Annotated in this window: 41 protein-coding genes; 20 read left to right on the top strand and 21 right to left on the bottom strand. The window is 42.3% G+C overall.

Features of this window, described 5'->3' with window-relative positions; all coding sequences use genetic code 11:
• The 4 genes from WS42_RS06370 to gcvP form a co-directional block, all read left to right on the top strand.
• The coding region (locus tag WS42_RS06370; RefSeq protein WP_046450869.1) for a porin at positions 1-446 on the top strand (446 nt) is incomplete at its 5' end.
• A 16-nt stretch (positions 447-462) separates the two neighbouring features.
• The gene (locus tag WS42_RS06365; RefSeq protein ID WP_022159836.1) at positions 463-1,200 is read left to right on the top strand and encodes a hypothetical protein; all 738 of its coding nucleotides are present in this window, start codon (positions 463-465) and stop codon (positions 1,198-1,200) included.
• 23 nt (positions 1,201-1,223) lie between these two features.
• Positions 1,224-2,357: a Rid family hydrolase gene (locus tag WS42_RS06360; RefSeq protein WP_022159835.1), complete on the top strand. Its 1,134-nt coding sequence runs from the start codon at positions 1,224-1,226 to the stop codon at positions 2,355-2,357.
• Positions 2,358-2,844: 487 nt separating this feature from the next.
• A complete protein-coding gene (gene gcvP, locus WS42_RS06350) occupies positions 2,845-5,730 on the top strand; it encodes an aminomethyl-transferring glycine dehydrogenase (protein WP_046405069.1) in 2,886 nt (961 codons plus the stop codon).
• Between the two features lie 69 nt (positions 5,731-5,799).
• On the opposite strand, the gene WS42_RS06345 is transcribed toward gcvP, so the two are convergent.
• The 3 genes from WS42_RS06345 to WS42_RS06335 are packed head-to-tail and all read right to left on the bottom strand — an operon-like array spanning position 5,800 to position 7,817.
• Positions 5,800-6,333 (bottom strand): RsmD family RNA methyltransferase, encoded by a 534-nt coding sequence (locus WS42_RS06345; protein ID WP_013612132.1) that lies wholly within the window; start codon positions 6,331-6,333, stop codon positions 5,800-5,802.
• Complete coding sequence (locus WS42_RS06340) at positions 6,324-7,163, bottom strand: DUF3822 family protein (protein ID WP_013612131.1); 840 nt, start codon at positions 7,161-7,163, stop codon at positions 6,324-6,326. The genes WS42_RS06345 and WS42_RS06340 overlap by 10 nt, the downstream gene beginning before the upstream one ends.
• Before the next feature lie 9 nt (positions 7,164-7,172).
• A complete protein-coding gene (locus tag WS42_RS06335) occupies positions 7,173-7,817 on the bottom strand; it encodes a hypothetical protein (RefSeq protein WP_022159833.1) in 645 nt (214 codons plus the stop codon).
• Positions 7,818-8,000: 183 nt separating this feature from the next.
• Here WS42_RS06335 and WS42_RS06330 point away from each other — a divergent pair, with 183 nt between their 5' ends.
• Positions 8,001-9,419 (top strand): ATP-dependent DNA helicase, encoded by a 1,419-nt coding sequence (locus WS42_RS06330; protein WP_046403930.1) that lies wholly within the window; start codon positions 8,001-8,003, stop codon positions 9,417-9,419.
• A gap of 56 nt (positions 9,420-9,475) precedes the next feature.
• On the opposite strand, the gene WS42_RS06325 is transcribed toward WS42_RS06330, so the two are convergent.
• The gene (locus WS42_RS06325; protein ID WP_022159831.1) at positions 9,476-11,218 is read right to left on the bottom strand and encodes a phospho-sugar mutase; all 1,743 of its coding nucleotides are present in this window, start codon (positions 11,216-11,218) and stop codon (positions 9,476-9,478) included.
• Between the two features lie 128 nt (positions 11,219-11,346).
• On the bottom strand, positions 11,347-11,700 hold the full coding sequence (gene rplS, locus WS42_RS06320) for a 50S ribosomal protein L19 (RefSeq protein WP_013612127.1): 354 nt from the start codon (positions 11,698-11,700) through the stop codon (positions 11,347-11,349).
• Positions 11,701-12,167: 467 nt separating this feature from the next.
• Between rplS and greA the strand changes: the two genes are divergently transcribed.
• The 8 genes from greA to WS42_RS06280 all read left to right on the top strand — a co-directional run bounded on the left by greA (position 12,168) and on the right by WS42_RS06280 (position 17,009).
• Positions 12,168-12,644 (top strand): transcription elongation factor GreA, encoded by a 477-nt coding sequence (greA, locus tag WS42_RS06315; protein WP_013612126.1) that lies wholly within the window; start codon positions 12,168-12,170, stop codon positions 12,642-12,644.
• Positions 12,645-12,657: 13 nt separating this feature from the next.
• On the top strand, positions 12,658-13,050 hold the full coding sequence (locus WS42_RS06310) for an HIT family protein (RefSeq protein ID WP_013612125.1): 393 nt from the start codon (positions 12,658-12,660) through the stop codon (positions 13,048-13,050).
• A gap of 176 nt (positions 13,051-13,226) precedes the next feature.
• Positions 13,227-14,051 carry an ABC transporter ATP-binding protein gene (locus WS42_RS06305; RefSeq protein ID WP_046450868.1) on the top strand — a complete coding sequence of 275 codons (825 nt, stop codon included), beginning with the start codon at positions 13,227-13,229 and terminating at the stop codon, positions 14,049-14,051.
• Positions 14,052-14,073: 22 nt separating this feature from the next.
• On the top strand, positions 14,074-15,012 hold the full coding sequence (locus WS42_RS06300) for a hypothetical protein (RefSeq protein ID WP_140398565.1): 939 nt from the start codon (positions 14,074-14,076) through the stop codon (positions 15,010-15,012).
• Positions 15,013-15,023: 11 nt separating this feature from the next.
• Positions 15,024-15,452, top strand: coding sequence for a hypothetical protein (locus WS42_RS06295; protein WP_013612122.1), 429 nt, complete (start codon positions 15,024-15,026; stop codon positions 15,450-15,452).
• On the top strand, positions 15,442-15,813 hold the full coding sequence (locus tag WS42_RS06290) for a GntR family transcriptional regulator (RefSeq protein WP_013612121.1): 372 nt from the start codon (positions 15,442-15,444) through the stop codon (positions 15,811-15,813). Before WS42_RS06295 ends, WS42_RS06290 begins: the two co-directional genes overlap by 11 nt.
• A gap of 41 nt (positions 15,814-15,854) precedes the next feature.
• Positions 15,855-16,352: a PaaI family thioesterase gene (locus WS42_RS06285; RefSeq protein ID WP_046450866.1), complete on the top strand. Its 498-nt coding sequence runs from the start codon at positions 15,855-15,857 to the stop codon at positions 16,350-16,352.
• Positions 16,353-16,376: 24 nt separating this feature from the next.
• Entirely contained in the window at positions 16,377-17,009 is a 633-nt protein-coding gene (locus WS42_RS06280; protein ID WP_013612119.1) for an HAD family hydrolase, read from the top strand.
• A 193-nt stretch (positions 17,010-17,202) separates the two neighbouring features.
• Here the strand turns inward: WS42_RS06280 and WS42_RS06275 are convergent, their stop codons facing one another.
• From WS42_RS06275 to rimP, 10 genes are all read right to left on the bottom strand, one after another.
• A complete protein-coding gene (locus tag WS42_RS06275) occupies positions 17,203-18,384 on the bottom strand; it encodes a TolC family protein (protein WP_013612118.1) in 1,182 nt (393 codons plus the stop codon).
• Positions 18,385-18,401: 17 nt separating this feature from the next.
• Positions 18,402-21,524 carry an efflux RND transporter permease subunit gene (locus WS42_RS06270; RefSeq protein ID WP_046450865.1) on the bottom strand — a complete coding sequence of 1,041 codons (3,123 nt, stop codon included), beginning with the start codon at positions 21,522-21,524 and terminating at the stop codon, positions 18,402-18,404.
• Positions 21,525-21,536: 12 nt separating this feature from the next.
• Positions 21,537-22,739, bottom strand: a complete 1,203-nt coding sequence (locus WS42_RS06265; protein WP_229053092.1) for an efflux RND transporter periplasmic adaptor subunit — start codon at positions 22,737-22,739, stop codon at positions 21,537-21,539.
• Positions 22,740-23,000: 261 nt separating this feature from the next.
• A complete protein-coding gene (locus tag WS42_RS06260) occupies positions 23,001-23,474 on the bottom strand; it encodes a DUF6769 family protein (protein ID WP_046402785.1) in 474 nt (157 codons plus the stop codon).
• A 74-nt stretch (positions 23,475-23,548) separates the two neighbouring features.
• A complete protein-coding gene (locus tag WS42_RS06255) occupies positions 23,549-23,929 on the bottom strand; it encodes a methylglyoxal synthase (protein ID WP_013612114.1) in 381 nt (126 codons plus the stop codon).
• Positions 23,930-24,032: 103 nt separating this feature from the next.
• Positions 24,033-25,130 (bottom strand): CapA family protein, encoded by a 1,098-nt coding sequence (locus WS42_RS06250; RefSeq protein WP_046402787.1) that lies wholly within the window; start codon positions 25,128-25,130, stop codon positions 24,033-24,035.
• Positions 25,131-25,218: 88 nt separating this feature from the next.
• Positions 25,219-25,680: a protein-disulfide reductase DsbD domain-containing protein gene (locus tag WS42_RS06245; RefSeq protein WP_022160550.1), complete on the bottom strand. Its 462-nt coding sequence runs from the start codon at positions 25,678-25,680 to the stop codon at positions 25,219-25,221.
• Between the two features lie 160 nt (positions 25,681-25,840).
• Complete coding sequence (gene infB / locus WS42_RS06240) at positions 25,841-28,681, bottom strand: translation initiation factor IF-2 (protein WP_022160551.1); 2,841 nt, start codon at positions 28,679-28,681, stop codon at positions 25,841-25,843.
• Positions 28,682-28,716: 35 nt separating this feature from the next.
• Complete coding sequence (gene nusA / locus WS42_RS06235; RefSeq protein ID WP_013612110.1) at positions 28,717-29,955, bottom strand: transcription termination factor NusA; 1,239 nt, start codon at positions 29,953-29,955, stop codon at positions 28,717-28,719.
• A 55-nt stretch (positions 29,956-30,010) separates the two neighbouring features.
• Positions 30,011-30,472 carry a ribosome assembly cofactor RimP gene (gene rimP / locus WS42_RS06230; RefSeq protein WP_022160553.1) on the bottom strand — a complete coding sequence of 154 codons (462 nt, stop codon included), beginning with the start codon at positions 30,470-30,472 and terminating at the stop codon, positions 30,011-30,013.
• 430 nt (positions 30,473-30,902) lie between these two features.
• Between rimP and lpxD the strand changes: the two genes are divergently transcribed.
• The 3 genes from lpxD to lpxA all read left to right on the top strand — a co-directional run bounded on the left by lpxD (position 30,903) and on the right by lpxA (position 34,181).
• Positions 30,903-31,937 carry a UDP-3-O-(3-hydroxymyristoyl)glucosamine N-acyltransferase gene (lpxD, locus tag WS42_RS06225; RefSeq protein ID WP_022160554.1) on the top strand — a complete coding sequence of 345 codons (1,035 nt, stop codon included), beginning with the start codon at positions 30,903-30,905 and terminating at the stop codon, positions 31,935-31,937.
• On the top strand, positions 31,937-33,340 hold the full coding sequence (locus WS42_RS06220; RefSeq protein WP_022160555.1) for a bifunctional UDP-3-O-[3-hydroxymyristoyl] N-acetylglucosamine deacetylase/3-hydroxyacyl-ACP dehydratase: 1,404 nt from the start codon (positions 31,937-31,939) through the stop codon (positions 33,338-33,340). Before lpxD ends, WS42_RS06220 begins: the two co-directional genes overlap by 1 nt.
• 61 nt (positions 33,341-33,401) lie before the next feature.
• Complete coding sequence (gene lpxA, locus WS42_RS06215) at positions 33,402-34,181, top strand: acyl-ACP--UDP-N-acetylglucosamine O-acyltransferase (RefSeq protein ID WP_013612106.1); 780 nt, start codon at positions 33,402-33,404, stop codon at positions 34,179-34,181.
• Positions 34,182-34,450: 269 nt separating this feature from the next.
• On the opposite strand, the gene pckA is transcribed toward lpxA, so the two are convergent.
• From pckA to crcB, 3 genes are all read right to left on the bottom strand, one after another.
• Entirely contained in the window at positions 34,451-36,058 is a 1,608-nt protein-coding gene (gene pckA, locus WS42_RS06210; protein WP_022160556.1) for a phosphoenolpyruvate carboxykinase (ATP), read from the bottom strand.
• 121 nt (positions 36,059-36,179) lie between these two features.
• The gene (locus WS42_RS06205) at positions 36,180-36,737 is read right to left on the bottom strand and encodes a DNA alkylation repair protein (RefSeq protein ID WP_022160557.1); all 558 of its coding nucleotides are present in this window, start codon (positions 36,735-36,737) and stop codon (positions 36,180-36,182) included.
• A gap of 16 nt (positions 36,738-36,753) precedes the next feature.
• Positions 36,754-37,122, bottom strand: a complete 369-nt coding sequence (gene crcB, locus WS42_RS06200) for a fluoride efflux transporter CrcB (RefSeq protein ID WP_013612103.1) — start codon at positions 37,120-37,122, stop codon at positions 36,754-36,756.
• A 124-nt stretch (positions 37,123-37,246) separates the two neighbouring features.
• Between crcB and WS42_RS06195 the strand changes: the two genes are divergently transcribed.
• Both WS42_RS06195 and WS42_RS06190 read left to right on the top strand, forming a co-directional pair.
• Positions 37,247-38,146: an alpha/beta hydrolase gene (locus WS42_RS06195; protein WP_046402792.1), complete on the top strand. Its 900-nt coding sequence runs from the start codon at positions 37,247-37,249 to the stop codon at positions 38,144-38,146.
• Between the two features lie 138 nt (positions 38,147-38,284).
• On the top strand, positions 38,285-38,773 hold the full coding sequence (locus tag WS42_RS06190; RefSeq protein ID WP_013612101.1) for a Dps family protein: 489 nt from the start codon (positions 38,285-38,287) through the stop codon (positions 38,771-38,773).
• Positions 38,774-39,259: 486 nt separating this feature from the next.
• Here WS42_RS06190 and rlmD read toward each other — a convergent pair whose 3' ends face one another.
• From rlmD to WS42_RS06175, 3 genes are read right to left on the bottom strand one after another with little or no spacing between them, the layout of a single operon-like run.
• Positions 39,260-40,693 carry a 23S rRNA (uracil(1939)-C(5))-methyltransferase RlmD gene (rlmD, locus tag WS42_RS06185; RefSeq protein ID WP_022160559.1) on the bottom strand — a complete coding sequence of 478 codons (1,434 nt, stop codon included), beginning with the start codon at positions 40,691-40,693 and terminating at the stop codon, positions 39,260-39,262.
• 39 nt (positions 40,694-40,732) lie between these two features.
• Positions 40,733-41,422, bottom strand: a complete 690-nt coding sequence (locus WS42_RS06180; protein WP_046402788.1) for an SIR2 family NAD-dependent protein deacylase — start codon at positions 41,420-41,422, stop codon at positions 40,733-40,735.
• 60 nt (positions 41,423-41,482) lie between these two features.
• On the bottom strand, positions 41,483-42,055 hold the full coding sequence (locus tag WS42_RS06175; protein WP_022160561.1) for an RNA polymerase sigma-70 factor: 573 nt from the start codon (positions 42,053-42,055) through the stop codon (positions 41,483-41,485).
• 319 nt (positions 42,056-42,374) lie between these two features.
• Between WS42_RS06175 and WS42_RS06170 the strand changes: the two genes are divergently transcribed.
• Positions 42,375-43,556 (top strand): FecR family protein, encoded by a 1,182-nt coding sequence (locus WS42_RS06170; protein ID WP_022160562.1) that lies wholly within the window; start codon positions 42,375-42,377, stop codon positions 43,554-43,556.
• An 83-nt stretch (positions 43,557-43,639) separates the two neighbouring features.
• On the top strand, positions 43,640-45,031 hold a 1,392-nt coding region (locus tag WS42_RS06165), incomplete at its 3' end, for a SusC/RagA family TonB-linked outer membrane protein (RefSeq protein WP_046450864.1).

The following is a 45,031-nucleotide window of genomic DNA, read 5'->3' as shown; positions in this document are numbered from 1 at the left end:
TCGGTATATCGGCTTCTATGAATGTAGAAAGTGAAAATGAAAGTACGAACGATTTCCGTGCAGGAGCAGAGTTTGCTTTGTTGAAAAACCGGCTTTACTTGGCTGGAGAGATGTATTATATGCATGTTGGGTTTACCGATCGTCAGAAAATTTCAGAAGATTTCAATTATCTCGGTGGATATGTTCAAGGGGGCTATTTTGTGATCCCGCGTTTACAGGCAGCCGTCCGCTATGATTTTTTCAACCGGAATGGGATGGATGAAGATGGTTTGTTGAATATGCCTGCTGTGGGAATGAATTATTTTTTCAAAGGATGTAATCTGAAACTGCAGGCGATGTATCAGTATATCGGCCGTACCGGGCATGCGACAGAACTAGACCGCGATAACGACGATTTGGGGCTTGCCATGCATTCCGGGACGATTTTACTCCAATATACATTTTGATTCAAAATGATAATCTATGAAGAGGTATCTTTTGTATATGTTGTTGTTTTTAACGTGGAGCCTGATCGCGTGTGATGACGGTAAGATTTATGACGAGACGGTTATCGTGACGGGAGAAGGACGTACGTTGAAACTGACCGGACAGATTACCGGAGTCGAAAGCTGGCCGGAGGAATATAGCGTTGTCGTTGCCGGATTCGGAGACGGAGAATTTGCAGTTGCTTCAAAATCGGTACCGGCATCGGCTGCCGATGGTGAAGAGCTTGAAGTAACCTTGTCGGGTATCAGTGATGAAGTGAAGCAGGTGGAACTCTGTGTCATAAATAAGCTGAGAAGGAAGATCGTCAGTTTTTATCAGTTGGATTGTAGTACTATTTCCGATACAATAAAGATGGAAGTGGGAACGATAAATGCCGGAATGTTTCATTGCATTCAACAAGAGGTTTTTAATAATTCCTGTACTACCTGTCATGGGGGAAGTACTTCGGCAGGAGCCGGACTTTATTTGACGGAAGGTAAAAGCTATACGGCCTTGGTAGGAAAAAAAGCTGTAAAAGATAAGGCTGGCAGCTTGTTGGTGAAACCCGGAGAAGCTTCAGCTAGTTTTTTGCATAAGGTGTTGAATACCGATGTCAGTAAAGGTTGGCGGATCGATCATTCCGATCTGGGCCTGATGCCGGCCTTGCTTACCATGATCGATAATTGGATTGATGCCGGAGCTGTGGAGGACGAGCCTATTCTACCTGCAGAGTAATTTAAAAATCAGAACGATAGATTATGGAAGTAAGAACGATACATTACCCTTTGTGGCATACGAGTGTACAAATCAGTGCTTTTATCCCCCGGCAAGGGGTTGCTGAATATATGGCGATGGTTATTCCTGAACCGGGAGTCGGGGATTTTGCCGTACAACTGGAGCATATCCGGTCGACGATAGAATATCTGCTGACCGAAGAATGGCAAGGTGACGTTTTACCTTTACTGAAACGTTATTTCATTAGTGATGCGGCTAATCAGGAACTTCTCCTGAAGGCTATGCGCCCGGAGAAATGTCTGGAAGCGATTTCTGTCGTGCAGCAACCTCCTTTGAATGGTGCGAAGGTCTGTTTGTGGATGTGGTTACGCAGCGGGGCCGGGTTACCCGTATGCCGGCATAATGGATACAGTCATTACTTTACAGTCGGCATGTCTGAAAATGAAGGAGATTCAGAACAACAGACACATACTCTTTTAGTTCGTTATGAAAAGATGCTGGACTCCTGGGGACTGAAATTGGCGGATCAATGTATCCGGACCTGGTTTTTTGTCCGTGATGTCGATGTGAATTATGCCGGAGTGGTAAAAGGAAGAAAAGAAGAATTTGTACGTTTGGGATTGACCGAGAAAACACACTATCTGGCTAGTACCGGTATTCAGGGACAGATTGCCGATTCCCGTAGTTTGGTGTTATTGGATGCTTATGCTGTGGATGGCTTGCAGGCAGAGCAGATTCGTTTTTTGCATGCCCCGGAGTATCTGAATCCTACTTATGAATATGGGGTGACTTTCGAACGGGGAACGGCAGTGGAATACGGTGATCGTAAGCATATCTTTATTTCTGGTACAGCGAGTATCGACAATCGGGGGGAAGTTGTTTATCCAGGGAATATTGCGGGGCAGACGCGCAGGATGTTACTTAATATCGAAGCTTTGTTGAAAGAGGCTGGAAGTAGTTTAGCCGATCTGGCCCAAATGATCGTTTATCTGCGGGATATCGCCGATTATCCGATTGTCCGGGATTTGATGGAACAACAATTTCCCGATGTTCCTAAAGTGATTGTTCTGGCTCCCGTATGTCGCCCCGGATGGTTGATCGAAACAGAATGTATTGCGATTAAAGCAGGAGGAAATCCGGAATTCAGGAATCTATAAACGAATTGTGCATTTCATGGTTGGAAAAACCGGAGCGAGAAATGAAAGGCGGCCAGAACCCAGAGTAAAGTGTTGTGTTATATGAATGTCGGAATTTCCGAAAGAATTGGTGTATTTTTTGAAAAGGGCAGCAAGTTGAAAAAGGAAAGGAACTCTGGGTTCAGCTTATGCCATTCGTTTTATGATATAACGATTAGTGTGCCATAATTGAGGTTTGTGGTTTAAGTTGTTGGTTATCAGTGGATGACCGTTTTCTTGAAAAAATAGAGATGTGTAGAATTTTTCTACAATGTAAAAGGATATTTTCTACAATTGTAGAATTTTTCCACAATTGTACTGAATTGGGAGGCCTGATTTTCAGAAAAGACAGGAGGAAGGGAATGTTTGAAAATTTTCCGGGAAATATAGATTAGATATGCCGGAATATCTTTAATTTTACACGCCTTTAATTTTGAAAACGTTTTCAATTAATTTTAATGATATAACAATGGCTAAAGAACAATTTTTAGGAAGACATGTCGGCCCACGTCCGGAAGATGTAGAGGAGATGTTGAAGGTGATCGGAGTGAAGTCTGTCGACGAATTGATAGAACAAACAGTACCGGCATCCATCCGTTTACAGGAACTGTTGGATTTGCCTGCTCCTTTGACTGAAGATGAGTTTTTAGCTCGGATACGGGCTGTCGCTGCTAAGAATAAACTATATCGTTCGTTTATAGGACAAGGATATTACGATACCATTTCTCCGGCTGTTATTATCCGGAATATATTGGAAAATCCGGCTTGGTATACTTCTTATACTCCTTATCAGGCCGAAGTATCCCAGGGACGTCTGGAAGCTTTGCTGAACTATCAGACCATGATTATCGAACTGACAGCTATGGAGATCACCAACTGTTCTCTGCTGGATGAAGCGACTGCTGCGGCAGAAGCAATGACTATGATGTATGCTCTGCGGGGAAAGGAAATGAAGAAAGCCGGAGCAAACAAGTTGTTTGTAGATAATAAAGTATTCCCTCAGATTAAAGATGTATTAGTCACACGTTCTGCTCCTCAGGGAATCGAACTGGTTTACGGAGATTACGATACTTTTGAATTTACTCCGGAAATATTCGGAGCTTTAGTACAATATCCTGCTGCTAACGGTGCGATCCGGGATTACAGAGCTTTTGCCGATCGGGTACATGCCAATGGTTCTCTTTTGACTGTTGCCGCCGATTTGATGAGTTTGGTATTATTGACTCCTCCCGGAGAGTGGGGGGCCGATGTGGTTGTCGGTACTTCGCAGCGGTTCGGTATCCCGATGGGATACGGTGGTCCTCATGCTGCCTACATGGCTACTAAGGAAGAATACAAACGGAATATTCCGGGACGTATTATCGGTGTAACGATCGATGCTCAAGGAAATAAAGCATTGCGTCTGGCTTTGCAAACCCGTGAACAACATATCAAACGTGAAAAAGCATCTTCAAATATCTGTACAGCCAAGGCATTGAATGCTACGATGGCTGGTTTCTACGGTGCATGGCACGGTCGGGAAGGTTTACAGCGGATAGCACGGCATATCCATTCGGCTGCTGTTATTCTGGCGGAAGAAATTAGTAAATACGGCTATCAGCTGAAGGAAGGAAAATTCTTCGATACGATCCGTTTCGTGCTGCCGCAGGGAGTGACTCAGGAAATGATTCGGGAAGTAGCTTTGGAACATCAGATCAATCTGTTCTATTGTGCTTGCGGAACGACTGTCGGATTATCGACCGACGAGAAGATCAGTGAAGCTGAAATCAATGAGATCATCGGTATTTTTGCCGAAGCTGCTGGGAAGAAAGCTGAGAAAGTGACTTTCCTGGACGATTGCACCGTACTCGATCCTGACATGTTGCGGGAGGATGAGTTTATGGCTCAGCCGGTATTCAATATCTATCATTCCGAGACGGCCATGATGCGTTATATGAAGAATCTGGAACGCCGGGATATCTCTTTGGCGACCTCTATGATTTCTTTGGGCTCTTGTACGATGAAATTGAATGCCGCTGTAGAGATGATGCCGATCACCTGGCCTGAATTCGGAGGTATGCATCCTTTTGTTCCGTTTGATCAGGCGGAAGGGTATCAGCAAATGATCCGTGAAACGGAACAAATGCTGGAGAAAGTGACCGGATTTGCAGGTTGCAGCCTGATGCCGAATTCCGGTGCTGCCGGTGAATATACCGCTCTGATGGTATTACGTCAATATCATATTTCCCGTGGAGAAGGTCACCGGAAGGTGATGTTGATCCCCGCCTCCGCTCATGGTACGAATCCGGCTTCCAGTGCTATGGCCGGTTTGCAGATTATCGTAACGGCTACCGATCCAGAAGGAAATATCGATGTCGAAGATTTTCGGGCTAAAGCGGAAGCGAATAAAGACAATCTGTTCGGGGCTATGATTACTTATCCTTCTACCCATGGTATTTTTGAAGAATCAATCCGGGAACTGGTGAAGATTATTCATGATAACGGTGGACAGGTCTTTATGGACGGAGCGAATATGAACGGTCAATGTGGTTTGACAAGTCCCGGATTTATCGGCGCCGACGCTTGCCATTTAAATTTGCATAAGACGTTTGCTATGCCTCACGGTGGTGGTGGCCCGGGTGTCGGTCCGATCTGTGTGGCTAAACACCTGGTAGATTTCTTACCTTCACATGCAGTGGTGAAGACTGGCGGAGAACAAGGAATACATGCTGTGTCAGCCGCTCCTTATGGCTCGGTGAGCATGCTGCCTGTGACCTATGGCTATCTGTTGATGCTCGGAGCAGAAGGTTTGAAGTACGTAACTGAAATGGCTATCCTGAATGCGAACTATCTGGCTTCTTCATTTGAAAAGCTCGGCTTTAAAATTTTGTTCAAAGGCAAACAGGGACGCGTAGGTCATGAAATGATCTGGGATTGCAGCGCTTTCAATAAAGAATATGGTATTTCCGAGCTCGATATTGCTAAACGGTTGATGGACTTCGGTTTCCATGCACCGACCCTGTCGTTCCCGGTACATGGTACTTTGATGGTGGAACCGACTGAAAGTGAACCGAAAGAAGAACTGGATCGTTTTATCGAAGCACTGAAGACAATCCGCGAGGAAATGTGTGAGGTAGCCGAAGGAAAAGCAGATAAAACCGATAATGTACTGAAGAATGCTCCGCATACGCATAAGGTTCTGACAGCTGACGAGTGGACTCACACTTATCCGCGTAGTAAAGCGGCTTATCCGCTGCCTTGGGTGGCTGAGAATAAGTTCTGGCCTCAAGTAGGACGCGTAGACGATGGGTATGGCGACCGCAACCTGATGTGTACCTGCGATCCGCTTTACGATTATGTGAACGACGAAAATTAAAGATCGGTCGATCATATTTTAATCCCGGGACGGTTGAAGCCGAATCCCGGGATTTTTTTGCGAAACAACCTATCTGAATAACGAAAAGTTCACGCTGCCGTATTGCCGGTGTTCGGAAAAACGGGGGTGACTGGAAAAGTCGGTGTTGGCCGGATGTTCTATAATAGCAATCCCATTTTCGGCTAACAATTCATTATCGAAGATTGCGGCAGGGATATCGTCGATTTTATCCAACTTATAGGGAGGGTCGGCGAAAATCAGGTCGAATTTCCGTCCTTTTAATTTTTTGCAAGCGATAAAGACATCGGTTTTATAGATTTTTATGTGCTTAAAACCCAATTCCTTTGCAGTCCGCCTGATGAACATATAATGTTTGTAATTCTGTTCGATGGAGACAATCTCCCGGGCACCACGGGAAGCAAATTCATAACTGATACTGCCGGTACCTGAGAATAGATCAAGGGCGGAAATATCTTCCAGGTCCATATAATTGGTCAGTACATTAAACAAATTTTCTTTGGCAAAATCGGTCGTCGGACGGGCACTGAAACTCTTGTCGGGAAAAATCTGCCGTCCTCGGTGAGAACCACTGATTATTCGCATTTGTGGATATTTAGCAAGTGGATAAAACTGGAATTATTCAATTCATTATTCCGTACGAGCTGGGACAATGGGGCGCAATTCAGGATAGATACATTCGGGATGTATTTATTCATGAGCGTCAGTAAATCCGGATCGTTGACCAGATTGCCCGATAAGGAGGTATGCACGTTCTCTTTATCGATATGACATTGTTGCAGACAATTCAGGGTGTAATAAATCAGGTCAGTCACCGAACCGTAATCAAAAGAATTGAACAACAGTACCTCGTTGTTCTGAGTCAATAATAAATCGAAATACCGATCGTGTATGTCGATAAATAGATGATTGGTATTGAATTGAATGCTTTCGATAGCTTGAATGATAAAAGCATAAGCATTATTGACGATACACAGCGAAGCATAACGGGAGCTCAGAAAATTGACGAAACTACGTGGGAGTACTTCGACCAGGTAACTTTCGATCGCTTTGATTTTCCGGTATAATAAGATATCGTTTTTCTGAGGTTGCAGGCAGATCCGGTACATATCTCCCAAGGTATTCTTATTGAACACATGGGCGGGCAACAGGATTTTTTCTTTTTGGCAAGGTAGAATATATACTTTTTTATATTTTAAATTCAATAGTTCATCTTCCACCATGATTTTTTTTACCTTGGCAATGACGGCATCCTGGCTATCCAACTGGTAAGGCTGGAAAAAAAACACCAAAAGCTGGTGATTATGATTGTGGACACAAAATGAAAGTCCATCCGTCGAGTAACGGATGGACAAAATATATTGTGAAGAATTTTCTTTTATGAAATTACTGTCAATATAATATACGTTCTGCATGCAACTACATTATTCCCAGTTACCTACGTTATTATTCGCTTCTTTCAGGTCACCGACTTTCAGCCCCGGATATTTCTTCAGCCTTTTTCTTTCACCGTTTTCCTGAAGGATTTCATCTTTGTATTGATCTTCGATGTCTTCAAAGATATAGGTATTGGAAATCCAAGCTTGGAAAAGAGGGACTTCTACTCCTGAATCGGTAAACATAGAAGAGGCACCCATATTGAATTGATATTTCCGTTTCGTGAAAGGCACATAACGGAGATCGTCGATCGGGTAATCTTTATTGAAAATGGTTTCTAAAGCGCCTTGTTTTACAGTGTCACGAACAATCCGCCCTTCTTTGATAGCCTGAGCTTCGGTAATTCCTTTTTCCAGGTCTTCGTCGCTCAACGAACCGATTGAACGAACAACTTTTACCGAGTCGTATTTGATGAAATTGATCAGAGTGTCAAAACTACCGGTATATTTTCCATATACTCCTTTATAAGCTTCCTGAGCTGTACGGATATCTTTCAGACGATCGGCAATTCTCGCATATCTCTGTTCTTTTATCACTTTAAATTGTTGAGGAATCTTAATACTTTCGTAGCATTTATAGCCAAGAAAAATAATAATTCCGGCAAGGATAATCTGAATAATAAGCTTTTTCATATTTAACGTTATTTTTGTATGATATTAATGCATAAATTTTCATCAGACCTGTGAGGTTGATCCTAATTTCGTATCTTTATCCCCGCAATTCAAACGTTGTCAACGCAGCACAAAATCTTAATATTGCTCGCAAATTTAGGAAAAAATTTAGATTAAAGGCATAATCTTCTATTAAATTTCATGATGATCCAAAAACATTTTGAAGATATTATCCGGAAGAAATTCGGTTATGATTTTTCTCCGACCCAACAGATCGCTGTTGAGCATTTTATCCGTTTTTTCTTTGCCCGGGAAGAAGAAGGGATTTTTCTGTTGAAAGGATATGCCGGTACGGGAAAGACTTCATTGGTCGCTGCTATTGTGAATGCTTTGGTAAGCCTTGAGTATAAAGTCGTTTTGCTGGCCCCGACCGGTCGGGCGGCGAAGGTTTTTGCCGGTTATGCCGGACAAGCGGCTTTTACGATCCACAAAAAGATTTATCGTCAAAAGTCTTCGACCGATGGAGAAGGCTTGTTTAATCTGGGATTTAATGCCGGTGCTGACACCTTGTTTTTTGTCGATGAGGCTTCGATGATTTCAAATGCCGATGGGGAAGGTAATTTCTGGAGTGGTTGTTTGTTGGACGATTTGATACAGTATATATATAATGGACGGAATAACCGTTTGATACTGATCGGGGATGTGGCTCAGTTACCCCCTGTAGGCCTGGATATTAGTCCGGCCTTGGACAGACGGGAACTGGAAGCTGCTTATAATTTCAAGGTGACCGAGGTGGCTTTGACCGATATTATGCGGCAGGCAGAACAGTCGGGTATTTTATACAATGCCACACAGGTACGGAGTCTGATCGGAATCGGATCGGAAAATCTGCGGCTCAGGATCGGAAAATTTCCCGATGTTTTTAAGATCGGTGGTGGGGAACTTCTGGAAGAAATAGATTCCTGTTACGGGCGGTTCGGGGAAGAAGAAACGATTGTCGTTTGTCGTTCGAATAAACGGGCCAATCGGTTTAATGAAGGAATACGCCGCACGATCTTATACCGGGAAGAGGATTTTTGTAGTGGAGACCGGATTATGATCGTAAAAAACAATTATTTCTGGGGAGCTGATTATGAAAAAATCGATTTTATTGCCAATGGAGATATGGCTACCGTACAACGGGCCGGCAGAAGAGTAGAGCTTTATGGGCATCATTTTGTAAATGCTACACTGAAGATAGATGGGTATGAAGAAGAGGTGACGGCTTGGGTTATGCTGGATACCCTGATGTCCGATTATCCGGCGATGACGTATGAACAAAACCGTATATTTTATCAGGCTGTAGAAGCCGATTATGCCGATATCCCTTCTAAAAAGAAACGATTTGAAAAAATCCGGGAAAATGAATATTACAATGCCTTACAACTGAAATTCGCTTATGCCGTTACCTGTCATAAAGCTCAGGGGGGACAATGGGATGCCGTGTTTATCGATCAGGGGTGGTTGCCGGAGGAGATGCTGAATGATGAGTATTGGCGTTGGTTGTATACGGCGATTACCCGGGCACAGGAAAGGGTATATTTCGTCAATTTTAAAGAAGAGTTCTTCGAAATACCGGTTTGAAAATAGGCTAATGTACCGGTCTGTATACACAGTGCGGTACATTAGCCTGCCGGGTATTAGTTTATTTTCAGATCGGCCATCATTGCATCGATTTTAGCTAAAGCTTCAGCTTGGGCTTTATGAAAATCGTTTACATTTTTCATCGTGGCACGGGCTTCGAAATAGAATTTTATTTTGGGTTCGGTACCGGAAGGACGAACGGAGATTTTGCAACCGTCGGCCAGGAAGAATTGAAGTACGTCACTGGTGGTTGGAAAATCCATGGTTTTTGTTTCTCCGGTTTTCAGATTGATTTCCTGTAATGTTGCATAATCCTTTTTGATGATGATTTCACTGTTATTGATCGTTTTCGGGGTGTTGTGCCGGAGGTTGTTCATCATGTCTTTGATTTCCTGAGCTCCGGTCAGGCCTTTGCGTACAATATAAACCATTTTTTCTTGTGAGAAACCATATTCAGCATAGATCGATTCGAGAATACCGAACAAAGTTTTCCCCTGATCTTTTGCCCAGGCAGCAATTTCTGCCATCAAAGAGGTCGAAGATACGGCATCTTTATCCCGGGTAAAAGAACCTGGCATGAAACCGAACGATTCTTCACCGGCTCCGATGTAACCTTCAGCTCCCTTTTTACGGATCATATCGGCGATCCATTTGAAACCGGTGTATACATCGTAACAGGGAATCCCGTTCTTCTCGGCGATATCTTTAATCAGCTCGGAAGTAACGATCGTTTTACCAGTATACTCGTTGCCTTTGAGTAGGCCTAATGCTTTCCTGCGCTGGATGATATACCAGGTAAAAATAATGTTGGTCTGGTTGCCGTTGAGTAGAATCCACTCGCCCCGGTCGTCTTTAACAGCGATACCGATACGGTCTCCGTCCGGATCACAAGCCATAGCCAGGTCGGCATCGATCTCCCGGGCTTTATCCAATGCCATCTTGAAGGCTGCCGGTTCTTCCGGATTTGCAGAAGCTACGGTTGGAAAATCACCGTCGGTAATCATCTGTTCCGGGATAGTGGTGATATTGGTGAACCCCCAATTACGTAAAGAAGCAGGCACTAATTTATAAGTGGTACCATGTAAGGGAGTAAAAACAATTTTCAAGTCGTGCTGATGTTGAATGGCTTCCGGAGATAAACTCAGGGTTTTTACTGTATTCAGGAATTTCTGGTCAAAGTCTTCGCCAAGAATCTTGATTTTATCCGGGACAGCCGTGAACTTAATATCGGTGACCTTCACTTTTTTTACTTCGTCGATCACATTTTTATCGTGAGGGGGAACTAACTGTGAACCATCATTCCAGTAAGCCTTATAACCGTTATATTCTTTCGGGTTGTGTGAAGCGGTAATGATGACTCCTCCTTTACATCCCAATTCACGGATAGCAAACGACATTTCCGGTGTCGGACGCAGCGATTCGAAAAGATAAGCTGTAATGCCGTTGGCTGAAAAGATCGCTGCAGTCGTTTCTGCATATTCCCGCGAATGATGGCGGCAATCGTGGCCTATACATACTGAATTATTTTCTCCCGGGAACAGCCGGTTAATATAATTGGCGAAACCTTGGGTAGCGGCACCTACCGTATAAATATTCATCCGGTTGCTCCCCACACCCATAATTCCGCGTAACCCACCGGTACCGAATTCCAGATCGTTGTAAAATGAGTCGATCAATTCGGTCGGGTCACTGGCATTCAACAGGCGTTCTACTTCTGTACGGGTAGCTTTGTCGTAGGCATCGTTCAGCCACATTTCGGCTTTGGCTCTGGCTTTTTGAATAATTTCAGTATTCTCCATAATGTATTTTTTATTGTTGTGATGATTCTGTCTTTGTTGATACGATAAAATATTCCTTAAAGATTTGACAAAGATAGGAAATAAAAAAAGCCCTGCAACGCAGAGCTTTTTTTATTTTTAACTTGATCTTAAGATCTCTTTTCTTTGATTTTGGCTTTCTTACCGGTAAGATTACGGAAATAATAAATCCGGGCACGTCTTACTTTTCCGACTTTGTTTACTTCGATTTCTTTGATAAACGGTGATTCTATCGGGAAAATTCTTTCAACACCGACATTTCCTGACATTTTACGAACAGTGAAAGTTTTAGTGCTTCCGGTTCCTTTGACTTGGATAACTACACCACGGAATACCTGGATACGCTCTTTATTTCCTTCGACAATTTTGTAGTGAACGCTTACTGTGTCACCTGTGTTGAATGAAGGATGCTCTACTGGGTTCTCAGCGGCAAATGCCTGTTCTGCAACTTTAATTAAATCCATTATTTCAAATTTTAAAAATCCATTTATCGGACACAGTATTATCACGGAGTCTTTCGTATAAGAGACTGTGTACGTTTTTATCGAGGTGCAAATGTAGGAAAAGTTATTTTTATATGCAAATGATTCCCTTTTTATTTTATAACTTCTGAAAAGTTTATGTATAAAAGAGGAACTATCTATCCGGTTATTTACAAGGCTGGTCTGAAAACAAGCCGGTATTTTGAAGGGTATTGAAAGAGAAAAATATTGATAAAGAGTGAGATTAGGGGCGAAACGAAGAAATTCTGAAGTGGAAACGTTTGTATAATTTTGCTGAAAAAATTTTTTATTCCGAAAAAAGGTCATATCTTTGTAATCGGAGGTGAGGATTCCTAGTATCAACAGGAATTCTTTTTAATAAAGGCACTTATTGGAGGATAAGTGTCATTTATTTTTTTATGTATAAAATAAATGTTAAATAAACGGTTATGAGCAACAAAGTGTCTTATGTAACAAAAGAGGGATTGAAGAAACTACAGGAGGAATTGGAAAGATTGCAGAATGTAGAACGTCCGAAAATTTCCAAGGCTATTGGAGAAGCTATCGAAAAAGGCGATATTTCAGAAAATGCAGAATATGATGCAGCCAAAGATGCCCAGGGGCTTTTGGAAGCAAAAATAGCCCAACTGAAAGATACCATCGCGACCTGTCGGGTGATCGATGAGTCACAGATCGATACATCTAAAGTACAGATGTTGAATAAGGTGACGATCAAAAATACGAAAACCGGAGCAACAATGACTTATACTCTGGTTTCTGAAACTGAAGCAAATTTCAAGGAAGGGAAGTTATCTATCCATACACCGATTGCACAGGCTTTGGTCGGAAAGAAATTAGGAGATAAAGTGATGGTGAAGGTACCTGCCGGTGAAATGGAATTCGAAATTATGGATATCAGTCTGTAAAATGCGATTTGTTATGGCTTCAATTTTTTCTAAAATCGTGAAAGGAGAAATTCCTTCTTATAAAGTAGCTGAGGATGAGTATTATTATGCTTTTCTCGATATTAATCCTTTGCAAAAGGGACATACGCTTGTGATTCCTAAAAAAGAAACCGATTACCTGTTCGATCTTTCGGATGAAGAGTTAGCCGGGCTAATGGTGTTTGCCAAGAAGGTCGCCAGGGCTATTGGTAAAACCATTCCTTGCCAACGGGTCGGTGTGGCTGTATTGGGTTTGGATGTCCCGCATGCACATGTTCATCTGGTGCCTCTCAACGGAGGGGACGATATGAATTTTTGTAATCCTAAAAAGCAATTTCCGGCTGAGGAAATGAAAGCTTGTGCCGAATCGATCGCTACGAATATGTGATTATGAATCCGGCCTGAGAAGGCTGACTGACGATAGAGGAAACGGTCAAAGTGACGAAGAGTTATTTTGACCGTTTTTTTTCTTCAGAATTTGTTTTTCTGATTATTATATCTACTTTTGTAGTGTATTAGTATATTAATACGCTATGAAAATTTATCAATCTTAATATTGAAAAGATGATTTATATTGAAAACTTGGATTTTGGTTATCAAAAAAAACGGGAAGTTTTTTCCGGATTGAATCTTTCATTGACCGGGGGGCATATTTATGGCCTGCTTGGAAAGAATGGAGCCGGTAAGACTACTTTATTAAAATTGATCGGTGGTTTATTGTTTCCTTTGCGAGGCCGGATAGAGGTGTGTGATGCTATTCCCCGGTTGAGGAAACCTTCTTTTTTATCCGATATTTTTTTCATTCCTGAAGAAATCTGTTTGCCGGATATGAGGATGAAAGATTATTTCCCTTTGATCTGTCGGTTTTATCCGAAGTTTGACGAAGAATTATTGTTCCATGCCATGGAAATTTTTGAAGTATCCGAATCGGATAAAATGGGACAAATGTCTTATGGACAGCGTAAGAAGGCTTTGATCAGTCTGGGGATAGCTTGTAATACCCGGTTGTTGATGATGGACGAACCAACCAATGGATTGGATATCCCTTCAAAAAGTCAGTTCAGGCGATTGATTGCGTCGGTGGCTTCAGAGGAACGTTGTGTTGTGATTTCTACTCATCAGGTCCGGGATCTGGAAAATTTGATCGATGCTTTGGTCATTATCGAAAAGAGCCGGATCTTGGTCAATACAACGGTAGAACAGATTACGGATCATTTTGTGTTCAGGCAGCTGAGAGAGGGAGAAACGGCTTTATTTGCCGAAGAATCTTTAAGAGGCCGCTGGGGAATGGTACCCAACTTACAGCAGGAAGATAGCAAACTGGATATGGAATTGTTTTTTAATGCGGTTTTGGAACATCCGGCGGAGATTGAAAAAGTTTTGAAATAGGAAAATGTATAAAATGATAGCTATGAATGAAGTATTTGAATACCGGCGTTTTGGAGCATTGGCCCGGAAGTATTACCGGGAAAATAGGAGGTTAGGAATTATTTTCCTAGGGATCATAGGAATAATCACTTTTTTGTGTTTGTGTAAATTTAATCCTTTTCTGAGGGAATACACGCAAGTAGAAAATCCGGCGGAGGTATCTGATTTTATTCAATATTACAAAGGGGTATATCGTCAGCTGTTCTGGGGACTATATGGATTGTTTGCTTTGGTTGTCGCTCTGCATTCTTTGCGTGATTTTGTTGTAAAAGATAAAATATTGAATACGCTGTTGTTACCGGCTTCTGTCTTTGAAAAATATGTGCTGGCTTTCCTGAATTCCACGGTCGTATTACTTGTCGTTTATTTGTTGATGTTTTATGCTTTGGCTTCGGTTACGAGTAGTTATAAATTTACAGGACTCAATCGATTGGAGTATGTAAGCGGGAGTTTCGGGAATCAGGTCCCTGCCATGACTCCCGGACAGGAAGTGGTTCATACCGAAATCGGGAATGTGTTCGACTTTTCGGAGGGTGGGTACCTGATGAATATTTCGTATGATCAGAAAGAACTGAACTATGGAAAGCTGACCAATGGCATTGTAGTGAATATGGTTGTCATTTGGTTTTTATATGTAATGTCGGTAGGCATGTGGGGATCGGTCACTTTCCGGAAGCATCCTTTTATATTGACTTTTTTGGTTCATGTGATATTTTTATTGGCCTTGGTAGCCGTTTCCGTCTGGTTGGGGAATAAGTTGTTCGGGGCAGAGCCACAAATGAAACCCGATGAGTTGAGTTTTTACGGAGGAGAAGTCTTGCCAGATTTACCTTCTTTCCGCTGGTTACTGGTGTTCTATATTTTCCCACTGACCTATCAGGCAGTAATTTGGATAAAATTGAAAACGAAACAAGTTCAATAATTGAAAAGACAATGAAAAAATATGATTTAATTTTAGCAGTCCTTTATATTTTACCGGTGATTTTGGGATTTATCATTTTTTATAACTTAAAAAATCCAAGTGATCAGGAGATGGAAAAAGCCGGGGCTTATATCGAAAAATTGTATAAACAGCCGGTAAGTAACGTTGTGATCTATAATACAGATATGGCAGTCAGGGTGATTGAGTCGCCGGAAAAGGTAAAGCAGGGATTTAAAATAACCGGTGTGATACCGTTCCGGCAGGTTACTGGTTTTCGGGTGGCCGGAGACACTTTATATGTAAGTGGCCCCGAGGAATATTCGGGTGTGATATGTCAGTTATGGGTATCTCCCGGTGTAAAAGTGGATACATTGAATGCACCGAAGGTGTGTATCTCAAAGTCAAAGGTTAAAGACAATATTACTGATTATGGACTTTAAGGAGACGCAGGCGATTTATTTGCAGATTGTGGATTTGGTTTGTGATCACATTGTCACAGGTAAATGGAAAGCTCAGGAACGGATTCCGTCTGTTCGTGAATTGGGGGTACAATTGGAAGTAAATCCGAATACTGTGATGCGTGCCTACGACTATTTGCAGGCCCGGGAGATCATTTGCAACAAGCGGGGAGTCGGCTTTTTTGTGACAGAAGGAGCTTCGAAGCAGATTACTGAATCCAGACGTGAAGAGTTTGTCGGGACGGAACTGCCCGATATCTTCCGGCGAATGAGTTTATTGGCTATTCCGATCGAATTGGTCGTGGTCGAGTATGAAAAATATAAAGCAGGCAACAATTCTTAGAAAAATGCGTTAATTTTACGGTTCGATAATCGGAACGTAAAATGGAAAAACGGAAAATGTATAATGCCTATGCGGATTTGGAGGGATACAATTGTTTCGGTTGTTCGCCGACAAATCCGTATGGACTGAAATGTAAGTTTGTGGATGAAGGTGAATATATCACCTGCCATTGGGTGCCCTCGGAGAATTATCAGGGCTTTTTTCATGTTTTGCATGGAGGGATACAGGCGACACTGATCGATGAGATTGCCAGTTGGGCAATCTTTTCTCATGAAAAAACAGCTGGTGTGACAACAGAAATGCAGGTGAAATACCGACGGCCTGTCCGGACAGATCAGGGAGAAATTTGGTTGAGAGCCAAGGTGACCGAAGTGGCAAGACGGTTGGTGACCGCTCACGTGGAGCTTTTCAATGAAAAAAATGAGTTGGCGACCGAGGCTGATGTGGTGTATATGATTTATCCGGAAGGACTGGCACGGAAAAAATTGGATTGGCCTGGAGCGGAAGCTTTTTATAAGCCTGTAGAAGAAGAGGAATAAATAATAGGGATTAAAGATAAATTTATGAAGTATAAAAATGTCGTGTGGGATTGGAACGGTACTTTATTGAATGATGTGAAAGTCGGTGTGAATACGTTGAACGATATGCTCGGGAGAAGAGGTTTGCCATTGCTTTCTGTAGAAGATTATAAAGAAAAATTCGGTTTTCCGGTCATAGACTTTTATGATCGGGTCGGATTCGATATGGAGAAAGAATCTTTTCATGAACTGTCTGTCGATTTTGTCGAGACCTATGATAAATATGCCGGCGAAGTGGGATTGAACGAAGGAGTAAGAGAGGTGCTGGCAGGCATACAGCAAACCGGTGTAAAACAGTATGTCCTGTCTGCTCTTCGGGAAGATTTGTTGCAACAGATGCTCCGGCATTTTCAGATCGATTCCCGTTTTGACCGCGCTTGTGGGGCGAATGATATTTATGCGGCCGGCAAGATCGAACGGGGACAGCAAATGTTACAGACTTGTCCGATTGTACCCGAAGACACCCTGATGGTTGGAGATACTATTCACGATGCCGAGGTGGCCGACGCTTTGGGGTTCGATTGTATCTTATTTGCAGGAGGGCATAACAATGAAGAACGCCTGCAGAAAAAAGCTCCTGTCATTCATCGGATGAGGGAATTGCTGACCTGTGTTTGATGAGTTATTAGGGGGATAGCCGTATAGCGGTAATTGCCTTGATGCTGAATTTCTTGCAACTTTTGTGCCCCCTGTAATTATTAAAATCTGGAGTAATTGCTTCCTAAAGTTTTTTGAACTCTGCCGGCGCGTTTTTACAGCAGCACTCGTGGCTGTAAAAACGCGCCGGCAGGTTGGGGGACTTTAAAACTTATTACAATTGATATTGTAATAGTTGGGCCACTGCATTCTGATATTCTTTTTCTACATCCAAATAGTTTTGCATACTATCGTAAAGCAGAGTGATCTCTACAAAATAATCGATCATGGATATCTGCCCGGTTTCGAGAGCCTTATTGAGTAATTCGTCGGTCCGTTGGCTGGAAAGAGCCTCTGCATATTCATTCCGGGAGTTTGCCAAAGCTTCGGCTTGCAGGTATAGTTCCCGGAGGGTAGCTTTCAGGGTCTGTTGATTGGCTAAGATATTGGTAACCGTATATTCGGCTTGTGCTTTTGCTTGTTTAACCGTGTTTCTATTTTCCCAAAGCGGAATCGAAAGGCCGATTTTGAAACCGTTCATCTTTGATTCACTCCCCCCGTTACGACGGTAACCCAGATCGAATTTAGGTAAAGTCAGGGCCCGGTTTACTTTGATCTCCCGTTGGGCGGATTCGGATTCGCTGCGTAGACTTTTTAATGTGGGATCAGCGGCCAGATACTCCGATTCCAGACTGGAATAGTCCGGTAGAACCTGAGTCTGTGGGTAGTCCGTTGTTTCGAAATCGAGGGGGTGGCCACCGTTCAGTGCCTGTAATTTCTCCAATTGAGCCCGCAAAGCCGAGTTATTGAGTCGGCTGGCATTATTGGCATTAATCTTTTCTAATTGAATTTTGTTGTATTCTAATCGGTTGGCATCACCATTCGCAAAACGTTGACGATACAATTCTGCTAGTTTTTCCGCATTTTTCAGCCGTTGGTCCAATAACTGTTTTTGTTTGCGTAAGTATATGATCTCCTGGCAGGTCTGTTGTGCTGTCAGTAAGATCTCCTGACGGGTGGCTGCATATTGGAGATCGGAAGTTGCAGATTTCAATTTGGCCAATTTGTTTTTATTGGCATAGACCGTAGGGAAGTCGAAACTCTGTACGACGGCTAATTCGTTGGCATTTCCGCCTACACTACGGTCGGCCCACAATTGATTTAATTCGACTGTCGGGTTGGGTAAAAAAATCCCCGTCCGTGCTTCCAGCTTTTGTGCTTGGTTTAGTTGCATGCCTGCTTGTAAGGTGGGATTGTTTACCTCGATATTTTTAAGCACTTCCTTGATTCCCGATTGGGAAAATACAGGGAGAGTGACGATCAGAGACAGGCAAAGGATGTATATGTATTTTTTCATAATGATGAATTGTAAATTTATAAATCGGCTTGTATCTCCTGAGGGGTTACTATTGATGCTTCTTTTTTCCGGTTCAACAGAAAATATACGATAGGGACTACAAATCCGTTTAGCAGAGTGGAGCTTAATAATCCTCCTAATATCACCTGTGCCATAGGGCTTTGGATTTCATTTCCCGGAAGATCCCCACCCACAGCCAGCGGAATTAAAGCCAGTGCAGAGGTTAAGGCTGTCATCAGAATCGGATTGAGCCGGTCCAAAGAACCTTGAATAATACTTTCCCTCAGATTCAGACCTTCTTCCCGTAAATGATTGTAGTGGGATACCAGTAGTATTCCGTTACGGGTAGCGATACCGAATAGGGAAATGAATCCGATGATAGAAGGGATACTGATTACCCCTGAGGTAAACCAGATACTGATCACTCCTCCGATGATGGCTAAGGGCAGATTCAACATGATGATACCGGATAAAGGTAAACTCCGGAATTCATGATACAAAATCAAGAATATCAGTAGGATGGAGATCAGGGAAGTCAGGAATAAAGTTCGGGAAGCAGCTGCTTCACTTTCGAACTGTCCGCCATACTCGATGTGATAACCTTCCGGTAGAGAGATTTGTTCGTCTACTGTTTTTTGGATATCGTTGACTACGCCTTTCAAATCCCTGCCGGCAACATTGGCAGAAACGACGATCTTACGTTGTACATTCTCCCGGCTGATGGTGTTGGGCCCGGATAGGGGAAGTACTTCCGCTACATAATGCAGGGGCACTTTACGCCCATTGGCATCCAGCATGAGTTCACCGATTTCTTCCATGCTATCCCGGTCATGGTCGGCTACTTTAATGGTCAGGTCGAAGATTTTTCCACCTTCATTCACTTGTGAAACTACTTTCCCGGCCAGAGCGACATTGATAAATTCGGAAAATTCCGGTAGAGTAATACCATACCTGGCCAACATGTCCCGTTTAGGAAGAATCTGTAACTGAGGACGTTCGATCTGTTGTTCCAGAGTCAGGTCCGCAATACCGTCGATTCCTTGTATAGAATTCTTGATTTCACTTCCCAAGCTATACAGTTTATTCAGGTCATTACCGAATAGTTTGATCGCAATGTTGGCTTTCGTTCCGGAAAGCATGGCGTCGATACGGTGGGAGATCGGTTGACCGATTTCGATATTGGCCCCTTTCAGTTCACCCAATTGTTTTCGTACATCAGCCAGAAATTCATCTCTGTCCCGGTCTTGTAACTCGAAAGGTGCTTCGATTTCGGAGGTATTTACTCCCAGTGCATGTTCATCTAGCTCGGCACGTCCTGTCTTACGTGCCACAGTTTGAATTTCCGGAATCCCCAGGAGAATCTTTTCGGCTAATCCACCCATACGGTCCGACTCTTCAAGTGAGATACCCGGCATGGTACTGATATTGATGGTCAGCGAACCTTCGTTGAAAGGAGGCAAGAAGCTACGTCCTAAACTGAATAGGATGATCAGCGATAAAACCAGTAGGGTGGCAGCTGTACCGATCACTATTTTTTTGTAATGCAGTGCCCAGTTTAACGATTTTCGGTATACCTTTTTTAAGCTGCGGGAGATAAATGGCTCCTTTTCGCTTTTTTTCAATGCTTTTTCGGTAGTCAGCATATAACTACATAATACCGGAGTCAGTGTCAAAGCGATGACGGTCGAAGCAAACAGGGCGACAACGAAAGCAATACCCAGCGGTATCAGCATTCTGCCTTCCATGCCCGAAAGGAAAAATAAAGGAAGAAAACAAGCCACGATGATCAACGTAGAGTTCAGGATAGGCATCCGGACTTCTTTCGAACCTTCGAAAACAATTTCGATGGTCGGGCGTCGTTCTGTGGCGGGTTTGAATCGGTTTTCGCGTAAGCGTTTATATACATTTTCCACATCCACAATCGCATCGTCGACCAACGAGCCGATAGCAATAGCCAAACCTCCTAAACTCATAGTATTGATTGTCAACCCCAAAGCATGCATCACCAGGATTGCCATCAACATAGACAAAGGAAGAGCGACGAGGGAAATGATCGTGGTCCGGAAATTCATCAGGAAAAAGAACAACACCACAATCACAAAAACAGCTCCTTCCAGTAAAGCTTCCTGGATGTTGTGGATCGAACTGTTGATAAAACGGGATTGCCTGAAAATGTCTGTCGAAACCTCGACGTCTTCCGGTAAAGTTTTACGAAGTTCCTGGATAGAGGCATCCAGTTTGTCGGTTAGTTCGAGGGTGTTGGTGCCGGGTTGTTTGGTGACGGTAACCAGCACTGCCGGTTTACCTTTTTCTGAAGCAACTCCTAATTTAGGTGTTTTAGCTCCGATCTGAACGTTTGCAATATCAGCCAATGTGATAGGAAAATCGTCGACGGTTTTAATGACGGCTTTACCTATTTCCTCGACCCGGGTGGTTGCCATAACTCCCTGTATGATATATTCATTTCCGTATTCGTAAAGGATACCTCCGGTGGCATTTTGGTTCATATTTTCTACTACCGGCAGGACCTCGTCCAATCCGATATTGTAATACTTCATACGGGCCGGATCGAGCAATATCTGATACTCTTTGATGTCGCCTCCGATAACGGCCACTTGGGCAACTCCTCCGGTCGAGAGTAAGCGCGGTCGGATGGTCCAATCGGCTATTGTACGTAAATCCTGTAAAGAAGTACTGTCGGCAGTCAGACCGATAATCATCATTTCACCCAGGATCGAAGATTGGGGGCCCAGGGTGGGAGTACCGACATTATCAGGAAGTGCTTCTCCCAGGGTTGCCAGCTTTTCCGATACAATCTGCCGGGCTGTATAAATATTCGTACCCCATTCGAATTCAACCCATACGACCGAGAAACCTGTGGTAGAAGACGAACGTACACGTCTGACGTCGGTGGCTCCGTTGACAGCGGTTTCCACCGGGAAGGTCACCAGCCGTTCTACTTCTTCCGGTGCCATCCCTTGAGCTTCGGTCATCACCACTACGGTCGGAGCATTCAGGTCTGGAAAAACATCCACTTCCATGTTGTGGGCTGTAATGCTTCCCCAAATCAGCAGGGCTACTGCTGCGATCATTACCAACAAACGGTTGTGTAATGAATATTGTATGATTTTATTTAGCATAGTTACTCCATTTTAATGTTCGTGGGTATGACCCGGAATAGCAGCAGAGGCTGAAGCCATTTTCACCTGATAAGCTCCACGGGTAACGATCCGGTCTCCCGGAGTTAAGCCTGATAATACCTGAACTTCCTTGCCATTGTTGGCTCCGAGTGTGACTTCTTGCTTTTGGTAACCTTCTTCATCGAGTTGGCGGTATACATAAAAATTACCCATTTCGTTCGTTAAGGCCGATACCGGAAGGCTCAGTACATTCTCCATGGGATAAGAGAGCAGGTATATTTCGACGAATGAACCCGGAATGATATCACCACGGTTGTCGAATTCGAAGGTTACCGGGATAAAAAATGAATTTGTTCCGGCAGCCTTACCGACGGATAGTAATTTCCCGGATAAATCAGGTAAAGCATATACGCGATTATCGTAAGGAGTTTTAAAGTTGGCATTATTGATGGAATTCAGCGAGTTATAGTATTTTTCAGATACGTCTGCACGTAAAACCAGTTTTTTATTTTGCGATACAGTGGCTATAGCCTGACCTGCTGTAACATATTCGCCGTCTTTGACAGAGATGTTTTTGAGATAACCGGTTAATGGAGTGGTGATCCCGACACCTTTGGCCGATTGTTTACCCGAAATAGCTTCATAAGCGGTTTTGGCGTTCTGATAATTTAAGCGGGCATTTTCAAATTCTTTTTGAGAAACAATCTGATCTTTTACTAATTTTTCAGCTCGTTCGTATTCGGCTTTGGCTTTTTCGTAATTGGCATGGATACGGGTATAATAATCTCCTTCGCCCATGTGCTTCGAAGTAATGTAAAAAAGAGGTTGTCCTTGTTTTACCATACTTCCTTCCGCCAGGTTATTGTTAGCATAGGAAATAACCCCGTTGTTGGTGGCTACGATGATCGATTCATCTCCGGGAGCCGGAAGCACCTGACCTGTCGTTTTGATAATCTGGTGGAAGGTTCCGGGCTGTATTTCTTTCACTTCAAAATCTGTTTTGGCTGCCTGTGCTTTTGTGAAGATAATCTCATCACTATGTCCTTCGCCGTTCTCATGTTCCTCTTCTTCATGGTTGTGACCTTCGTGTTCATGGTCGTGGTTATGAGCTGCATGCTCCTCGGCTGTCTCGTGTTCATGAGAGGATTTTTGAGTATTTTTACATCCGTAAAAACACATCGATAAAATAGTTAGGGCTATAATAAATAGTCTCATATCGTTTTATTTATGGATATTTAATTCGGTTAATTCTTATTGGTAAAGCTGATAAAGTTGTGTTTTCACTGTCTGAAGTTTATAAAGTGGATCGTATTCTTCGGAGGATTATACCAAACCTCATTTCTAACGATCGTTCTGCGGCCGTAAATAAAACGCCCGCAGGGGTATCGACTTTATAAATTTTATGAACTAAGCTTTATCGGTACGATAAAATTCTGTCCGGTTTATCAGAAGGGTATCTCCCTGATATTTAGAAAACTATACTGTAAAAGGAGGGGCTCGGCCAGCCAAGGCTGATATATAACAGGCTGTATGAAGTTTTTCCTGATAATAACTATCGGAATCACATTGTTGCTCTGCTTCAGAAGATAAGAATTCAAGAATATTGGAAACAAGAAACAACGAGAGGCTAAAATGATGATAGGCTCCTTCTTCGCTCTGATGTTCTACATTTTGTCCCCGGTTGATTTGGGTTTGAAAAAGATTTTTTACACACCGATGATTGCTACTGCCTGTGTCATGACTGTGCTCTTCGTTTTCTCCTTCATCCTGGCAGTGAGCGGTTGCGAAACAGATATATTCGTTGTGATGATGATGTGGAAATACAACAAAAGCAAGCATCACTATGCTGGCCATAGAAAGAAGCGTTATTGCTGTAAATTTCCTGATCATCCGAATCTTATATTTTGCACAAATATAATAGATGAGAATGGTTTGTGCAAAGGTTTTCATAGATTTCTCTGAATAACGGCTTTATCTGCCGCTTGATAAAGACGTTTCCGATAGTAAAGTCCGGGGGCCGGGCTTTACTTCTGATGCATATCGAGGAATCCCCGAATCATCATTTCAGCGCTGGCTGGATTGGTCGCGATAGGTACGTTGTGAACGTCACATACCCGCATTAACATTTGTACATCCGGTTCGTGTGGGTGTTTACCCAGCGGATCCCGAAAGAAAATTACCATCGCAATTTGGTGTTCAGCTACCAATGCGGCAATCTGAGCATCACCTCCCAACGGCCCTGATAGTAAGCGTTCAACTTCCAAACCTGCATCCTGTGCATGTTTCCCTGTAGTTCCGGTAGCTACGATTTCTGTACCTACGGATTTCAGAAAGTCCATGTGTCTGTTCAGGAAAGCTACCATTTCGGCTTTTTTTCCATCATGTGCAATTACTGCAATTTTCATAATTTAAAAGTTATTATTTTTTAACTCTACGAAATTACAAATTTTATTACATAAAATAAGTCCTTCCGGTAAAAATATTTGCGGAGTCGATTTCGGTGAGCACCTATTCTAATTGGAATTTCGGTGCTATATGACCGATAATCGAATCGGTATCCTGAAAAAATCGGGTATAGAGCAAAGAGTCCTGGCTGGCGAGGATTCGGTGGGCTTCCGGTTCGGGGATGACATAATAACGTCTTTTCCCATCTTCCTGCGGACGATAGACATAGTTACTGAGGGTTTGCATCCGGTAACGGGTTTTCCCGTTTTGGCGGTAAAGAGTGAGGTGAACTCCCAAGCCTCCGTTTGTATATCGTTTACTTTGGTTGGATACAAAATTTCCTAAAGAGAAGACAGTAACACCCAGTGTGTCCTGTTCGTGTTGAATATAGCTTATCGGTTGGATGACGTGTGGGTGTGAACCGATGACGATGTCGGCTCCCCGTTCGTGCAACCAGGAAGAAAGTTTTTTTTGAGTTGCATTCGGAGCTGTAAAATACTCTTCACCCCAGTGCATGACTGCAATGATATTGGTGACCGTGTCTAAAAGGGCCTTTTCGATTTGGCGGGCCATATGAAAGGTATCGATCATGGAAACGACCTGGCCGTGGGTTACCGGAATACCGTTAGTCCCATAAGTATAACTGATCAGGGCAATCTTGAATTTTCCCTGGCGAATATAAAGGGGAGAACGGGTAATCCAAGCCGTTGTATCGGTAAAGGTTCCGGTATGGGGGAATTGCAGGGAATCCAGATAGTATATGGTTTTAGCTATACCGCGATGTCCTTTGTCGCAGGAATGATTGTTATTGGTGGTCAGGATGTCGACTCCACATGCTTTTAAATCACGGGCAAGTTGCCAGGGAGCACAAAATTGAGGATAACCACTATACCCCCTGTCGGATAAAGTCGTTTCCAGATTGGCGATGACATAATCGGCTTTTTGCCAATAAGGAGTGATGTACTGAAAACAGGGCAGATAGTCGTAATCAGCTGTCTCTGCATTCCAGGCCCCGCTGATCTGAGGTTCGTGTTGCATGACGTCTCCGAAGAAAAAAAAGCTCAGACTATCCAATTCCGGACTATTATCCCGGTGTAACCAGGGTTGGGCTAAAGCCGGGATACATCCTGAAATCAGAAAAACCAACAGGAAATGTTTCATACTATATAAGCGGATAAGATGAAAAAAAGAGACAAAAATATCGGTTGGATCTTTGTCTCTTTTTATAGCAGGAATCGGAATCCTGTACTTATTTTGTTAAATCAAAACTGAAATCTGCTTCTGCAGGAGGAGTACATTGTCCGCCGGAGCAAGACATATATTCTACATAACCCACTAATTTAGCTTTTGCGCTGGTTACCTTGACCCGTTGAACAAAAGTAGCGGCATTGATAAAATATTTCAGATCCATATCGAACGCTTCGCTATGTTCGGTCAGAGCTTTCTCTGTCGCTTTGAATTCACCTACCAGTTCGATACCGCTGGTTTCATCTTCATCCATATTGAAGGTGGTTGGCAGAGGTCCGCCTTCGGGAAGTTTCGTGTCGTATAAATGCCATCCGCTGTCTACAGTAGCTTTGCAGATGATATCATATACTCCGTCACTCACTTTTTTCTGGGTGATTTGCCATTTTACGGGTTTTAAAACCTGAGCTGTCAGTCCTGTTGTAAATGCTGCGAACAGTACCATTATAACCAATATCTTCTTCATTTTTTCAAAAATTAATTGTTTTGTTTTTTATCTATCACAAAGTAAAGAAATAATCCCTGATAAGCAGTGTTAGACAGGTGTTAAATGTTCCTTAATTAATGATTAACAAAATAGAGAGCGGCAAGCAATATGGAAATCGTTTGTCGCTCGTCCGATATATTTAAAGTGTTTTTTTCACTTCCACTTCCTGGTATCCTTCGATCATGTCTCCGACCCGGATGTCGTTGTAGTTCTCGATATTCAGACCACATTCGAATCCTTTGGTTACTTCCTTTACATCGTCCTTAAAACGTTTCAAAGAACCCAAAACACCGGTGTAAATGACGATACCTTCGCGGATAACCCGGATTTTCGCTGTACGGGTGATCTTGCCGTCACGGACGATACAACCGGCGATGGTACCCACTTTGGAGATTTTGAAGGTTTCCAGAACTTCGACCGTTGCAATGATTTCTTCTTTGATTTCCGGAGAAAGCATACCTTCCATAGCTGATTTCAATTCTTCGATCGCCTGGTAGATGACAGAATAAAGCCGGATATCTATCTGTTCTTTTTCAGCCAGTTTACGGGCGCCCATAGACGGACGTACCTGGAACCCGACGATGATTGCATTCGAGGCTGCAGCCAGTAGTACATCTCCTTCTGTAATCTGTCCGACAGCTTTGTGAATGATGTTCACCTGGATCTCATCTGTAGACAGCTTGATCAGTGAATCGGACAACGCTTCGATAGAACCGTCGACGTCGCCTTTAACAATCACATTCAATTCCTGGAAATTACCGATAGCGATACGGCGTCCGATTTCGTCCAGAGTAATGTGTTTCTGAGTACGCAGACCTTGTTCACGCTGGAGCTGTTCCCGTTTATTGGCAAGTTGCCGCGCTTCTTTCTCGTTTCCCATTACATTGAATTTGTCACCTGCCTGTGGAGCACCGTTCAAACCTAATATTAAAGCCGGTTCGGAAGGACCTGCCTTCTCCATTTTTTCTCCCCGTTCGTTGAACATGGCTTTGACGTGTCCGAAATACTGGCCGGCAAGCACAATATCACCTACTTTAAGCGTTCCGGATTGTACGAGCACTGTAGCTACATATCCACGTCCTTTGTCCAAAGACGATTCGATGATAGAACCGGTAGCTTTCTTATGAGGATTGGCTTTCATATCCAGAAGTTCGGCTTCTAACAATACCTTCTCCAGCAACTCTTCGATATTTAAGCCTTTCTTAGCTGCGATTTCCTGACATTGGTATTTTCCTCCCCATTCTTCCACCAGATAATTCATATTGGCCAGTTCTTCCCGGATTTTGTCCGGATTCGCTCCCGGTTTATCTATTTTGTTGATGGCAAACACAATAGGTACTCCCGCAGCACTGGCGTGGTTGATCGCCTCGATGGTTTGAGGCATGACGTTATCGTCGGCAGCGACGATGATGATAGCGATATCGGTCACTTGAGCACCACGGGCACGCATCGCTGTAAATGCTTCGTGCCCCGGAGTATCCAGGAAAGTGATCGTCCGGCCGTCACTCAATTTTACGTTGTAAGCTCCGATATGCTGTGTAATACCACCGGCTTCACCTGCGATGACATTGGTTTTACGAATACTATCCAATAAAGAGGTTTTACCATGGTCGACGTGCCCCATAACAGTGACAATCGGCGGACGTGGCAACAGGTTCTCTTCGGAATCTTCTTCCTCTTCGTCGATGGCTTCCTGAATTTCAATGCTTACAAATTCAACCGAATAGCCGAATTCATCGGCAACAATATTGATCGTTTCTGCATCCAAGCGTTGGTTGATAGATACAAAAAGTCCGAGCGACATACAAGCAGAGATAACCTCTGTCACACTAATATTCATCATGGTTGCCAATTCGGCTACCGTCACGAATTCCGTTAGTTTCAGAATGCTCTTTTCCTTTTCTTCTTGTTCCAGTTCGGCCTGTAACTTTTGCTGTGCAGCATCCCGCTTATCCCGACGGTGTTTTGCAGTCTGTGATTTTCCTTTGCTTCCTAAGCGGGCAAAAGTATCTTTGATTTGCTTGTCGATATCTTCATCGGAGATTTCAGTCTTTTCGTTTTTCTTTTTCTTCAGCTTTTTCAGTTTCCGCTTATTTTCTTCAATTTTGGCATTTTTGGCCGGAACGGTAGCTGCTTCCACCTGAATTTTTTCATCCTGACGATGAATTCTTTTCCGTTTTTTACGGATATCTGCATCCTCTTCTCCCTTATTAACGATATCTGTCGATGGGCTTGCTACCGGCTGTTCGGTTTTAGCGGCCGATACGAAAGGCTTGTTGGCTTTTTTCTGTTCACGGCGATCCCGTTCCCGTTCCTGTTTACTTTTTTTCGGAGGTCTGGTACGTTGGTTGATGGCGTCCAGGTCGATTGTACCCACTACTTTTACATCTTTCAGCGCAGGTTGTGCTACTTTGAAAGGAGTGGATTCAGAAGACTCTTCCATTTGTACGGAAATTTCGGGCTCCACTTCTGGTGTTACTTCTCTTTCTTCTTCCTGAGTTTCTTCTACTTCAACCCGGGTTACTTTCGGTTCTTCCACTTTTTCGGTTATTTCTTCCTGAGTTTCTCTTTTCGGTTGTTCAACCTTTGCTTCTACCGGTTCCGGTTGTGTTTTTTTCTCCGGATTCAGATCGATATGATCGACAATCTTAATTTTATTTTCGAATCTCACTTCATCTTTAATCGAAATGAATTCCTCTTCCTCTTCTTCTGTATTTTCGTTTCCTGAAGAGATGTTGCCAGCGTTGTCTATCGTGACAGTCTCTTTTTTCTTTCTGGTATTTTTCAGATCAACCAGAGAGGACTCTTTTTTTACCTGGCTGTCAGATGAAAATTCTTTTGCAACCAAAGCATAATCTTCATCCGTTAACTTTGCATTCGGATCTGAGGATATTTTGATCCCCTTACTGTGCAGGAACTCTACGATAGTAGATAAACCTACGTTAAATTCTCGGGCTATTTTACTTAATCTTACTGCCATATTGAGATTACAAATTTACAAGCGTTAATACAGAATTATTCAAACTCTGCTTTTAAAATATTGAGAACCTCACGTATGGTCTCAATTTCAAGGTCTGTCCGGCTTTCCAGTTCTGACTCGCTGAGTTCTAATACACTCTTGGCAGTGTCACAGCCGACACGTTTCAGTTCGTCGATCACCCAACCTTCGATTTCATCGGCGAATTCATCCAGATTGACATCTTCTTCCTGGGCTTGATCGAGTTCGCGATATACGTCGATATCGTAACCGGTCAGCTGACTGGCCAATTTGATGTTCAATCCACCTTTACCGATAGCCAGTGATACTTCTTCCGGATCGAGGTAGACATTTGCTTTTTTATGGGCTTCGTCGATTTCGATATTTTTGATCTTAGCCGGATTTAAAGCACGAGTGATGTAGAGTTGTAAATTATTGGTATAATTGATCACATCGATATTTTCATTTCTCAACTCTCTGACAATACCATGTATTCTCGAACCTTTCATACCCACACAAGCACCCACCGGATCGATACGGTCGTCGTAGGATTCTACGGCAACTTTGGCTCTCTCTCCCGGTACCCGGACTACGTTCTTGATCGTGATCAGACCGTCGAAAATTTCAGGTACTTCGTTTTCAAATAATCTTTCCAGGAATACCGGAGAAGTTCTCGATAAGATAATGTAAGGATTGGAATTCCGCATTTCTACCCGAATGACCACGGCTTTGATGGAATCTCCTTTTTTGAAAAAGTCTGTCGGGATTTGTTCCTGTTTGGGTAAAATCAATTCATTGCCTTCGTCATCCAGGACCAGCATTTCTTTTTTCCATACCTGATAGACTTCACCCAAAATGATTTGTCCGACTTTATCCTTATATTTATTGTAAACATTGTCTTTCTCCAATTCCAGAATACGGGCGGAGAGATTCTGCCGTAAAGCTAATACAGAACGGCGGCCGAAGTCTTTGAATTTTACTTCATCCGTAACTTCTTCTCCGAGTTCATAATCTTCATCGATTTTTTTCGCTTCGGTTAAAGTAATCTCGCTATTGGGATTTTCCAGTTTGTCATCTTCTACAACAGTACGATTCCGCCAGATTTCGAGGTCACCTTTGTCGATGTTGATGATGATGTCAAAATTTTCATCCGTACCATATCTTTTCAACAGCATATTTCTGAAAATATCTTCCAATACTCTCATCAATGTGGCCCGGTCTATGTTTTTGAATTCTTTAAATTCAGCGAATGAATCTATCAGATTAATATTTTCCATTTCGACTTTTTAGCTTTTATTTTTATTGATTATTTACTTTATCTGTTTTTCCGGTTCAAAATTTCACGACATCTTTGATTTCTTTGATGTCCTTGCGGACAATTGTCCGCTCTGTTTTTACCAATTGTTTTCGTTTGCTCCCTTCGATGATTTTTTTCTCTTCCTGTTCGATGACAATTTCTTCCGGGGTGAAACGAAGTAATATACCATTTAGTTTGGTATGGTCGTTCAGCTTTATTTCGACACTTTTACCCAGATTTTTTTGATATTGTTGCTCTACTTTGAAAGGATAACCTATTCCGGCACTGGATACGGTCAATTCGAAATCCTCTTCATCCCGGTTGAGTGAAGATTCGATCTCCCGGCTGACGGCGATACAAGTCTGTATGTTGACTCCTTCCAGGGCATCGACAAAGACTTCGATAACATTGTCTTTAGAAATCTTCAATTCGACCAGAAATAAATGGTGTTCTGTCAGAATCGGTTCTATGAGGTGTTTGATTTCTTCCGTTTTCATCTCTTTGTTTTGCGATTGATACAAAAGAGAGGGGACATCCGTCCCCTCTCTTTGGCTTTAAACCTCTGCAAATATACGACTTAATTATTAAAATACAAAATAATCGCGGGATAAATAGGGCAAAAGTTTATAAATCTGTTTCAAACTACCGTTTTTAGTTACAACGGTTAAACTTGACTGCTGAAACCTTTGTAACCGTTGAAACTCCTGTAACTATTTCAATCGTAGTTTTAAATAGATCGGTGTCGCTTCGTTTCTGTCATATCCTCCGAATAGCTGATCTTTATAGTTTGAAGAGGAGATAAGTGGTTGTTAATTATGAGGTTGATTCAATGAGGAATATGTTTCATTTTTCTTAAAATTGAAACATATTCGTAATATTTTTATGAGTTACAAATAAAATTTGTAAGTTTGCCGAAATTTTTGAAATATGGAATTCAAGGCGAAAGATATTGCTGCATTATTAAAAGGTGTAGTTGAAGGGGATGGGGAAGTGATGGTTAATAATGTATCTAAAATTGAAGAAGGAAAGCCCAATACATTGGCCTTTCTGGCAAATCCCAAATATGAACACTATATTTATACGACAGCTGCTTCTGTCGTTTTGGTGAATCATGACTTTTCTCCTGTACAGCAGGTACCCTGTACCTTAATCCGGGTGCCTTCGGCTTATGAAGCGATCGCTTCTTTGTTGCAGATGTACGATAGTATGCGTTCCCGGCCGACAGGTATCGAACAACCTTCTTATATCGGTGAAGGGGCGGTTATCGGTGAAGCTCCTTATGTGGGAGCTTTTGCTTATATCGGTAAAGGGGCGAAAATCGGTAATGATGTAAAAATCTATCCTCAGGTTTATATCGGTGAGGGTGTTGTGATCGGTGATCATACGACGATCTATGCCGGAGCAAAAATCTATTATGGTTGTGTGATCGGTAGTGGATGTACGATCCATGCCGGAACGGTGATCGGCGCAGATGGTTTTGGTTTTGCTCCCAATGGGGATAATTATAATAAAGTGCCACAGATTGGTAATGTCGTTATTGAAGATAATGTCGAGATTGGTGCCAATGCTTGTATTGACCGGGCCACTATGGGGTCTACCCGTATAAAAAAAGGCGTAAAACTGGATAATCTGGTTCAGATCGCTCACAATGTGGTGGTGGGAGAAAATACGGTGATGGCGGCTCAGTGTGGCATTGCCGGAACAACTAAGGTGGGAGCGCATTGTATGTTCGGCGGACAGGTCGGTATTGCCGGACATCTCAGGATTGAAGACAAGACGATGCTTGCCGCTCAGTCCGGGGTTACGAACGATATCCCCGAAGGATCCGTATTTATGGGAGCACCTGCCTTCGATGTTTCGAAATATCGGAAATGTTATGTGCTGTTCAGAAAATTACCTGAATTATACGGGCAGCTCCGGGATTTGGAAAAAGAAATACAAACATTAAAGTCAAAACAATAATGTCAGTGAAACAAAACACATTAAAAGGAGAATTTTCATTAAAAGGCAAAGGTTTGCATACGGGTAAAGAAGTATGTGCTACCTTTAAGCCGGCAGCGGAAAATACCGGATATAAAATTGTCAGAGTCGATCTCGACGAGAAAACCGAGATTCCGGCACTGGCGAAATATATTGAATTGGTAGATCGCGCCAGTTGTCTGCAAAAAGACGGAGCCAAAGTATATACTTTAGAGCATGCTATGGCTGCTTTATACGGTTGCGGTATAGATAACTGTGTGATCGAACTGTCGGGAGAAGAATTTCCGATTTTGGATGGGAGTGCCCGTTATTATGTGGAAGAGATTCAAAAAGTTGGGATTGAAGAGCAACAAGCAGAACGCCGTTATTTTTCAGTAAAGAAAAAAATGGAATTTTATTGCGAAGCTTCGGATACCCGCATTACATTATTGCCGGATGATACGTATTCTATCAATACCATGGTAGCTTACGATTCTCCTTATCTGGCGATGCAGTTCGCTTCTTATTCGGAAGCTTCTACTGATTTTGCGAAAGAGATCGCCCCTTGCCGTACTTTTGTATTTCTGCGGGAAGTGGAAATGTTGCTGGCCAATAATCTGATTAAAGGAGGAGATTTGAGTAATGCGATCGTCATCGTCGATCGTAAGATGGATCAGCCCGAAATCGATCGTTTGGCTAAATTGTTCGGTTACGGGAATATTCAGATTAAAGAAGGTGTTCTCAATAATCTGGAACTTTATTTCGATAATGAGCCTGCCCGTCATAAATTATTGGACGTTATCGGTGATCTGGCTTTATGTGGCCGTTTTATCAAAGGCCGGGTGATTGCTGAGAGACCCGGACATAAAGCAAATACTTCTATGGCCAAGATGATCTATAAAGAAATTCTGGCTGAAGAGAAAGACGATGCTTATCCTATAGATCTGGATTTAGATGCCACTCCGCTGATGGACATCAATAAGATCCGTACTTTGCTGCCTCACCGCCCACCGTTTTTATTGGTCGATAAGATTTATAAAGTAACTGAGAACATGGTGATTGGTTGCAAGAATGTGACCATGAACGAGCCTCATTTTGTCGGACATTTTCCTGATGAGCCGGTGATGCCGGGCGTGTTGATTGTGGAAGCGATGTCGCAATGTGGTGGTATATTGGTGCTGAGTGGAGTGCCTGATCCCGAAAACTATTCGACTTATTTTATGAAGATCGACGGGGTGAAATTCCGGAATAAAGTAGTGCCCGGTGACACACTGGTCTTCAAATTAATCACTACTGCACCTATAAAAAGAGGTATCGTGCAGATGAAGGGATATGCTTATGTTGGAAAAAAACTGGTTTGTGAAGGAGAATTTATGGCTCAGGTCGCAAAAACCAAAAACTTATAATTATATTTGCAGGCTGAAATTTTTTATTCAGGTAATATAGTATTCATTAAATAATAAACGAATGAAACAACCGTTAGCATATGTTCATCCGGAAGCTCAGGTTGCTGATAATGTGGTGATAGAACCCTTTGTGACGATTGATAAAAATGTGGTGATAGAAGAAGGTACGCGGATCGGATCGAATGTAACTATTCTGGAAGGTGCCCATATCGGTAAGAATTGTAAAATTTTTCCGGGAGCAGTGATCGCTGCTGTACCCCAGGATTTGAAATTCAGAGGTGAAAAGACCATTGTAAAAATCGGAGATAATACGACTATCCGCGAATGTGTGACTGTTAATCGGGGCACTGCTGCTAAGGGAGTTACTGAAATCGGGGATAATTGTTTGATTATGGCTTATGCCCATATCGCTCATGACTGTAAGATCGGTAATAATTGTATCATCACCAATGCCTGTCAGTTGGCGGGTGAAGTGGTCGTAGACGATTTTGCGATTCTGGGAGGAATGACCGCTGTCCATCAGTTTGTGCATATCGGCAAACATGTGATGATCCAGGGAGGCTCTTTGATTGGAAAAGATGTACCTCCTTATGTAAAAGCCGGCCGTTTACCGCTTTCATATGTCGGAGTAAATTCTATCGGTTTGCGCCGTCGGGAGTTTTCAAACGAGAAAATTAATGAAATCCAGGATATTTACCGCATTCTTTATCAATCGGGTCTTAACAACTCCGATGCTATCGAAAGAATAGAAGCTGAAATGCCTGCTTCCAGAGAAAGGGATGAAATTATCATGTTTGTCCGCAACAGTAAGCGGGGAATCATGAAGGGATATATGGGATAATAGGAAAAAGAGGGTGAAGTCACCCTCTTTTTTCATAATAGAATTTCTTTTAGGACACATTGGAGTGAATTGTTCGAGCCGAACAATGCTTCTAAAGTGTATTTGTTGTCTGAAGTCTTCTCGAAGCATTCGGATAATATGTGTTTTTACCCTATTATTTTTTATTATCGGGAATTATTGTGAGTTTCTGCTTTATTTCAAATTACATGCTTTTTCGATAGGTTTTGGGAAGCTATAAAAAAAACTCCCGTTTCCGGGAGTCTTGTAATTTAAAGTCTCGGTCCTGCAGCAACCAGAGCTTTACCGGCAGCATTACCCTCAAATTTCTTGAAGTTTTTGATGAACCGTTCTGAAAGATCTTTTGCTTTGGTTTCCCATTCGCTTGCGTTAGCATAAGTATCGCGGGGATCGAGGATTTTCGGATCTACGCCCGGCAGAGCGGTCGGAACAACGAAATCAAAGAACGGGATCGTTTTGGTCGGAGCTTTATCGATAGAACCGTCCAGGATGGCATCAATGATACCACGGGTATCTTTAATAGAAATACGTTTGCCGGTACCGTTCCATCCGGTGTTTACTAAATAAGCTTTAGCACCTGATTTTTCCATTTTCTTTACCAGCTCTTCTGCATATTTGGTGGGATGCAGTGATAAGAAAGCAGCTCCGAAACAAGCAGAGAAAGTCGGTGTCGGCTCGGTAATTCCACGCTCTGTTCCTGCCAATTTTGCGGTAAATCCAGACAGGAAATAATATTTTGTCTGTTCTGCGTTCAGGATGGATACCGGAGGCAATACTCCGAATGCGTCGGCTGACAAGAAGATAACCTGTTTGGCTGCCGGGCCTTTAGATACCGGTTTGACGATATTCTTGATGTGATAGATCGGATAAGAAACACGGGTGTTTTCAGTTACCGATTTGTCGTTGAAATCGATCTTGCCGTTTGCATCTACAGTTACGTTCTCCAACAGGGCGTCACGTTTGATGGCGTTGTAGATATCCGGTTCGCTGTCTTTGTCCAGATTGATTACTTTTGCATAGCAACCGCCTTCGTAGTTGAACACTCCTTCGTCATCCCAACCGTGTTCGTCATCCCCGATCAACAAACGTTTCGGGTCGGTCGATAAAGTGGTTTTACCGGTTCCGGACAGACCGAAGAAAATAGCTGTGTTTTTACCTTCCAGATCGGTGTTTGCCGAGCAGTGCATAGAAGCGATACCACGTAACGGATTCAGGTAATTCATGATAGAGAAAATACCTTTTTTCATTTCTCCGCCGTACCAGGTATTCAGTATCACCTGCTCATTGGTTCTTAGGTTGAATACAGTTGCTGTTTCTGAATTCAGACCCAGTTCTTTGTAGTTGTCTACTTTAGCTTTAGCAGCATTGAAAGAAACGAAATCCGGTTCGCCGTAGTTGGCCAATTCTTCCTCGGTAGGACGGATAAACATATTCTTTACGAAATGAGCCTGCCACGCAACTTCCATGATGAAACGAACTTTCAAACGAGTACCTGCGTTTGCTCCGCAGAAAGTATCGACAACGTATAATTTTTTACCTGATAATTCTTTAACAGCTTTTGCTTTCAGATCGGCCCAAGCTTCTTCGCTACAAGGTTTGTTGTCGTTTTTGTATTCTTCTGAAGTCCACCAAACGTTTTTTTCACTGGCTTCATTTTTTACAAAGAATTTATCTTTAGGAGAACGACCGGTATAAATACCTGTCATTACGTTTACAGCACCTAATTCGGTTACCTGGCCTTTTTCATACCCGGTTAAAGAGGGATCGGTTTCGGCTTTGAATAATTCCTCGTAAGAAGGATTGTGAAGGATTTCTTTCACATCGGTAATGCCATACTTGCTTAAATCTAATTTTGACATAGTAGTAAATTTATATTAAACGATTTATTAATACTTTTTTTCCGTAATAACTTCACAAAAGTAAGAAAGTTTTCTTATTAAAAATCTCTTACTGCTCATTAAATGCTAGCTTTAACATTTATTAAATGTTAAAACGATAGCGTTCGGCTGCTAACTGAACATACTTGTCTTTATAATTCCGGTTGACAACAGTACGAAAGTAATCTTTAGATATTTTGTCACTCTCTTTATTTAAAATGAGGTATCTGGCAAGGGCTGTCATGATTGCCAGCTGCATGAGCGGGTTTTCTGAATTGAGCCATTCTTCCGATAATTCAAGTAAATCCGAGCGTTTATATAAATAAAGCGAACCTAAATAGCCGGCAATTTCAAAATGGAGACAGTGAGGTGCTAATTGCGTAATTTTTTCTTTATTTAAATCTTGAGGGAAAAGCAGGCAAGCCACGATTTGCTCTTCTCTTTGTCCTTGATTCCATAACAAAAGGGCCAATTTTTCATCGGGCGGATAAGTTGCTGCCAATTCTTTCAGGGAAACGTAACTGGCACCGATCTGATGGTCGGTATTAGCGCCGATGTCTTGCAGGCTATCGATCGTCCCTCCGCTTTGAAGACGACGGATGCGTGAAAGTATTTGCTGAAAAACTGCGTTCGTATGTGGGTCTATAATACTGAAATCCATGTTTTACTGTCTTTTTTCACTTATTGGTCATCAAATATCCCAGCCCGGCAAAAAGTATGCCTAAAATGAGGCTCAGTCCGATATTTAATGAAAATAAACCATATGCCTTATTGCTTAGTAATTGCAGATTTTCGAATGAGAAGGTGGAAAAGGTAGTAAAACTACCACAGAATCCTACGGTAAAAAAGAGACGATAGACCGGAGCAGGATGGGAAGTGAAAAAGCCACTTAACAAACCGAGTAAGAAACAACCGGCGATATTTACAATAAAAGTTCCCCAAGGGAAGCTTGAGGGAAATAGGTGCCGGCTCCACTCAGAGATAAAATAACGTGAAACCCCTCCGACGATAGAACCCAGGCCTACAAAAATTATGTTTTGCCACATGATTTCTTTTTTTACAAAGTAAAAAAAATTAAAGAAGATTCTGAAATAAAACCGGATAAAATAAAAAATGTTTATATTTATTCGCCTTATAAATTGTAGAATAAGAATGTTTAAAGCTGTGAAAATGAAACGATTGAAGTTCTTGTTGCTGAGTTTTGTTTTGGGATGTGCTATGCTTGCCGGAGCTCAGACACCGGAAGTATTTCCTTTATGGCCCCAGGGAGTAAAAGAGAATAATGGCATTAAAGTGGACCGTACGGTAGATGATCAGGGCGGAATTTCGAACAATAGTACAGCAGAACTGTTGGTTTTTCATCCTGATCCTGCTAAAAATACGGGCAAGGCTGTTTTGATTTGTCCGGGAGGTGGTTATACTTATCTGGCTATGGGATATGAAGGTGAAGAATTTGCGCAGTGGCTGGTGAAGCAGGGGATTACAGGTATCGTATTGAAATATCGGATGCCTAACCAACATGATCGTATACCGATGACCGATGCTTTGCGTGCGATGAAGTGGATAAGGAGCCGTAGTGAGGAATGGGGTATCGATCCGGCGAAAGTTGGAATTGCCGGATTTTCTGCAGGCGGGCATTTGGCCTCTACCGTGTCGACGCATTTCGATAGTGGAAAGAGCGGAACTACCGACCGTTTGGAGCAATATAGTTCTCGGCCTGATTTTCAGATTCTTTTTTATCCAGTGATCTCCATGACTGCCGGGTTGACACATCGCGGTTCTCGTGAAGCTCTGTTGGGTAAGAATCCTTCTGCCGAAGCTATTGCACAATACTCGAACGAACAACATGTTACTGCTAAGACCCCACCTGCACTTTTATTTCATAGCGATGACGATACAGTGGTGCCTTCGATGAATAGTGTCGTATTTTATCAGGCTTTGAAAAAGAATAAAGTGCCTGCTGTATTGTATATTTTTGATAAAGGCGGGCATGGCTGGGGAATGCGGAATAATTTCGAATACCATAATCAGTGGACTAATTTGTTGGCCAATTGGCTGAAAAAGATCTGAGCCCTGAAATTTTGAACTGCCGGGTTGGGGGAGAAAGTTCCGTTGGCTTTTATTTCAATCGTTTATTGCGTAACAAAAACTGATTTATTGCGTTATATAGCCATACATAAATAAAGTCTAATTGTTAAAATATTTATTATGGCTGCTAATATTGGTTTAAATGAAGGTATGGTGAGAGCCAGCAAAACAGTATTGAATAATTTGCTGTCCGACCATTTTGTGTTATTGGCAAAGACGTGGAATTACCATTGGAATGTCAAAGGGGTAAGTTTTCATTCTTACCATGTTTTCATGGAAGATTTGTATAATGGGTTGATTGAAGATATTGATGCTATTGCAGAACGTATCCGTTCTTTGGACGAACGTCCCATCGGTTCGTTGGCCGGTTATCTGGAGCACAACCGCATTAAAGAACATTGTGAATCGGAACCTCTGCCTGAAGCTAAACAGATGTTGGCTATCCTGAGTCAGGACAATGATACGTTAATTCGTGAAATCCGTAAGGACATCGAACAACTCGAGAAAGAAGAGGATACCGATGATGCCGGTACGACAAATTTCCTGGAAGATATGATCGAGAAAAAGGAAAAAACGGCTTGGATGATCCGGGCATATCTGGAAAAATAATTGTTTGATTGTATTGTTGTATATAAAAAGGTAGAAGTTACCGTACGGGGGGGCTTTTACCTTTTTTGTTTTTAAGGAAGAATTGACAACAGTTCCGGTGAAATTGCCATCTCCCGGATTGACCATGGCTATTGTACAGGCTCCTGGTCCTGACCAATCCTGCCGGACGAATAGCTGTTGCTTGGGATGAAAAACTGGACTCGGATTTCCACACGACGAAGTTTGCTATGGCTTTTTTTATTTCATCCCTCCGTTTTATACGTCTGTCAAAGAAGCGGATATTAGTTTTATATCGGCAAGTTTGTACGGGAACTGTTTTCCGGACGGAAACTTGGATACTTCCCTTATCCGCATGCAGGCTTTTGGTCCGATGTCCCTTACGAATTGTTGATATTCATAAGCGCACCTACGGTGCCGATGAAAAATCTCAATCAGAACCATAGGTGTGCTAATCAAAAAAGGAACGCTTCCGTCGATTAGAAAGCTCTAGGGCTGACACGAATCAGTTTGGGAGAACTCTCTTTTCCTGAGCAGAACGATGTTTTCGACGTGATGAGTGTGTGGAAACATGTCGACCGGTTGAACAGCTATAACCTCGTAGGCAGAATCCATCATTTGCAAGTCTCTGGCCTGGGTTGCTGAGTTACAGCTGACATAGACAATACGTTCGGGAGAGGCTTGAAGGATCGTTTGGACTACATCCGGATGCATGCCTGCGCGGGGAGGATCGGTGATGATAATATCCGGTTGTCCATGTTTACTTATGAATGAAGCATTCAGCACGTCTTTCATGTCTCCGGCATAAAAAATAGTGTTATCTATGTGGTTGATTGCTGAATTGACTTTAGCATCTTCGATTGCTTCGGGAACATATTCTATACCGATCACTTTCCGGGCCTGACGGGCGACAAAATTGGCGATCGTTCCTGTTCCTGTGTAGAGATCGTAGACAGTTTCCTGCCCGGTTAAACCTGCCAACTCGCGTGTTTTGCTGTACAGATTATAGGCTTGTTCGGAATTAGTCTGATAGAAAGATTTCGGACCGATCTTGAATTTCAGACCTTCCATTTCTTCAAAGATATGATCCCGGCCATGAAAACAGAACATATCCTGATCGGTTAGGTTATCGTTCAGTTTTTCGTTGATCACGTACATCAGGGAGGTGATTTGTGGGAATTGCCGGACAAGCGTTTCCAATAATTGTTCGCGTGCTACAGTATCTTCATATCCGAAGGCGAGGATAACCATGATTTCCCCTGTCGAGGCAGTTCGGATGATCAGGGTGCGCAGGAAACCTTGCTGGGCCCGGATATCGTAAAACGAAAGACCTTTTTTCAGGGCATAAGTTTTGATGAAATTCCGGATTTCGTTGGAAGACGATCCTTGCAGGCAGCAATGATCGATATCTACCACTTTGTCGAACAATCCCGGCACATGAAATCCTAAAGCCGGAGTACGCTCTATATCCGCTTCCCTGCTGATTTCTTCCCGGGTGAGAAAGCGCTTATTCGAAAATGTAAACTCTAGCTTGTTGCGGTAATAGAGTTGGCGGGCAGATCCGATGATCGGATAAACATTTTGTAGTTTTATTTTTCCGATGCGTTGCAAATTGTCGTTGATTTCCTGCTGTTTGAATTCCAATTGTTTTTCGTAAGGGAGATTTTGCCATTTGCATCCTCCGCAAATGCCGAAATGGGTACAAGCCGGGGCTATACGTAAGGCCGAGAACCGATGGGTATGGGTGACTATGCCTTCCATAAAATTTTTACGTTTTCGGGTGACTTGAACATCGACAATATCTCCCGGAAGAGTATTCGGGACAAATAACACTTTTTCGTCGATATAAGCAATGGATTTACCTTCCGCTGCGATTTTTTGTATTTCTACTTTTTCTAACAATGGTTTTTTACCTCTTCCCACTTGTATTCAGCTTTTATAATGGTTTATTTTATTCATGCTTTAACGAGTTTCGGATAGTAAGATATTTTTCAATTCTTGTACTCCTTCGGAAGCTCCTTTTTCAATCAGGTGATAGCCCATCCGGTGTGCTTGTTGAGGAATCTTAGGATCGATAACGAAGACCGGAATACCTTCGGGGGCATAGTGCAACAGACTGGCTGCCGGATAAACGGCCAGTGAAGTACCGATAATGACGAAAATATCTGCCTGACGGACCAGATCGGTTGCCGGTTCGATATTGGGTACTGCTTCTCCGAAGAAAACTACATGAGGACGTAACAATGAGCCATCTTCACAACGGGTCCCTGGTTTCAGTTCCCAGCCTTTCAGGTCATAAATCGAATCGGGATTTTTACTGCTTCGCACTTTCTTCAGCTCTCCATGCAAGTGTAGAACATGCTTACTACCGGCACGTTCGTGCAAATCGTCGATATTTTGGGTGATGATCCGGACATCGAAATAATTTTCCAACCCGGCCAGGCCTTTATGACCGGCATTGGGTTGGGCTTCGTAGAGCTGTTTCCGGCGCTCATTGTAAAAATGGTTTACTAATTCCGGATTACGTTCTAATGCTTCAGGGGTACAAACATCTTCGATCCGGTAATTTTCCCATAAACCGTCGCTGTCCCGGAAAGTTTTGATTCCGCTCTCTGCGCTCATGCCTGCTCCTGTTAATATAACCAGTTTCATTTTATCATTTATTTGTGCAAAGGTAGTTTATTTTTGAGAAAATGGTAATGGAGCAAATATCTATTTTAAGAAACGTAGGAATAGCAGGTTAAGAAATGACTTGCTGTCCAATGAATTGCGTAGGATTTTGTATGCCCTTCCCATTTGGGTGCGTACGGTATTGATAGAAATGCCCAGATAGTCAGCAGCTTCTTGATATTTCATATTTTGCAGACAGCAGAGAGTGAACACCTGTTTGCATTGTTCCGGTAGTTTATGTAGCGCTTGGTAGAGTTGGTTGTATTCTCGTTCTTTATCTTCTAATTCGGTCGTTAGAGTTGGGGAAGAGTCCTTCTCAATCGGCATGTGCAGAAGCTTTTCTTGTTTTCTCTGTTCATTGTACAGATGGTTCAGGCATGTATTGTGTAGTGAGCGGTAGAGATAACCTTCCAAGCTACTTTCTATATTAAAAAATTTTTTTTCAAGCCATAAGGTGATAAAAAAATCTTGAACGATATCTTCGGCTGCAGCTTGATTTTTTATAAAATGATTTGCATATAGTACCAAGTCGGAGAAATAGGCTGTAAACAGGTCTTTGTATGCTTGTTCACTTCCTTGCTGTAATCCTTTTAGAATAATTTGCTCTTCTTTCATTTTTTTGTGTGTATACAATTCTGTTGCAATGTTTGTAAAAAAATAGATATATGCAAATTATTTATTTCTCTTACTTATCTTTTAGCTTTAGTCGTAGCTTCCTCGTAGCTCCCGGCTTCTTGTTCGGATGAGCTTCGGGGAAACTTCGGGGGAAGAACGGAGAATGGTGAGAGGGGAGTGGGACCCCAGTGAGATAGGGGTGGGAGATTATAGGGGGAAATAATTTGTTCGGTCTCCGAATAACGTAAAAAAAATAAATTTTTTGTCACATTATTTTTTGAATTCAGTGTCATTATAATAAAAAACAAAATTAGTGGGAATGGAAAATAGAATTTGGGAAATTATAGCAGCTTCAATTCATGGCGAGGAGTTATCTCAGGAAGAGATAAGTACATTGCAAGTTTGGCTGGACGAGAATAAGCAAAACCGGGATGAATACGCCAGGTTGCAGATTTTTTATGCAGAGAACAAGGGTAGTCTTACAGATAATATAAATGTACAACGCGCTTGGGAAGATAATTACGCTAGAAGAAAAGCTGGTAAAATGATAAGGCTTCGCCGGAAAATTGTACGTTGGGGATATGCGGCTGTCGTTACATTGGTTATTGGTGTTGGTGTGTTATTATTGACAGAAAAAGATGATGAGCAGGCTGTAAAAGTTGAATTTGTAGAATCTCAGATTGTTCCCGGCTCTCCGAAGGCTGTGTTGACCTTGGCTTCCGGCGAAGAGTTGGACTTGCAAGAAGAGGGGCAATTTGTAAGCAAGGATAGCAGCAGAATTCGCAATGTGGGGAATGTGCTTGAATATGAGGCAGGCGTAAAGAAGCACGGAGAGAAAAAGTTGGAGTATAACACTTTGACAATTCCGCGTGGAGGTGAGTACCAGTTGAAATTGGAAGATGGTACGAATGTTTGGTTAAATGCAGAGACTGAGTTGCGTTTCCCGGTTGCTTTTGGTGACAGTGAACGTAGAATTTTTCTGAAAGGAGAGGCTTATTTCGATGTGGCAAAAGAGGCGGAACGTCCATTTGTTGTTTGTGTGACTGGAGTGGATGTTACGGCATTGGGAACTGAGTTTAATATTGCAGCAGTACAAGGTGGGGATGAGGTGTTGACAACGTTGGTAAATGGTTCTGTGCGGGTAGTGAATGAAGAAGGTGCAGACTGTATTTTGACTCCGGCGGAACAGGCCGTTTGTAAAAAAGGCGTGGTAGGGATTGAAGTGCAGAAAGTGAATACGAATCTTTACACTTCTTGGAAGGACGGATATTATGCTTTTGACAAGCAACCATTGGGAGAAATAATGAGGACTTTGGAACGTTGGTATGATATTCATGTGGTGTTTGCGGATTCTGTAGCGGGAAAATTGCGTTTTTCAGGACGGTTGAAAAGATATGAGGATATTGATAATTTATTAACCATGATAAAACTAACTAATGACGTAGATTTTGAAATTGCAGAACGGGTAATTATTGTAAGAACTAACAAAAACCGGAAATAGGGAGGTATTTCCGGTTGAGAAGTGATGCCTCATATAAGCCGGCAAGCATTTGAGGCAACGTTTAATTTTAATTTAACAAATGTATGAAAAAAAGATTATTAAAGAATGCCATGTTAAGAAAAAGAATATGGCTGCGTAAAATGTTTTTGCGTATGAATTATTTGTTTTGTTTGCTAGTATTAGGGGCACTTTCTGTTTCTGCAGAAGTCTATTCTCAGAATGGATTAGTTAGCTTGAAGATGAAGGATGTGTCTTTGGTAAAAGTTTTTAATGAAATTACTAAGCAAACCGGTTATGATTTTTTGTACAATTATGATTTGGTACAAAATAAGGGGACTGTAGATGTTAATGCAAAAATGGTGGATTTGAAAGACTTTTTGCATGATTTGTTAAAGGGAAAAAATTTAGGGTTTGAATTTCGTGATGGAGCTATTATTGTTCGTGGTGAGTCTGTACGATTGGATGATCAAAAGATTAAATCTAGGACAATAAAAGGTATTGTAAGAGATAAAACGACAGGAGATCCATTGCCTGGAGCAACGGTTAAAATTAAAGGGACCTCAGTAGGAACAGCTACTAATATGGAAGGTAAATTTGAATTGACAGTTGCCGATAATTTTATTGCTTTAGAGGTTTCTTTTATTGGTTATGGAACGGTAGAGGTGACGGTAGGCAAGCGAGAACAATTAGAGGTATTGTTGGAAGCTGAATCGTCAAAAATGGATGAAGTCGTTGTAACTGGTGTATATACTCGGAAAAAGGAGAGTTTTACAGGATCTTCCCAAACTTACAAGGCAGAGGAATTAAAGAGTGTAGGGAATCAGAACCTGATTCAGAGTTTGAAGGTGTTGGATCCTGCTTTTGCTGTATTGGAAAGTAATGAATTTGGTTCTGACCCTAACCGATTACCGGATTTGGAAATTCGTGGTAAAAGTAGTATTGTAGGGTTAAAGGAGCAATTTGGAGAAGATCCTAATCAGCCTTTGTTTATTTTGGATGGTTTTGAGACTACCTTGCGGACTATCATGGATTTGAGTATGGATAGAATCGCATCTGTTACAATTTTGAAGGATGCTGCTTCAACGGCAATTTATGGTGCTAAAGCAGCAAATGGTGTGGTGGTCGTTGAAACTAAGGTCCCTCAAGGTGGTAGATTGCGTTTATCATATAACGGTAGTTTTGAGATTTCTTTTGCAGATTTGACTGATTATAATTTGATGAATGCCGCAGAAAAGTTGGAATTTGAACGTTTGGCTGGAAATTTTAAATCAAATATTGCAGATAATCAAGAATTGAAAGAAGTTCGCTATAATAAATTATTGGGCAACGTGTTGAGAGGTGTGGATACATATTGGCTTTCAGAGCCTATTCGTACTGGTTTTAATCAGCGTCATAATCTATATGTAGAAGGTGGTAATGAGCAGTTTCGTTATGGATTTGGAGGTAGTTATAATAAAATCCAAGGTGTAATGAAA

This window comes from Odoribacter sp. N54.MGS-14 (assembly GCF_000980295.1).
GTDB classification, from domain to species: domain Bacteria; phylum Bacteroidota; class Bacteroidia; order Bacteroidales; family Marinifilaceae; genus Odoribacter; species Odoribacter splanchnicus.
This window is presented reverse-complemented; position numbering and strand designations above follow the sequence as displayed.

Coding starts and splice junctions, on each gene's coding strand:
- WS42_RS06365 (WP_022159836.1), top strand. CDS start 463: ATGAAGAGGTATCTTTTGTATATGTTGTTGTTTTTAACGTGGAGCCTG.
- WS42_RS06360 (WP_022159835.1), top strand. CDS start 1,224: ATGGAAGTAAGAACGATACATTACCCTTTGTGGCATACGAGTGTACAA.
- gcvP (WP_046405069.1), top strand. CDS start 2,845: ATGGCTAAAGAACAATTTTTAGGAAGACATGTCGGCCCACGTCCGGAA.
- WS42_RS06345 (WP_013612132.1), bottom strand. CDS start 6,333: ATGCGAATAATCAGTGGTTCTCACCGAGGACGGCAGATTTTTCCCGAC.
- WS42_RS06340 (WP_013612131.1), bottom strand. CDS start 7,163: ATGCAGAACGTATATTATATTGACAGTAATTTCATAAAAGAAAATTCT.
- WS42_RS06335 (WP_022159833.1), bottom strand. CDS start 7,817: ATGAAAAAGCTTATTATTCAGATTATCCTTGCCGGAATTATTATTTTT.
- WS42_RS06330 (WP_046403930.1), top strand. CDS start 8,001: ATGATCCAAAAACATTTTGAAGATATTATCCGGAAGAAATTCGGTTAT.
- WS42_RS06325 (WP_022159831.1), bottom strand. CDS start 11,218: ATGGAGAATACTGAAATTATTCAAAAAGCCAGAGCCAAAGCCGAAATG.
- rplS (WP_013612127.1), bottom strand. CDS start 11,700: ATGGATTTAATTAAAGTTGCAGAACAGGCATTTGCCGCTGAGAACCCA.
- greA (WP_013612126.1), top strand. CDS start 12,168: ATGAGCAACAAAGTGTCTTATGTAACAAAAGAGGGATTGAAGAAACTA.
- WS42_RS06310 (WP_013612125.1), top strand. CDS start 12,658: ATGGCTTCAATTTTTTCTAAAATCGTGAAAGGAGAAATTCCTTCTTAT.
- WS42_RS06305 (WP_046450868.1), top strand. CDS start 13,227: ATGATTTATATTGAAAACTTGGATTTTGGTTATCAAAAAAAACGGGAA.
- WS42_RS06300 (WP_140398565.1), top strand. CDS start 14,074: ATGAATGAAGTATTTGAATACCGGCGTTTTGGAGCATTGGCCCGGAAG.
- WS42_RS06295 (WP_013612122.1), top strand. CDS start 15,024: ATGAAAAAATATGATTTAATTTTAGCAGTCCTTTATATTTTACCGGTG.
- WS42_RS06290 (WP_013612121.1), top strand. CDS start 15,442: ATGGACTTTAAGGAGACGCAGGCGATTTATTTGCAGATTGTGGATTTG.
- WS42_RS06285 (WP_046450866.1), top strand. CDS start 15,855: ATGGAAAAACGGAAAATGTATAATGCCTATGCGGATTTGGAGGGATAC.
- WS42_RS06280 (WP_013612119.1), top strand. CDS start 16,377: ATGAAGTATAAAAATGTCGTGTGGGATTGGAACGGTACTTTATTGAAT.
- WS42_RS06275 (WP_013612118.1), bottom strand. CDS start 18,384: ATGAAAAAATACATATACATCCTTTGCCTGTCTCTGATCGTCACTCTC.
- WS42_RS06270 (WP_046450865.1), bottom strand. CDS start 21,524: ATGCTAAATAAAATCATACAATATTCATTACACAACCGTTTGTTGGTA.
- WS42_RS06265 (WP_229053092.1), bottom strand. CDS start 22,739: ATGAGACTATTTATTATAGCCCTAACTATTTTATCGATGTGTTTTTAC.
- WS42_RS06260 (WP_046402785.1), bottom strand. CDS start 23,474: ATGAAAACCTTTGCACAAACCATTCTCATCTATTATATTTGTGCAAAA.
- WS42_RS06255 (WP_013612114.1), bottom strand. CDS start 23,929: ATGAAAATTGCAGTAATTGCACATGATGGAAAAAAAGCCGAAATGGTA.
- WS42_RS06250 (WP_046402787.1), bottom strand. CDS start 25,130: ATGAAACATTTCCTGTTGGTTTTTCTGATTTCAGGATGTATCCCGGCT.
- WS42_RS06245 (WP_022160550.1), bottom strand. CDS start 25,680: ATGAAGAAGATATTGGTTATAATGGTACTGTTCGCAGCATTTACAACA.
- infB (WP_022160551.1), bottom strand. CDS start 28,681: ATGGCAGTAAGATTAAGTAAAATAGCCCGAGAATTTAACGTAGGTTTA.
- nusA (WP_013612110.1), bottom strand. CDS start 29,955: ATGGAAAATATTAATCTGATAGATTCATTCGCTGAATTTAAAGAATTC.
- rimP (WP_022160553.1), bottom strand. CDS start 30,472: ATGAAAACGGAAGAAATCAAACACCTCATAGAACCGATTCTGACAGAA.
- lpxD (WP_022160554.1), top strand. CDS start 30,903: ATGGAATTCAAGGCGAAAGATATTGCTGCATTATTAAAAGGTGTAGTT.
- WS42_RS06220 (WP_022160555.1), top strand. CDS start 31,937: ATGTCAGTGAAACAAAACACATTAAAAGGAGAATTTTCATTAAAAGGC.
- lpxA (WP_013612106.1), top strand. CDS start 33,402: ATGAAACAACCGTTAGCATATGTTCATCCGGAAGCTCAGGTTGCTGAT.
- pckA (WP_022160556.1), bottom strand. CDS start 36,058: ATGTCAAAATTAGATTTAAGCAAGTATGGCATTACCGATGTGAAAGAA.
- WS42_RS06205 (WP_022160557.1), bottom strand. CDS start 36,737: ATGGATTTCAGTATTATAGACCCACATACGAACGCAGTTTTTCAGCAA.
- crcB (WP_013612103.1), bottom strand. CDS start 37,122: ATGTGGCAAAACATAATTTTTGTAGGCCTGGGTTCTATCGTCGGAGGG.
- WS42_RS06195 (WP_046402792.1), top strand. CDS start 37,247: ATGAAACGATTGAAGTTCTTGTTGCTGAGTTTTGTTTTGGGATGTGCT.
- WS42_RS06190 (WP_013612101.1), top strand. CDS start 38,285: ATGGCTGCTAATATTGGTTTAAATGAAGGTATGGTGAGAGCCAGCAAA.
- WS42_RS06180 (WP_046402788.1), bottom strand. CDS start 41,422: ATGAAACTGGTTATATTAACAGGAGCAGGCATGAGCGCAGAGAGCGGA.
- WS42_RS06175 (WP_022160561.1), bottom strand. CDS start 42,055: ATGAAAGAAGAGCAAATTATTCTAAAAGGATTACAGCAAGGAAGTGAA.
- WS42_RS06170 (WP_022160562.1), top strand. CDS start 42,375: ATGGAAAATAGAATTTGGGAAATTATAGCAGCTTCAATTCATGGCGAG.